Raw genomic sequence first — 57671 nt, forward strand, 5'->3', positions numbered from 1 at the left:
GGAGCAGATGAACGCTTCCATGCTTGAGGTGGCCCAAAGCTCCTCCCACGCGGCAGGCACCGCTGACCAGACCAGAAGCAAGGCCCAGGACGGATCGACCTCGGTTACGGAACTGCTCGACAATATCCGCGAGGTGCAGCAGCAGGCCGGAGAAATGAAAGACGGCATGGCCGGGCTTGGTGTTCAGGCCGAGGCCATTGGCAAGGTGCTTAACGTCATTGCCGACATTGCCGACCAGACCAACCTGCTGGCCCTGAACGCCGCCATTGAAGCCGCGCGCGCAGGCGATGCCGGACGCGGCTTTGCCGTGGTGGCCGACGAGGTGCGCAAACTGGCCGAAAAAACCATGACAGCCACCAGAGAAGTGGGTGAAGCCATCGGCGGCATACAGTCAGGCACAACGCACACCATTGACGTGGTTACCCGCACAGTTTCCCGCATTCAGGGCGCCAGCGAACTGGCTGACCGTTCCGGCGCGGCTCTGGCGGAGATTGTGTCCATGGTCGACCTGACCACAGATCAGGTGCGCGCCATTGCCGCTGCTTCGGAAGAGCAGTCTGCCGCCAGTTCTGAAATCAACCGCAGCCTGGACGAAGTGGACAGAATCTCTGGCGAAAATGCTTCGTTCATGCATCAGTCCGCAGACTCCATCGTGGAGCTGTCGCGGCAGGCCAGCGTGCTTCAGGACCTTATCAGCCAGATGAAGCAGGGCGGCGCGTAACAGCATTTCGCCACCGCAGGTTCACTGACATCCCCCGTCTTTTTTACGGCAGCCGCACAGGCCGTCTGAAAAGACGGGGGATTGCCGTTGGCTGCTTCAGGGCTGGCCTGTGCCGGTTTGGGCAAGCCGGATTGGCCTGACCAGGCCTGTTTGCCCATATCTGCTTTATCCGTCCACATCTCTGTCCACATCCGCTTGCATTCGCGCACATTCGCCAGCGCCTGCCTACGGCTGTTCACGTATTGGCAGGCGGCGCGGGCGGCTCGCACTTGCGGCATGCGCGCAGTTATCATAAAGCCTTGGAAGGAGAGTTTATGAGCAAGCATACAGAACAGTGGGGCCGCTTGCTGGCTCCGTATCGCAGGACGCGGCAGGGCAAGGATCTGGCTGCTCTCGATCTGGTGCGCAATCCGTTTGTGCAGGATTATGACCGCATCATCTTTTCCAGCTCCTTCCGCAGGCTTGCCAAAAAAACGCAGGTGCACCCTCTGGTGCGCAATGACCATATCCACAACCGCCTTACCCATTCGCTCGAAGTAAGCTGCGTGGGCCGCTCTCTGGCGCTTCTGGCGGGGCAGGGGCTGGCCGAAAGGGGGCAACTGCCGCAAGGCTACAGCCCCGAGCATCTCGGCCAGATCATACAGGCGGCCTGCCTGGCTCACGATATCGGCAATCCGCCCTTCGGGCATGCCGGAGAAGAGGCCATACGCGACTGGTTCAAGGATACGGGGCATACCGAACACTACTTCAAGGAACTGCGGCCCGCCGAGCGGGCGGACTTTGAAGCCTTTGACGGCAACGCCCAGGGGTTTCGCGTGGTCAATACGCTTGAAAACAACAAGGATTCCGGTGGTTTCCGTTTAACATTCCCTGTGCTGGCAAGTCTTGTCAAATACCCCTGCTCCGCGCACGAGGCGTTGGGCCGGTCCAGTGGCAAGTTCAATTACTATACGGCGGAGCAGGAGATATTTGCGGATATTTTCAGCACGCTGGGCCTGATGCATGACGGCCGCGCGCGCCGCCACCCCCTTTCCTACCTGCTGGAAGCGGCAGACGACATCTGCTACCGCATCATTGATATGGAAGACGCGCGTGAATTGCGCATCATCACCTATCAGGACATCAAGAATGTTATGGATCCCCTGTTGAGCGACAGCAATATGGACGGCGGGCGTCTGGCGGATATGGATTCGGACCGGCGGCGCTCGGGCATGCTGCGCACCAAGGCCATGGGTCGCATCATCCCCTCGGTGGTGCAGACATTTCTTGATAATTATGAAGACATCATGAATGGCACACTGCAAGGCGACCTGCTCAAGCATGCCCGGCAGGATGTGGCGGACTTTATGGCGGCGGCCAAGACGGTGTTTACCTGCAAGATCATGAACAATCCGCAAAAAACAGCTCTGGAAATAGGCACGTACACCCTGTACAAACGCTTGCTGGACGTGTTTATTCCCGCCTGTTTCAATTTCAGCAAAAAGAACGCCATGTCCTATCAGGAAACGCGCGCCCTGACCCTTATGGGGACCAATGCCCCCGCTGAGGGTGAGTGCCTGTATACGGCCTATCTGCGTGTGCTGGATTTCGTGTCCGGCATGACGGACGATTACGCCACGTTTATCTCGCAGCAGTTTTCAGGTACGGCAGCCAGCTAGAGGGGAGCCCCAGATGTGGCCAACGGCGGGCTGTGTGCGGCAAGGGTGGGCCGTGTGGGCCGTGTTGGCCGTGCGTAGGGATGGAAAGGGGCTTGTCCTTCAAAAGAGGAAGTATCGGCCCTGCGGGCGCGGGAGTTTTTCAGTTTCTATTGTTCTGCCGCCTGCGCGGCGGGCGGCCTAAATACCGAACAAAGAAAAATCCCTCGTGGCCCGCAGGGCCGCAAAAAACGTATCCTAAAGGGCAAACCCTTCCTCCTGGTCCCGCGGGCAGGCGTATTCCTGCCGCGCAGTAAGCCCCCTACAGGGCAATGCAACGTTCCCGGACGGGCATGGGCGCCAGCACTGTAGCGGGCAAGGCATGGGCCAGCCGGTTCCAGTGACGGGCTTTTGTCAGTGCGTCCAGGGCCAGATTGCGCAAGATCAGATAGCTTTCGGCCAGATCATGCCGGTCTGTGTCGATAATGTGATCCGCGTGAAGTGGTTCGTCAAACCTGTCGGTAAGGCCACTCAGGCCCGGCACATGGCCTTGCCCGGCCATGGCGTACAATCCTCTTGTGTCGCGGGTTACCAGTGTCTGCAAAGAACAGCGCACCCACACCTCATGGTACAGCGGCAGATTTTTGCGGTTTTTCTGACGCATGACGCTGTAAGGCGTTGTGGCCGCCACAATGCACACGCGCCCCTGGGCGTGGTGCTGCAATGCCTGATCGCGCAGGGCGTTCATGGCGGTGATACGCTCCTGGGGCGCGATGCCGTCAAGGCCCGTCTGGCGGCGAAAATGGTTTTCATCAACAAATGCTGTTTCCACGCCCTGTCCTTCAAGGAACAGGCGCACAAGAGAACCCAGGGTGGTTTTGCCGCTGCCGGAAAGGCCCAACAGCCAGATCACGGGCGTCATGCATACCTCGCTTGTTTGCGCATTGCATTGGCGCGGCCGGGCCGCGCAGGAACGCCCGGAAAATTGCAATAATCCGGCCATGTTGAATAAGTCTTTTTATTATAGCGAGATAGGCGTTAAGCGCGCGGGAGAGGCTGCTTTTTTGACGGTCAGGGGCGAGAAACAGCGGGGGAAGCGGCAAAAATATCCTGTAGCAACGAAAAAAGGGAGTCAGCATGCTGACTCCCTTTAAACATTCTGGCGGAGCGGAAGGGACTCGAACCCTCGGCCTCCGGCGTGACAGGCCGGCGTTATAACCGTCTTAACTACCGCTCCGGATTTATGGTGGGCAGTACAGGACTTGAACCTGTGACCCCCGCCGTGTGAAGGCGGTGCTCTACCAGCTGAGCTAACTGCCCTCCCGGAGACACGTTTCTATGCAAAACCCACCGAAGAGTCAAGCGAAAAATATGAAGTAAAAATTTTTTTACAGGGGTAAAAAGATAACACACTGTTTTATTTGCATAAGTTTTATTTTCTATAAAACCGGCACATTGATTGTCTTGCGCCGTACCGGGTGGAGTGCTAGACCCTCCTGTAGCACCTCTGTACGGCGTCAGCCGTAGCTGCGGCTGCCGTAATGGCTGTTTTGCGGGTCTGAAAGGGGGTGACAGCAGTTTTTTAGAGGCAATGTAATGAAACCCTTATGGATACGCCTTTGGGCGATATTTTTTTTCGGGCTGGCCGTATGTGCTGCTCCGGGTGTTCAGGCCCGGGTGGTAGACGGCGGCAGTATTATGGATCAGCACATGCGCGAAAATCTATGCGCGCTGACGTTTGACGACGGGCCTTCTGCCAATACGCCCCAGTTGCTGGACATGCTGAGTGAATACGGCATCCCGGCCACATTTTTTCTTTTGGGCAAGCAGGCCGAGCGGCATCCTGCCCTTGTGCGGCGCATCCTGGCCGAAGGGCATGAGGTGGGCAATCACTCGTATTCACATCCCAACCTGCGCATGCTTTCTCCTGAAAAAAAATTGCAGGAGATCGGGCAGACAGATGCCATCCTGCGCGCTCTCGGGGCCAGCCCTTCGTTTCTGCGCCCCCCTTACGGGGCCTATGATAACCATACGGTAAGCGTGGCCGAAAGTCTGGGCCTGGGCATCATGCTCTGGTCGCTGGACAGCCGCGACTGGAAAAGCCTGCCCGCCAACTACGCCACCCTGCGCAGTACCCGTGGCACGGTGTATGATACCGGTGCTCTGCGCGGCATTTTTTTGTTTCATGACACGCACAAACGCACAGTTGAAGACCTGCCCCGCATTATCCGCGACCTGCGCGCCGGGGGGTGTCAGCGTTTTGTGACGGTGAGTGATTACCTTGACGGCCTGCTTGATCCGGAGCCGGGCATACTTATGACCCGTCGTTTTACGGACAGCGCCCCGCCCGCCGTGGCAGAAAAAAAGCCCGGCCGCCTCAAGGAGCAGTTTCAGGAAATGCCGCCCGAAAGTTACCCCGCAGGCACTGCGGCCTTGCCTCTGGCCCGCACAAGCCGCCCCTGGCGGTCTGGAAATGGCGCGGCCGAGGCGGACAGGCAACCGGCCGCAGAAGCTGACAGGCAGGCCGCCGGCGAAAACAGCGGCCTGGGGCACGACAGCGGCGCGCAGCCTGCAACGGTCGGGCCTGGGGCCGGTGCGGGTATGCCTTTGGGCAGCTCTGTTTTCACGCCCGGCACAGTCGCCGGTTCTGCGGACGCTTAGAACAATCAGGTCTTGAAACCGTCCTGGCGTATGCCCGATGCGGTTACAGCACAGTGGACTACCGTTTTTTTGCTGACTATTATCCTGATTCACGGGCAATGCCGTTGATGGTGCTGCGAGCAGGGAAAACCGGTGCGAGGCGGGGAAGCTCACGCGGCACACCCTGCGCAGGCGACTCCAGCGAAGACAATGAAAATCTCTCAAATGTTCACTGCCTAGAATATTTTTTATCTTTGGCATACCGGAAAAGCGCCCCGCAAGGGGCGCTTTTTTTCATAGTCATGCCGTATTTGCCGCCAACATCTTAAAATGTCGGCAGGAGCTGGCAACAGCCGGCAGGCCTGTGTGCCTTTGCCTGCTGCTCAGGAGAGGCGGTTTTTAAAGTCCGCGTAGCCGAACTCCCGCACCATGCGAAAATCCATATCTCCCGCAGCGTCCGGCCCGCAGATGCCGATGGAAGGCAGGCGCAGGCCGTTGAACGTGGTGGTCTTGACCATGCTGTAAATGGCCATGTCTTCAAAAACAAGGCGCTGGCCGGGCTTGAGGGGAGCGTCAAAGGAATATTCTCCGGCCACGTCGCCCGCCAGGCAGGACTTGCCCGCCAGGCGGCATGTCCAGGCCTTTTGCCCGGTTTCTCCGGCAAGCACGGCGGCCCCGTCGTGTTCGTAGCGTACACGCGGCCGGTAAGGCATTTCGATAACGTCGGGCATATGGCAGGGAATGCCGATATCCAGAATGGCTATGGGCATATCGGCTTCGATGACGTCCAGCACGGTGGCCACAAGCCAGCCCGCGTCCAGAGCCACGGCTTCGCCCGGCTCAAGATATACCTGGGCCTGATAGCGGTCGCGCCATTGCGTCAGCAGGCGGCAGAGCAGGTCAAGGTCGTAGCCCGGCTTGGTGATATGATGCCCGCCGCCCATGTTGATCCAGCGGCATTGGGGCAGCCACTGGCCGAAATGCTTTTCCACGGCGGCCAGGGTGCGCTCAAGAGCGTCGGCCCCCTGCTCGCACAGGGTGTGGAAATGCAGACCGGATATGCCCGTCATGACTGTGGGGTCAAAATGTTTGCGGCGTATGCCCAGGCGCGATCCGGGGGCGCAGGGATTGTAAATTTCCACAGCGCCTTCGGAGTGCTCGGGGTTGATGCGCAGGCCGCACTGTATCTGTCTGTCAGGGCAACGGTCCCTGTTCCACATTTCAATGGCAGGGGCGAACTCGCGCCACTGGGCTGTGGAGTTGAACACAATGTGGTCCGTCAGGGTGAGCAGCTCCGCCATTTCGCGCCTGTTCCAGCCCGCGGCGAATGCGTGAACCTCGCCGCCGAATTCTTCACGGGCCAGCCGGGCCTCATCAACGGAGCTGGCGCAGGCCCCCCACAGCGGGCCGTGCCCCTTGAAGCGGGAAAGCAGCGGAAACGTTCCCCAGGCGGCGTAGCCCTTGAGGGCCAGAAGAATTTTTGCCCCGGTGCGCTCCTGTACACTGTTAAGTACGGCTGCATTGGCGCTGAGCTGATTTTCATCCAACACAAAGCAGGGTGAGGGGATGCGGGCGGGATCAAAAAGAAGGTGCTGGCAGTGCATGGGGATTCCTTTGGGCCGCCTGTGCGGCGGGCGGCAAGGGTGGAGCGTTACTGCTTGAAATGTCCCAATCGCCCTTGTTCGGGTGTCTGTACGGTAGCGGCATTGCGCAATGCGCTGGGATGGGGCTTGTTTTTTGAGAAGAATCTTTGCAGCCCTGCGAGCGCGGGATTTTTCCCTTGCTCTTTATCTGGCCGCCTGCGCGGCGGGCGGCAGATGAGGGCCTGTCAGGATCTGCGCCCCTCCGAGGCCCCCATCTGCACTCCCGCAGTTTTTTCCGAAGGACAAGCCTTTTCCTTTTCTTACTGCCCGCCCGCTCCGGCGTTTCTTTATATTTTCCCGGTTACATCCACGGACTGCCAGGGCAGGCCGTATGTACCCAGATCCTTCAGGAAGGGGTCGGGATCAAACTGTTCCATATTCCACACGCCGGGCTTGCGCCACACGCCTTCGGCCACCATTTTGGAGCCGATCATGGCAGGCACGCCGGTGGTGTAGGAAATGGCCTGCGAGCCGACTTCGGCGTAGCATTCTTCATGGTCGCAGATATTGTAGATGTAAACGGTTTTTTCCTTGCCGTCCTTGACGCCGCGCATGAGGTCGCCAATGCAGGTCTTGCCCTTGGTCAGGGGGCCGAGGGAGGCCGGGTCGGGCAAAAGCTTGGACAGGAACTGGATGGGTACGATGTCCTGCCCCTGAAAGTTCACGGGATCAATGCGGGTCATGCCCACATTGCCGAGCACCTTCAGGTGGTTGAGATAGTTATCGGAAAACGTCATCCAGAAGCGGGCGCGGCGCAGGCCCTTGAGGTTTTTGACCAGCGATTCCAGCTCCTCATGATACATGAGAAAGCACTTTTTGCCGCCGATGCCGCTGGGGAAGTCAAAATTCATTGACCAGGACAGGGGATCGGTTTCCACCCATTCGCCCCGTTCCCAGTAGCGGCCGCGCGCGGTAACTTCGCGGATATTGATCTCGGGGTTGAAGTTGGTGGCAAAGGGCTGGCCGTGGTCACCGGCGTTGCAGTCGATAATGTCCAGCACATGCACTTCGTCCAGTTCGTGCTTCATGACCCAGGCAGCAAAGACGTTGGTCACGCCGGGGTCAAAGCCCGAACCGAGCAGGGCGGTAAGCCCGGCCTCACGAAAGCGGTCGGCATAGGCCCACTGCCATTTGTATTCAAACTTGGCGGTGTCCAGCGGCTCATAGTTGGCCGTGTCCACATAGTGGACGCCGCACTCAAGGCAGGCATCCATAATGTGCAGATCCTGATAGGGCAGGGCCACGTTGCACACAAGGTCGGGCTTGACGCTGCGGATAAGCTGGCAAAGCTCCGGCACATTGTCCGCGTCCACCCTGGCGGTAGCCACGTCAACGCCGTAGCGGGCCTTTACGTTTTGCGCAATGGCGTCGCAGCGGGAAACCGTGCGGCTGGCAAGGGTTATTTTGTTAAAAATGCCGCCGTTTGCGGCAACCTGGGCGCATTTGTGGACAACCACGCTCCCGACGCCACCCGCGCCGATGATAAGGATATTCGCCATAGCTCTTCCCTCTCCAGCAAGATAGGGGGTCAAAAGAAAATCCGTGCGGCTGCGCCGCCCGGTCACGTCCCATCACACAAAAAGCGCCTCGGCGCGGTCTGCCGCTTGCGGGCGCAAAGTCCGGCTATATGCCTGTAAAGGCCCAATCCGTCAACCGCATTGTTTGCCCTGCCTTTTTCCGGGTTACAACGGGTCTTCCCGGCTGGAATCGGGCGCGGCCTGGTCACCGTCCAGCAGCAGCACGTGGGCATGGCGGCCCGCCCTGCGGGCCTGGCTTGCAAGGGCGTGGCCCCGCTCTCGGCAGGCCGGGCAGGCGTGGCGCGGAACAAGCAGGCACAGAGAGCGCGCCACGCGTTCCGAAGCCGTTTCGATACGACCCAGGCCGGAGCAGTCCGGGCAGAGCCGCCAGGCTTCGTTCTGCCCTTCGCTGAGCATATCGGTATCATAAAAAATATGTTTTTGCCGCACCCACCAGCGGTCCTGACCCTGGCCTTCCACCTGCCCTTCTGACGGCGTGGCAGGAGGGTTGAAGTAACAGTCGCGCACTTCTTCGCACAGGCGGGCGATGTACTGCCCGACCTTGGCGCTCTGCCGTGTGGATTCTGGCGACCAGCCCGGCTCACGGATGTCGCCCGCGTCAATGCCTGCCAGCGCAAGGCAGATGCCCAGATTCACGTAAGGCAGGGCGCCGCGTATGGCGTAGCCGCCCTCAAGCACGGCCACATGCGGGTCAAGCAGGCGGGTCAGGGCCGCATAGCCCTGCGCCGAAAGCTTCATGTTGGCCAGCGGGTCAGTGAAATGATTGTCCTGCCCGGCGGAATTGATGATGAAATCCGGCTTGAAGTCTTCAAGAATGGGCAGTACGGCGTGTTCGACCGCGTACAGGTAGCCCTCGTCACATGTTTCGGGCGGCAGGGGAATATTTATGGTGCGGCCCAGAGCGCCGGGGCCGCCGCACTCATGCAGAAAGCCCGTGCCGGGGTACAGGGTGCGGCCGTCCTGATGCAGGGAGATGAAAAGGGTATGCGGGTCGTTCCAGAATACGTCCTGCGTGCCGTCGCCGTGGTGCACGTCTGTATCCACAATGGCGATGCGCAGGGGGCGACCGTCCGGGTGCGGATAGTGGTCGCGGATGTATTCGGTCATGACGGCTTCGTTGTTGATATTGCAGAAGCCGCGGTTGCCGTGCACCACGCGCATGGCATGATGCCCCGGCGGGCGTACCAGGGCAAAGGCGCGGTCTTCATGCCCGTCAAGCACAAGGCGAGCGGCGCGTATGGCCCCGCCAGCCGCCGCCAGGTGCGAATCCGTGCTCACGGCGCGGGCTGTGGGCAGGCAGAAGTGCGCGCGTTCAAGCTGCGCATGGCTTGCGAACGCGGGCCGGTATTCCGTAATGCCGGGAATATCAAAAAGCCCTTCTTCCACAAGCTGGTCGCGCGTATAGAGCAGGCGCTCCTCGCGTTCCGGATGCGTGGCGGAAATCGCCCAGTCAAAAGCCGGAAAAAAGACGACTCCCAGCCGCCTGGCGGCGCGAAGGGCCGCCTTCGCGTCCGCCTGGCAAAAAGAGTGTGCCGCCGGGCGCTGCCCGGTCCGTTGCTCAGTCATCGTTTTCGTCCAGAGCGTCGAAGATGTCCGCGCCGTAGCGGGCGTAGGTCACCATGCGGCCCATCTGCGAAAGGCCAAGGGAATACGCCAGATTGCTTTCCGCCACGGCCACAAACAGCAGGCTGTCTTCATCATACATGGCAAAAACGCCGCCGGGGCCGTCTTCCTTGCGAAAAGCCACGCAGTACATAAGCTCGGGGTCACCCAGAATGCCCGCCGCCACATGATTTGCGGGAGGCTCGGGCAAAGCGGATTCAAAACCCGCCGCTCCGTTCTTGCGGGGAACGAAATTCAGTTTTGTGCCTTCAACATACAGGTCGTAATATTCTTGCATGGTATTCTCCGGGGCGGTTTGCAGGCGGTTTATGTGTCAGGAATATGTATGACGCGGGAAAGCAGTGTGGGCCTGCATGCCCGGCCTTGTCAGAAGCGCCGCGCCATGTGTTTTTTCATCTGGCGCAAGGCGTCGTGGCGGATGTTGGCGGCGCACAGCGTGCATGGTCTGTAAAAACCGCGCATTGTGCGCCTGACGCAGGCAGAACTCAAAAGGCGCTTGCGGGGTGTCCTTTCTAGTCGAGGCCCCGTCCCCGCCTGCGCAAATAGGCCTCAATGGCCGATCGGCATTGCAGCACCACGTCTTCGGGGGGCTGCGCGGCATCAATAATGGCGAAGCGTTCCGGCTCCTCATCAGCCAGGGCGCGGTAACCCCGGCGCACACGCTCATGAAAGTCCAGGCTTTCACTGTCAAAACGCCCCTCGGCAATGACCATTCCGGCGGAGCGGTTGCGCTCACCGGCGCGTTCCAGTCCGCAGCGCACGGGCAGGTCCAGCAGCAGGGTGAGGTCAGGCTCAAGCCCGCCGGTGGCCGCTGTATTGAGGCTGCGCAGGTATTCCGTGTCCAGCCCGCGCCCGTAGCCCTGATAGGCCAGGGTAGAGTCTGTGAAGCGGTCGCAAAGCACCACCTGCCCGGCCTCAAGGGCGGGGCGGATGACCTCTGTCACATGCTGGGCGCGGTCGGCCAGAAACAGGAACAGTTCGGCCCGGCTGGCCAGCCCGCCGGTGCGCACATCCAGCAGCAGGGCGCGCAGGCGACGCCCAAGGACACTGCCGCCAGGCTCTCTGGTCAGTACGGGGTCATGTCCGCGCGCTTGCAGGTAGTCTGACAGATAGTCAATGGCCGTGGATTTTCCCGCGCCTTCTATACCTTCAAAAGTGACAAACATTCTTCCTTGACCGCCTTTTTACGGGTTGCGGGGGCGGCTTTTTCCGGGGTGCGCGCGGCCCGGTGTACGGGGCGGCCCAGCGTGGCCTGCCAGGGGGTCCAGTCCTGTCCGTCTTCTTCCATTTGTGCGAAAAGGCTCCGGCACTGGGCCATTTTGGCATCCAGGTTGTCGGCGTAGTGCAGGGCCATGGCTTCAGGAGTGTGGGGCGGGCGTACCGCGCCAAACTGAAGTTCGCCGTGATGGCTCAGGATAAGGTGTTTGAGATGCCTTTGCAGAGGCTCTTCAAGGCCTGATCTGGCCATGAAGGGGGCGAGCATTTCGATGCCCAGCATGAGGTGGCCGAGCAGGCGGCCTTCATCGGTATAATCGTTGGCAAGGCCGCCGGAAAATTCCCGCAGCTTGCCGATATCGTGAAAGATCGCTCCCGCCAGCAGGGTTTGCCGGTCCAGTTCCGGATACTGGTCGGCAATGCGGCGGCAGAGGCTGAAAACACTCAGGGTATGCTCAAGCAGGCCGCCCACGTAGGCGTGATGCACACCCTTGGCAGCCGGGCATACGCGAAAGGCAGCCCGCATTTCGGCATTGCTGAAAAAGCCCTGCACCAGCTTGCGCCAGGGGGCGTGTGTGAACTCTGCCTTGATGGCGCCGTCCAGTTCGTGGAGCATGTCGTCCAGCGGGTAGGGGCTGGCGGGCATAAGGGCGGTCTGGTCCACAGCGGCGCTTTCCGCCGCGTCCAGCAGGCGCATGTGCTCCACAGTAAGCTGCACCTGATCGCGGTACAGGCTCGCGCGACCTTCAACCCACACCAGCGCGCCGGCGGGAATTTCGCTGAAGTCAGCGCTGAGGGGATGCCATATCTTGGCTTCAAGACTGCCACTGGCGTCCACCAGGGTGAGCCGCCAGTAGGGGCCGTTGCGGGACTGGCCCTGCGCCGCCTGACTGACTGCAAACAGGCCCCGCGCTTCCGACGTGGGGCTAATGTCTTTGACGTAACAACCTTTTTCCATATATCTATCCAGGAGCGTCTGGCCAGGAGCGTCTGACGCCCCGTGCGTTTTGAGCGCCGCCGCAAGGGCGGATCATAGCGAAGCTTTTTCGAATTTCCCTTCTTTCCGAGGTATTGTCAATGAACGTTCTCCTGACCAATGACGACGGCATCCGGGCCAAGGGGCTGCGCGCCCTGTACGCGGCCCTGCACGAGGCCGGTCATACGGTATACGTGGTGGCCCCCATGAGCCAGCAGTCCGGCGTGGGGCATTCGCTCACGGTTTTCGAGCCTGTGCGGGCCACAGTGATTGAAGAGCCGGACTTTATTGGCACGGGTGTTTACGGAACCCCTACGGACTGCGTGAAGCTGGCCCTGGGGCGTCTGCTGCCCCACAAGCCCGACCTTGTCATGTCCGGCATTAATGCCGGGGCCAACGTGGGACCGGACATCCTGTATTCCGGCACAGTGGGCGCGGCCACCGAGGCCGCCCACGAAGACCTGCCAAGCATGGCCGTCTCGTTTGACAGTTTCAGCCACAACACCGCCCCGGACATGGACCTTATGCCCCAGGCGCGGCATGCCGTGAATCTGGCTGAGCGCATGAAATGGGCTGCCATGGGCCGCCGCCGGGTGATCAATATCAACTATCCTGCCTGCCCCCTGGACGAGGCCCAGGATCTGCGCGTCTGCCCCCAGACCAGCGCCGTGTGGAAAAACGTCTATATCGAGCGTGAAGACCCGCGCGGCGCGCCGTACTGGTGGCTTGAGGGCGAAATTCCCCCGGCAAGCATCGAGCCCGGGTCGGACAAGGACCTGCTCAACCGTGGGCATATCACCCTCACGCCCTTGTGCTTTGATTTTACCGACCATGAGGGACTGACCGCGCTCAAGTGCATGAAGCTTCAGGGCTGATGTGCCTGAAGCGGCGGTTGTCGCACATTTTGCCGAGGCTTGCGGCCCGCCGGGCATGATGCCGGGGCGCGGCGGCTGGCTGAAAATACCACTCCGTTCTGCCGGAGACGCCATATTCCCGCGCCGGGGCATTCCCCTTTGGCCGATTTTGATGTACGTTGCTCTTGCCTGCGGCGGGGGTTGGTGTTAGCCATGCTGCCGCAGCTTTCATACGGGCAGTAGCCATGTAAAGTTGAAGTATTTCAGCGGGCCATGCGACAAGGCACTTTTGGGGCAACCGCCTGTCGGGCAGCGTTTTTCCGTTGGCCACGCCGCCGGAAACGGCAGTATTGACGTAGCGCATGCGTGTCGGATTACGGTTTTTACCGGCGGCAGGGCATAGAAGTGTTTTTGAAGCGTGCTTGTTTACAACAGTCCCCAGAAAAAACAGGGAGGAAGTCATGCCTCTTATCAACCCCAAAGAAATGTTCGCCGCCGCCTATGCTGGCGGCTATGCCATTGGCGCTTTCAACGTCAACAATATGGAAATCATCCAGGGCATCATGGGCGCGGCTTCCGAGGAAAAATCGCCTGTCATCCTTCAGGTGTCGGCGGGCGCGCGCAAATATGCCGGGCAGCCCTACATCATGAAGCTGGTGGAAGCCGCCCTGGCCGTTGACGCCGGTGTGCCTGTGGCGGTGCACCTTGACCACGGCCCCAGCTTTGAAATGTGCCGTGAATGCATCGACGGCGGCTTTACGTCCGTCATGATCGACGGCTCGCATCTGCCGTATGAAGAAAATATCGCCCTGACCAGGCAGGTGGTAGACTATGCCCGCCCCCGCGGCGTGTGGGTCGAAGCCGAACTGGGCAAGCTGGCGGGCATTGAAGAGCATGTGCAGTCGGACGAGCACGTCTATACTGACCCGGACGAGGCTGTGGACTTTGTGGAGCGCACCGGCTGCGACTCGCTCGCCATAGCCATCGGCACAAGCCACGGCGCGTACAAGTTCAAGGGCGAGCCCAAGCTGGACTTTGAACGCCTTGAGGCCATCTGCAGAAAACTGCCGGACTACCCGCTGGTGCTGCACGGCGCTTCCAGCGTGCCGCAGGAATTTGTGGACCTGTGCAACCAGTACGGTGGCAATGTGGGCGGCGCCAGAGGCGTACCCGAAGACATGCTGCGCAGGGCCGCTGGTATGGGCGTGTGCAAGATCAACGTTGATACGGATATCCGCCTGGCGGTTACGGCCTGCATCCGTCAGTATCTTGCTGAACATCCTGAAGAATTTGACCCCAGGTCCTATCTCAAGCCGGCCCGGGAAGCTGTAAGACAAATGGTGGCGCACAAGATCCGTACGGTTATGGGATCTTCGGGCAAAGCCTAAACAACATACGTTTTCGTCAAGGAGCGCAACATGCCCGTCAAACTGGGATTGAACGGCTTTGGCCGTATCGGCCGCTACCTGCTGCGGCTGCTGGCCGATGACCAGGATCTGCAAATCGTCGCCATCAACGCGCGCGCCGATAATGCCGCCCTGGCCTATCTTTTCAAGTACGATTCCACGTACGGCAACTTTGCGGGCACGGTGGACCATGATGAAAACGGCATTATCGTCAATGGCCGTCACATCGCCGTTACCCGCTGCAAGCCCGGCGAATGGGAATGGAAACGCCTTGGCGTGACCATCGCCGTGGAAACCACGGGAACCATCAAGGACGGCGCTGGGTTGGCCATGCACCTGGCCTGTGGCGCGGAAAAGGTCGTTATTTCGGCTCCGGCCAAGGACGTGGACGCCATGATCGTTATGGGCGTCAATGATCACGTCTATGACTGCACCAGGCACAAGGTCATTTCCGCCGCTTCCTGCACCACCAACTGCCTGGCCCCCGTGGCCAAGGTGCTGCACGAAAAGTTCGGCATCCGTCATGGCCTCATGACCACCATTCACAGCTACACCATGAGCCAGCGTATTCTGGACGGCTCGCACAAGGACTGGCGGCGGGGCCGCGCGGCCGCCGTGTCAATGGTTCCTTCCAGCACGGGTGCGGCCAAGGCCGTGGGCGTGGTGATGCCCGAGCTTGAAGGCAAGCTCAACGGCATGTCCGTGCGCGTGCCTACCTTTGCCTGCTCTCTGGTGGATCTGACCTGCGAGGTGGAGCGTTCCTGTGACGCCGCTGCCGTCAACGCGGCGCTCAAGGCTGCCAGCGAAGACGTCATGGGGCCGAATATGGGCTTTTCTGAAGAACCGCTGGTCTCCATCGACTACAGGGGCAGCACCCACGGCGGCGTGGTGGACGGGCTCTCCACCCAGGTGCTGGATGGCAGCATGGTCAAGGTGCTGATCTGGTACGATAACGAAGCGGGCTTTACCAACCAGCTTCTGCGTCTGTTGCGCATGGTGGGCAGCCGCTGCCGCTAGACCGGTATAAAAAGCGTCTTCGAGGCGGTGCGGGCATACAAGTCCGCGCCGCCTTTTTTGTGACCTGGCTGTTGTGTTCCGACAGGTTGTTCACCTTCCCCAGACCGGTAAAGCTGGAGTGACCAGACAACAGCAGACCGGGCGAGGGAAGGGTGAATAGCACAAGAATGCCAAACGGTTCGTAGTCGAGAAGAAATGGTGCGGCGGGGTTTCGGATCTGCCGGAAAGGCTGAAAACGCTTCCACCGGGCGGTGCGGGGTCAGGCCAGTGTATCGGCCAGGGCCTGCTCAAGGCTGCCGTAGCGAAAGGCATAACCCGCGTCGACCAGACGGGACGGAAAGGGGTTTTGCCCGCAAAGTATCAGCTCTTCGGCCATTTCACCCAGGGCAAGGCGCACAAGCGGCGCGGGAACAGGCAGCCAGACGGGCCGCGCGCAGACGCTGCCCAGGGTATGGGCGAAACGGCGCATACTCACTGTTTCAGGGGCGCTGGCATTGAAAATGCCGCGCAGCGTGTTCTGTTCAAGTAAAAACAGGACAATGCCCGTCACGTCTTCCATATGGACCCAGCTTACGGGTTGACGCCCCGACCCCACAGGGCCGCCCATAAAATATCTGAACGGCGGCAGCATCCGCTCCAGAAAGCCCCCGGCCGCCCCGGAAGATTTTTTGCCCAGCACGGGCGAAAAACGGAGAATACAGCGGCGGACTCCCAGGTGCTCCACCAGCGCGGTGCTTTCTTCCCACTGCACACAGGTTTGAGCCAGAAAACCCTGGCCGGCGGGGCTGCTTTCAGTGCATGGCGGGGCCGTGACCGCATCGGGCCACAAACCGTAGTAGCCACAGGCCGAGGCTTGTAAAAGGCATTGCGGCAGCCGCCGGCTTTTGTGCCGCAATTCATTCAGGGCAGTGACAAGCGCATGCCCGGCATCCAGCCTGCTCTGGACGATGGCCTGCTTGCGGGCATGAGTCCAGCGGGCCGCACCGATATTTTCACCCTGAAGGTTGATGACCGCATCCGCATGCTCCAGCAGCGGCCGCAGCCCGTCGGGATTTTTGCCGTCCCACGGCGCATATGCAAGCCCATCGGCGGCGGGTCTTCCGCTTCCGCCTCTTCTGGCTGCGGCGCAGACGGTATGCCCGGCAGCCAGAAGACTGGCCGTGATATGCGACCCTATAAAGCCTGTAGCGCCAAGAACAAGAACATGCATGGCTTTCTCCCGTAACTGCGCAGAGGGCGGCGCGTGAACGGCTGAAGGCGTTGTGGCTTTGCCGTGGCCTGGTCCGGCCGGTGGGCAGGCCGGTACGCGGATTTGGTGCCTGGTATGCAGGCCCGGCGCCGGCGGCCTTGCCTGTGTTATCTGCCGGAACGGCTGCTCACCGGGGGCTGATGCGGTGCTGCGGGCAGAAGCCTCCGCCCGCAGCACCGGGTTAAGGTCAGGACAGTTTCATGGCTTTGAGCAGGGCGTCCAGCGTCTGCGAGAGCTGCTTCAGGTCGGAAACGGCCGTATTGGCGTCGCGCATGCCCTGGGCCGTCTTGATGCCGATTTCATTGATTTCGGTGACTGACCGGTTGATCTCGTCGCTGGTGGCGGATTGTTCTTCGCTGGCCGTCGCGATGGCGCGCACCTGGTCGGCGGTGGTGTCCACCATGCTGACGATTTCTTCCAGTGCCGTGCCGGACAGGGTGACAAAGGTCGTGGCCTCTTCAATGGACCTTGTGGAAGCGTCCACAGAGTTGACGCTCTGTCCGGCGCTGCTCTGGATGGCTGCAATGGCCCTGGCGACCTCGGTGGTGGAGGACATGGTTTTTTCAGCCAGCTTGCGCACCTCGTCAGCCACCACGGCAAAGCCGCGTCCCGCATCGCCAGCCCGGGCGGCCTCAATGGCGGCGTTGAGGGCCAGCAGGTTGGTCTGGTCTGCGATGTCGGATATGACGCTCATGATCTGGCTGATGTCGGCCGCGTTTCTGTTCAGGGTGTTCATGTCGTTTTTAAGCTGTAAAGACTGGCTTTGCACCGTCTGGATGCAATTGACGGACTTTCTTACGATTTCCGCGCCTTCCTGCGCTTTTTCCCGTGTACCCATGGCCATGTTGGCCGCCTGTTCGGCATTGCGCGCCACCTCAAGCACGGTGGAATTCATTTCTTCCATAGCGCTGGCGGTTTCGCCCACGCGCATGGCCTGCCGCTCCGCGCCCTGATCCGACAAGGCTATGATGTGCGCCAGCTCGTGGGAAGCTGCGGACAGCTTCGTACCCACTTCTTCCACCTCGCGGGCTACCTCCATCACCTGGCGCTGGGCCTGGAGCATCTGGGTCTGGTCGGTCATGAGCGCCAGCACGGCGTCGGAGCCGTAGGGCAGGGCCGTATAGAACATGTCAATGGTCGCGCCGTCGGAAGGGTGCGACACGGTGCTTGTGGTTTCCTTGCGGCCGCTGGCAAAGCACTGGTCCGCAGCGCAGCCCCCGGCGCAGGCGTCGGCCCTGAAATGGCCGGAGCAGGCCGTTCCGGTCATGCTTTCGGGGTTTTTGCCGCCAAACATTGCGGCTTCATTCAGGAACCGTATCTTTCTCTGCGCATCACGGATCATGATGGGAGAAGGTATCTTGTCGATAACTGCCAGCATGCTGCCCGCAAGGCCATTGATGGATTCGACGATTTTTTTAAAGTCGCCCCGGAATTCCGATTCGTTGATATTGCTGCGCAGGTAACCGGCGGCAACGCTGCCGACGGTCGCCGTTACCTGGGTGCGCATATTTTTGCAGGTATCCGTTATTCTGGAAAGGCCGGTGTGCAGTTGCAAAAGCTCGGCGGAAAATCTTTTTGCCGGGGGCAGGCAATCAAGGTCGCCGTTGGATATGGACGTGGTGCACTGCACCATCTGATGCAGAGGTTTGCGTATGCTCTGCACAATCCACAGGGCCAGCAGAAGCAGAACCGCGGTAATGGCCGCCCCGGCCAGCAGTACCTGCTTGAGGGCCGCGTTCATGTCCGCATTGACTTCACTTTCATTCATAAGGGCGATCATGCGCCAGCCCTGAAAACCCTTGTAAACGACAATACGTTTTTCAACACCGTCCAGCGCAAGCGTGCCTGTTCCCCCGGCGGCAAGCAGGTCCTGCAGGGCGGGTACGCCGCATTCGCTGATGTTGCGGTTGACCCAGGCCTTGTACTGGGGAGCGGCCAGAACCATGCCACTGTCTTCAAGCAGTATGACGGAGCCTGTCTGGCCGATTTTTATGCCCTCCACCATCGAAACAAGGGAGGAAAGGGTGATGTCGATATCAATGACGCCCAAGGGCCTGCCGTTCGCGTCGGAAATCTTTGCTGTAACAGCGCAGGCAGCCACCCCGTGCGCCGTGGTATAGGCAGAGCTTATGTTGGTGGCGCGGGAGCTTTCCATCTGCTGGCGGTACCATTTTTTTGTTCGCGGATCATGCCCCGCGGGCCAGGACGACAGGGGATATTCAAGAAAACCGCCGTCTTCAGCACCAAAGGTAACACTGCTGTAGTTGGCGTGGCTGTCTTTGACGAGCTGGAATATTTCGTCCGCCGTCCGGGCCTGCGGCGCCATGTCTGCTCTGGCAACCTGCTGCGGTTCACTGTTGTCTGTAAAAAGAGGAAGGTGCCCAAAAGGCTCGCGTATGGCTGGGGTGGATGCCAGCATGGCCGCGCTTTCCTGGGCCTGTTTGAAAAAAAGGGTGATATAGTCATTGGTGCTTGAGAGCGCGTGTTCCATATAGGCGTACGTACTACGCTCGTTCATTGTGTTCATTTTTCCGGTGACAATCAGCAGGGTACTGCCGATGCCCAGAATAATGGCGGCAAAAAAGGTCAGCAAAAATTTTGCGCGAATAGTCATATGGCAACGTCCTGTCGTTGTGCGTGGCCCCGGGGCGTTCGCAAGAAGCCGCCAGGGCTGTGCAGCGTTTTCCATACCGAAAGAGCCTGACAGCAGAGGCCAGGCTGACTGGAAAGCCGTTGAACGCCAAACTGGACCGGGCAGGGTGTATGCGCGTTACTTACAAGCAAGAATCGGGATGCCGAATGGGAACTTTATATCGATGTGCACGAAAATATACCGCACCTCAAGGGTTTGTGCATGCCCTGAAGCAGAAGCGCAGGATTCGGACATCTTGTGTATGCAATAAAATATATTTAATGGGCTGAATTTGTTTGCCAATAGAAAAGCAGAAGAAAAGCCGGGCCGTGACCGGCGGCGGTGCAGGTATTGTGCGGCGCGATGCGTTTTTATTGCGGCGTTCCGTTGTGCCGGCCAGCTACTCTGGCCCACTACTCTGGCAGGTATTCCGGTCCAGCCGGACACCCGCGCGGAAAAGAAAAAACATGATATGGCAGCAGAGTGCAAACATCCCCGCGCCGGGCCGTTCGTGCATGTAAGCAGGAACAGGCCGGCGCGGGGATATGGTAAGGTCATGCGGCAGCGGGGGCTGCGGGTACGGCAGAAGGCCGTTCCCGGCTTGCGCCTGCATTGGGGGTCAGGCGAAGTTGTAGCCCGCCTCCAGCGCTTTTTCGTTGATGGGAATAAGTTTGGCATAGTGGGGGCTGATCACGCGGCGCAGGGCGTCCTGCACCACGGCAGGCGGCAGCGCGCCCGTAGCCTTGAGCCATGCGCCCAGCGCCACCATATTGACCAGCTTGATGTTGCCCAGTTCGTGGGCCATGTCATTGGCCGGAATGTAGACCGTGCGCAGCGCGGTATCCACAAGGTCCTTGTTGACCAGGGATGCGTTGACCACCTGCACGCCGTCCTTGTGCAGGCGCGGCTGGAACTTTGCCAGCGAAGGCTCGTTGAGAATAATGGTGGACATCGGCTCGCGCACCAGCGGTGAGCCGATGGCGTGCGTATCCAGCACTACCGTGCAGTTGGCCGTGCCGCCGCGCATTTCCGCCCCGTATACGGGGATAAAGCTTACCTCAAGCCCGTGCTCCATACCGGCCTGGGCCAGCAGGTTGCCGATGAGCATGACTCCCTGACCGCCGAAACCGGCGATAATAACGTCCTGATACTTACTCACGGCCGTCCTCCTGGCTGTCCTGACGCACGTCTTCCGCCGTTGCGGCGGCAATGGACACATCCTTGTACACGCCCAGGGGAAAGACGGGAATCATTGCCTCGGCAATGCGCTTGTTGGCGGCGATGGGGTCCAGATGCCAGTTGGTGGGGCAGCCGGAGAGCAGCTCCACAAAGCCGAAGCCAAGTCCCTGCAACTGCACGTCGAAGGCCTTGCGCACGGCTTTTTTGGCGGCGCGCACGTGCTTGACGGAATCAAGGGCGCAACGGGCGGCATAAGCCACGCCGTCCAGTTGGGCCATTATTTCCGCCATGCGTATGGGGCCGCCTTCGTTGCCGATGTTTCGTCCCTGGCGGCTGGTGGTGGTTTTTTGTCCCACAAGCGTGGTGGGGGCCATTTGCCCGCCAGTCATGCCATATACGGTGTTATTGATGAAGATGGTGGTGATTTTTTCACCCCGGTTGGCGGCGTGCAGGGATTCGGCCATGCCGATGGCCGCCATGTCGCCATCACCCTGGTAGGTAAAGACCACAGATTCGGGCCGCGCGCGGCGCACGCCTGTGGCCACGGCGCAGGCGCGGCCGTGGGGGGCTTCAAGGCCGTCCACGTTGAAATAATCGTAGGTAAAGGTGGCGCAGCCCACCGCAGCCACCAGGATGGTGCGGTCCGCCACGCCAAGCTCGTGCAGCACTTCGCTCACCAGCCTGTGGGCAATGCCGTGATGGCAGCCGGGGCAATAGTGGGTGTGGCGCTCGTTGAGCACGGGATTTACATCAAAAACCAGCCGTTCGCCTTCCCGGGGAGTTGTGCAGTCCGGCCGCAGGGCTTCTGTTTGCTGTGCTGACATGGCTATTTCTCCTTGAGGGCCTGCAACATGGGTTCACGCAGGGCGTCCGCCCCGATGAACAGGCCGGGCATGATGCCGTGCCAGAGCACGGAGGACGCGCTTACACCGGGCTGGGCAAAAAGCGCCAGCCGCACGTCTTCCACCATCTGGCCCGTGTTCTGCTCCATAACGAGAAAACGTCTGCCCGGCGCGAGCGCCCGCAGGGCTTCTTCCGGAAAGGGAAAAAGCGTGATGGGGCGGAACAGGCCGATCTTGTGGCCTTCGGCGCGCAGTCGGCGTATGGCGCTGCGGGCGATGCGGCCGATGGAGCCGAAAGCCACCACCACAAGCTCGGCATCATCCACATCCACGCATTCCCATGCGCATTCAGCCTTCATGTCATCATATTTTTTCATGAGCAGGCGGTTGCGTTCGGCAAGTGCGCCCTCGGCAAGATAAACAGACTTGAGCAGCCGGGGCTGTGCGCCGTTGCCCCGCTTGCCGTAGCCTTCAAGCCGCCAGTCTTTTGTCATGGCGGCAAGGGCTTCGGGTGAAACCGCATCTGCCGGGGGAATACGCCGCACAGGTTCCTTTATCTGACCCACGATGGCGTCACCGAGCACCATGACCGGGTTGGCGTACCTGAAGGCCAGGGCAAAGGCGCGGAACATGAAGTCATAGCATTCCTGGGCTGTGGCCGGGGCCAGCACCAGGTTGCGGTGGTCGCCGTGGCCGCCGCCCTTGACGGCCTGAAAGTAGTCGCCCTGCGAAGGGCCGATGTCGCCAAGGCCCGGCCCGCCGCGCTGCATGTTGACCATGACTCCGGGTATATGGCTGCCCGCCATGTAGGAGATGCCCTCCTGCATGAGGGATATGCCGCAACTGGAGGAAGACGTGAGCGCCGGAATGCCACAGGCCGCGGCGCCCAGCAGCATGTTGACCGCGGCGACCTCGCTTTCCGCCTGCACAAACTGCCCGCCGTGTTCCGGCAGAAGCGAAGAAAGCACTTCGGGAATTTCGTTCTGTGGTGTGATGGGATAGCCGAAATAGCAGCGGCAGCCTGCATCAACAGCACCGAAGGCCACGGCCTCATTGCCCTTGATGAGTATGCGTTCCGAGGAATTCTGGCTCATGCCTCGCCCCCTTTCTTTCCGGCGCTTTTGAAAACACGGATGGCCACATCCGGGCACATGACTGCACAGGAAGCGCATCCCGTGCACTGCCCGTCCATCTCCATGACTTCATACCCCTGGCGGTTAAACCGGCCCGATGGCCGCAGAATATGTACAGGACAGGCTTCCACACACAGGCGGCAGCCCTTGCAGCGTTCTTCCAGAAACACGATTCGTGACATGTGTACTCCTTGGGGGGCCTTGCCCGCCTGGGGGGAGGAAAACAGGCCCCTTGCGGGCAGCCTGTTCCGTGGGGCCTGCCTTCAAGGCCCCTTCCGTGCCCCGGCATGCCCAGCAGGACCATCCCGCAAGGGCGCACCGGCCACGAGCCGCCCGCAGGTTACGCATGCCCGGAAGCGGCGTGCGGAGTACGGACGGCGCGAGGCAAGGGGCGTCAGCGGATCAGCATGGCATCCCCGTATGAAAAGAATCTGTAGTTGTTGGCAATGGCCTCGGCATAGGCGCCGAGCACACGCTTGCGCCCGGCAAAGGCCGAGACCAGCATGAGCAGTGAGGATTCCGGCAGGTGAAAATTGGTCACAAGCCCGTCCGCCACGCGGAAGGGCCTGCCGGGATACAGGAAAATATCCGTCCAGCCGGTATAGGGCTGCACGCGGCCGCAAAGCTCCGCCACGCCTTCGAGGGTCCGCAGGCTGGTGGTTCCCACGGCAATGACCGGCCTTTTTTCTTCCCTGGCCCTGGCGATTGCCAGGGCCGTGGCTTCGGGTATTTCTATATATTCGCGGTGCATGCGGTGGCTGCGTATGTCGCTGCTGCGCACTGGGCTGAACGTGCCGTAGCCTACGTACAATGTTACTTCCGCCCACTCAAAGCCTTTTGCCGCCAGCCGCTCGCGCAGGGACGGCGTAAAGTGCAGCCCGGCCGTGGGTGCGGCCACAGATCCGGTTTTGTCCTGGCGGGAATAGACGGTCTGGTAGCGGCTCAGGTCGTCTTCGGCATCGGGCCGCTTGATGTAGGGCGGCAGGGGAATATGCCCCGTGGCCGCAAAGGCCGCTGTAAGGTCTCCCGTCCAGCTCAGGCGCACGCGCCGCTGCCCGAAGGGACCGGATTCCAGTACGGTTACGCCTATACCCGCGCCGAAGCCAAAACTTTCGCCTTCGCGGATGCTGCCGCCGGAGCGCACAAGACCCTCGGCCTCGGCATACAGGCCGCCGTTTTTATCGGCCTTGGCCCGCTCGATCACAAGAGGCAGGGGAGTGAGCAATAAAAATTCCACCTTGCCGCCTGTGGAGCGCGTGCCAAGAAGGCGCGCCTGTAATACCCGGGAGTTGTTGGCAATCAGCAACGCCCCCTCGGGCAGGCAGTCCGGCAGGTCACAAAAATTTTTATGGCGCAGGGTGAGTTCGCCGCTGCGCGGCATGATCAGAAGCCGCGAGCCGCCCCGTTCTTCAGACGGAAACTGGGCGACCTGCTCCTGCGGTAGGTCGAAACGATAGCTTTGCAGTAAGAAATCAGCTTCCTCGATATGCATGACGTACAGGTCCCGGTTATGATGTTCCCGCCCCTTGCATGTCTGCCGCTCTTGTCAGGGCAGGGCGTTGAGGCTAGGGTGACGTGATTGCTCCCCTTGGCATATGACGAGTGGGAGGGAAGGAGTATAGCCATGCGGCGGCCTCTTGTCATCCTTGTGTTACTGGCAATTCTCGCAACAGTTCAGGGTTGCGCCTCCATTGGGCTGGAAAATCCTTTTTCCAACGACCCTCTGACAGGCGGCACCGATGCGTCCACAAGCCAGCTGCTCGGCGTACCTGTGCCTGCGGGCATGCAGCGGTACGCCTCTCACGGTTTTCAGGACTTTGGCCCCGGCGGCGGGCGGCAGGGGCTTGAGGTGCTGCGCGGCCAGGTCAACACGGCTTTTGCGGCCCAGATCATGTACTCCGGTCTACAGGCTCAGGGCTGGCAGCTTCGCCTGGCCCTGCGCAAGGGCGCGCGGGCGGTCTACGTGTACGACCGGGGCGCGGCCATGGCTGTGCTGGCCTTTGAAAGCCAGGCTGTACTGACCATCATGAATATCTGGACAGGCGACCGCCTGCCCGATGGCGCGCCCCTGCCCATGCAGGATGCGGCTGATGCGGCCGTTGCGCCCCCTGCCGGAGATTCCGGCGGGTTCGGGGATTCCGGCGGCATGAATACCGCCCCCCAGGGTGGACATGGCGGGGGCAGTTATGGAGGCGGCAACTATGGCGCCGGGGGCGGCCTGCAGGAGCGTAACCTATGAGTGACCAGAAAAGCGGATTGAAAACGCCCTTTGACCACAGCACGCGTTTTGCACAAAAACGTCTGCATCTTGGTGTATGCGGTTCCGTGGCCTGCTATCGGGCTGCGGATCTTCTGCGGGCCTGGCGCGGCATGGGCATGCATGTTTCGGCCACGCTCACGCCTGGCGCGCGCCGTTTTGTAACGCCCATGCTTTTTGAGTCGCTGGGCGCGGCCCCTGTTTATGAAGATATGTTCAGCCAGGGGCAGGAAATTTTCGCCCACCTTGAGCCGGGGCAGTACGCTCACGCCATGGTGGTGGCCCCGGCCTCGGCTGATGCGCTTTTTCGTCTGGCCCACGGGGCCGCCGGCGACATGCTGGCAGCCCAGGCGCTCGCCTTTGACGGCCCCCTTGTCATTGCCCCGGCCATGAATCCGCGTATGTGGGCTCATGCGGCCACCAGGGCCAATGTGGCGCTTTTGCGCGAGCGCGGGGCGCATATTGTGGCCCCGGCCTGCGGCGGCACGGCCTGCGGTGATGAAGGCGAGGGCAGGCTGGCCCCCCTGCATGATATTTTTCTGGCGGCGCTCAAGGCGCTCAGCCCGCAGGATATGGCGGGCAGGCGGGTGATGGTTACCCTTGGCCCCACCCGTGAGGGCTGGGACGGCGTGCGCTTCTGGTCCAATCCTTCCAGCGGGCTTATGGGGGCGGCGCTGGCCGTCTGCGCATGGCTGCGCGGGGCGGAGGTGACGGCAGTGTGCGGGCCGGGGGTGCGCGTGCGCATGCCCCAGGGCATTGCCCGGCGCGATGTGGTCGGCGCGCGGGATATGTTTGCCGTGGCCACGGCCCTGTGGCCGCAGATGGATGTGGGCATGTTCACCGCTGCTGTGGCGGATTTTTCGCCCAAACCCCTGGGCGCGCGCAAATTTAAAAAAGCCGAAGCCCCGCATGGCTTCAGCCTGGATTTTTTGCCCAATCCCGATATTTTACAGAGTCTTGCGGAGCAGCGCGTGCGGGGCCAGAAAATTCTGGCCTTTGCCGCCGAAACCGCGCCGGATATGAACGCCCTGCTGCCTCTGGCCCACGCCAAGATCACGCGAAAAAAAGCCGATCTTCTGGCGGCCAACAGGGTCAACAGCGCAGACAGCGGCTTTGCCTCGCCCACCAACAGCATGGTTGTGGTGGATGCCAACGGCCGTGAAGAAATCTGGCCCACCCAGAGCAAGGCCGATGTGGCCTGGGAGTTGTGTTCGTGGCTTTTGCGCATGTAAATCCGCTCACCGCCCTGTGGCAGCGCCGCGGCCTTTCCTGCCTGCTCATGCCCGAAGGCTTTGACGCCTTTGCGCCGCGCCGTGCCGAAAGCGCGGCAACACCGCCCGTGCGCAGCAGGGAAGAGCAGCCCCGTTACGGCAGTGCGGCCCGTCAGCCCGCCCATGCCCAAGGTGTGCAGGGCGGGGCAAAAGCGCCTGGCAGCCCGGACAGGCAGAGCAGGCCCGAAGGTCAGGGCAGCAGCTTCCGGCAAGCCGCCGCGCCTTCCCGCGGGCAGGGCGCGCCGCCGTCACCGGTGCAGGAGCAGGGCAGCGGCCATCGCCCCGCGCCCGTCCCGGCAGAAGGCGGGCAGAGCGCACAACCTTCCGGCAGCCGCCTGTGGAAGCCTCTGACCCCAGACCTCTGGCCCACGCCCTGGCGCAGGCAGCTTGAAAAGACGCGCCCCGGCCTTGTGCTGTGGACCTACTGGAATCTCGGCCTTGACCTGTGCAACGCTCAGGCCGAAGGGCAGATGGAGCGCCGGGGCTTTTTGCAGAAACTGCTTCAGGATCTGGCCCACCCGGCCGGTACGCACACGTTCTGGCCCGCCAGCCTGCCTGACGAGGGCGGCGCGGAACCTGCCGTACCGCCAGCCGTGCCGGCTGCGCGTGAAGACGGCCTTGCCCCCCATGCCGACGCGTTCTGGTCCGGGGCTTCGCGCCTGGGCGCGCGTGGCGTTGTGGTTATGGGTTCTGCGGCGGTAAAGGCGCTGGGTTTGCCCTCGGGTCTGCGTCCCTTGCAACAGGCGCGCTACAGGGGCCATATGGTGTGGGTGCTGTGGGATGTGGATTACATGCAGCGCGAGGACCAGCGCTATGCCTCCATGCTGGCCTTTTTGCGGCAGGCTTTGCGGCAGGTGACACGCTAGGCCGTGTGCCAGTGAAAAAAGGCATCCGATGCGGGAGCGTGGTTGCCGTTTGCAATGCTTTTGCTGCCCTCATTGAGGCCTTTTTGTGTGGCGGACGGCAGCGGGCCTGTCATGTCCTGTCAGGGGCTGGCAGGTTCCGGCAGGGGCTGTGCTCCTTCGGAATCCCCTGCGCATTCCTCCGGCTCACTCCCCAGGTATTCAAGTGCATGGCAATTGCGAGATATGCGCGACGTTCGCTGCGGGGGCCTGTTCGCCTTGCCCGGCGATTTCTTTTCGCGCCGAGCAATGACATCAGCCAACATGTTTTGACTGGTTGGGGGCTTGGTCCGGCGTGCATGCCGGGGCGGCTGCTTTGGTTCTGTCGTGTGGGATATGGGCGGTTTTTCGGAGGCTTCGTGTTCATCGCCATCGGTTTGATGTTTCTGGGCATGCTGGCCGGTTTTCTGCTGCGCGGCAGGCGAGTGGCCTCGGTGCTTTCACGCTGTGTGACTCCCGCCATTGTGCTGCTGCTCTTTGCCCTTGGTATTTCTGTGGGCGGCAACAGTACCCTGATGGGCGCGCTGCCGGAACTGGGCAGCGCAGCCATGCTGCTGACCCTGTTCGGCGTGGGCGGCTCTCTTGTGTGCGTTCTGTGTATACGCCGCTTTTTCCGGCAGCCTCCGGAACCCGAGGCGCTGAAAAGATTTTGCGCAAGTGACGGCACGGAAAAACCCTGTTCCGCGCATTCCACCACCCCTGCCGCTTCCGCTGGTATCGGGCGGGATGGCCCGCACTCATGAAAGGCAGCCTGCTGATCCTTTTCTTTTTTGGTGCTGGTGTTTTGCTGGCCCGGCTGGGTTTTGTTCCCGACTATTTCATAGAGCATGACATGACGCTCTATGTGCTGTGGGCGCTTATGCTGCTGGTGGGCGTATCAATGGGGGCCGACAGACGGCTCGGCGAGATGCTGCGTACACTGCGCCCCCGCGTGCTGCTGCTGCCCCTTGCCACCACCGTGGGAACATTCGCAGGTACAGCCCTTGCCAGTTTTTTCCTGGTGTACAGCGCGGCGGAATGCATGGCTGTGGGCGCGGGTTTTGCCTATTACTCGCTCTCGTCCATTTTCATTACCCAGTACAAGGGGCCGGAGCTGGGAACCATCGCCCTTATCAGCAATATAGCCCGTGAACTGATTACCCTGCTTTTTACGCCGCTGCTGGTGCGCTTTATGGGGCCTACGGCAGCCATAAGCTGCGGCGGGGCCTCCACGCTGGACACCACCCTGCCCGTCATTACCCGGTATGCGGGCAACCAGTGGATATTCATATCCATTGTGCATGCGCTGGTACTGGATTTCAGCGTGCCTTTCTGGGTGACATTTTTTTGCAGCATCTAGAGTATTTCACACGTGAAATGCTTTACAAGTATTTGTCTCCAGCTCCTTGTCGCCAAATGACTGCAGGGCGGCCTTGCCGGCCGTCAAGCAAGCATTTGAAGCATTAACTGCTTCCAGGGGGCGCCGGTTCCATTGCCGCAGGCCGTGCAAAAAATGGTTCGGACGTGCCGCCTTGCCAGAACCGTAAAAAACTATAACTATATACACGGAGCCGGAATACAGCCCCTGGAGGATATGTCATGGCCCGTATGCGCTCAGCCAAACAAAAATTGAAGGAATGTATCAACAGCCCCCAATGGCGCGACCATCTGGACGAGATCGCCCAGGGGGGCCTTGAAAACGTCGGTCCGCTTTTTTCTTTTCTGCTGCTCGGGCCGCAGACCATGCACCGCGCCGCCGTGGCTCTGGGGCTGGTAACGGCCCGCCTGGCCGAAAAGCAGCCCGAAGTCGCAAAAAATATCATTCGCCGCCTCATGTGGCATCTGAATGAAGAATCCGGCAATATCGGCTGGGGCATCCCCGATGCCTTTGGCGAAATTCTCGCCGCCAGCCCCTCGCTTGCCAAGGATTTTCACCGCATTCTCATTTCCTACATCATTGATCTCGGCTACGACGACAACTTTTGTGATCACGACATCCTGCGGCGCTCCTGCTACTGGAGCATAGGCCGTCTGGCGCAGGCGCGGCCCGAGCTGTGCCTTGGCGCGCGCAAATGGCTGCTCAAGGGGCTTGAGGATCAGGACGTCATCTGCCGTGGCATGGCGGCCTGGGCCTTGAGCCAACTGCCCCCGGACCTGATGGATGCCCCGGCCCTGCGGCGTCTGGCCGATGCCGGGCATGATGAAATGTGTGAACTTTTTGACGGCAACGACGTGTACGAAAAAAACGTCAGCCAGATAGCCGAGGAGGCTCTGGGCAGACTTTCTGCCTGAGCTTGACAACAGCAGGTGATTGGGGGCGTACCGGCAGCCCGGAGCGTTGCCTTGCTTTTTCGGGCTTGCAGGATACGTCGAAGCTGTGCGTGCCGGAGCTGCGCGTACCGGAGACGTGTGTGCCGGAAATGCGCGGCAGAGACGCCGCGCTGACAGCCCATAGGCGGGTGGCGACACAAATACAACGGCGTACGCGTAGTTTGCCTGCGTGGCGTCATAGCGAAACAGACGGCGTATGCCCGTTGAGAAAACCTGTTCTCAACGGGCATACGCTTTTTACGTTAAGCTTTCATTTTTTCTGCATATGACGCCCTGTTCCTCAAGCTGGCGCATGACAGAAGCGCAGCGAAAAATATCCGCGCCTACGGTTTCCGCTTCTTCCAGCAGGCTCATGCTGCCGTCGGCATAGGCCAGCAGGTCCATCATGAGGTCCACCTGCTCGGTACAGGAATACCGGGTGCTCAGTGTGGGGTAGAGCCCGCGCCTGCCCAGTTGCGGCTCGCACAGCACACGGCACTGGTATGTAACGTCTTCTTCAAGCGTTTCAAGTATCTTGCGCATGATCTCAAAGCCGCCCTGAAGGCCTTTTTCCGTTACCAGAGAGCAGTCGTCCAACGAGGTGTGGTACTCGGGAAAGGCGTGGTATTTTGTGCGCATGACGCTGCACAGGGGCAGGTCAATGCCGGGCGAGCAGTACTGGCGCTCATCGCTGCCTCTGTCATGAAAGGTGTAGCGCACAAAGTCCGGGGCAAAGTGCCGCAATACATGCAGCGCTGCCCTGTCGGCCAGGGTGTTTCCCTTGCGGCTGGGCACATAGGAGTAGGCGCGGTCGTCGCCCAGGCAGGTAAGGTTAAAGCCGGCCGCCACACGCTGGCGCAGCATCTGGTGATTCTTGCTCAGATAAGTGATGGCCCCGATGGTTTCAGGCACAAACACAATGCGGTAGGTATAGCGGCGCGGCGCGCTTTGCAGCCAGCGGGCCAGAGCGGTAGCCACCACCGGGCCGGAAAGCTCGTTATTTGCCATGGATGGATGGCAGACATAGGTGGACAGAAATATTTCTTTTTCGCTTTGCCCCGGCAGCACAAACTCTCCATAGGAAAGATACCCCGGCTCCAGAGAAGCACGTATGACCGCATGATATGTGCCGGGTTTGAGCTTTTGGCGCACGCTGTGCTTGAGGCAGAAACCCCAGCGCCTGGCGTAGTAGGACGTTACGTAGGGTATGGCTTCGGGCAGGTCAGGCCGGGAATGGAGGTGCTCCTGCAGATCGTCCAGCGACAGGCGGATGTCTACAGGCTCGGAATACCCGACCACGTGCAGGTTGCAGTGGGTAAAGTCTGCAATGACTTCACCATCCGGACCGGTAAGCCGTGCCTCGGTGATGTTCCATTCATCCGGTACGGTCCAGTCGAAAACCGGTGTGCCGGAAGGCACTTCATGCAGTTGCAGGGCGGGCAGCTCTTCCTTGAGTATGGAAAGAGTCTGCCGGACGCCATTGCCCGTAATGCTGCGGCATATGGGAAAAAGCCGCTGTAGAAAACTGTGCAGATTTGGCATGGGAAAGCCCCTGTGCGCCTCTTGCCCGCCCAAGCAGGGCGGACGTGAAAGATACAGAAAGAAGAACAGCCTTTACGGCCGGCACATACTGGCATGGCGCTAACGGCATCTTCCCTCCTGCACAGGTGGCGGCTTGTTTGCCGCCCTGGCGCGGCGTTGGCCCCCGTCCGGAACCTTTCTCCCGCGCTTTTCCCCATAGTTGTTTCCGGCAAGGGCATGCCGGCGGCAGCAGGCATTGCGGCCCGCTCCGGCAGATCATGCCCCGGAGATCCGGCGGGCGGGAACAGATGTTCCCGCGTTCGCGTATCCTCCCGTCATACAGGACTATACGGGGCATACGGAAGCAAAAAGGACGCCTCTTGTCCAGCACTGTTTGCAGCCGTGACCGGCCCCGGGCAGATTTTTTTTATAACAATCTTTTTATGTTGATGTTTTTATTTTTCGAAGACGGAGGCCCTGTGATGGTACTGGGCAGACGGGCGTGAACAAAAAAGCGGCGGGAATATCCCGCCGCCGGAAAGCTCGTGGAAGAGCAGATTTTTACATTTTTGTTTTTTGTTGCGGCCAGCCCGGCCCATGTCTGGCCCATGTCTGGCCCATGCCCGGCCCATGCCCGGGGAGATGCAAGGCGCATCACGCCGGGCGCATGTGCCTGCAAGGCGGGCCTTTGGCAAGGGCGGCAGTGTGCGTCAGTCGCGCGTGTCAGCTTTGGGCGGCGTTTTGCTGCTCCCAGGCCACGGTGATAAGCTCATACAGCTTTTTTGAGAGCGCCTTGAGGTCCGGCTTGGTGTACTGGGCATCCGCCCCCACCAGCGCACACTTTCTGGCAAGGCTGTCATTGATCATGGATGAAAAAATGGCTACCGGCAGCTTTTTGAGCACCGGATCTTCCTTGATGCGCTTGCACAGGGCAAGGCCATCCATGGCGGGCATTTCTATGTCGGTGATAATGCCCTGCAAAAAGTCTGAAACGGGTCTGTCCTCGGCCTCGCAGCGGTTGCGCACGCTTTGCAGATAGTCCCAGGCTTCCTGCCCGTTGACGCGCTGCTCCACCTTGAAGCGGCCTTCCTTGTTGAGCAGGTCAAGCAACAGGCTGCGTATGCTGCTGGAGTCGTCCACATGCAGGATCTTGTAGGTCTTGCCGTCGGGCGCGGCCATATCCGAAGCGTCAAAGCGCAGGGCCATGGCCGGGTGCAGTTCCGCCACAATGGCTTCCAGATCCAGCAGAAAAATGACGCGCTCTTCCAGCCGTACCACACCGGTTACGGAGCTGCGGCTCATGTTCTGCAAAAACTGGCCGGGGGCCTCCACATCTGTCCAGCTCAGCCGGTAGATGCGGTTGACGCCGGAAACCAGAAAGCCTGTGCATACCCCGTTGAATTCCGTTACGATAACCTTGGCGTCTTCGTTGGTGATGGGGGCATTACCCAGAAAACAGGCCATGTCGATAAGCGGCACAATGCGGCCGTTGCGGTGCAGAAATGCTCCCAGCAAGGCTTTGTGGCGCATTTCAGGCATGGCTGTGACCGGTTGGCGCCGGCCTATCTCAACCACTTTGGCCACGTTAAGCCCGTAATGCGCTTCGTAGCCGTCCTGATTGACATAGAACTCAACGATTTCAAGCTCATTGGTGCCGGTTTCAAGCAATATGTTGGTCTGCGCCATGAAAGGTACTCCATTGGGCGGGCGGGCCGCCGTGAGATGCCGCATGCCGGGGCTTGGGGCCGAAACGCTCTCGGTTCTGCACTGCTTATCGGCCGGGATAAAAAAAGTATTTAGGGCAAAGCGTCATTCCCGCTGTTTATGCAGAAGAAATGCCTTGATGGTAGAATGTTGCAACTTTTTCAGAAAATAAAACACTGTGTTGCGCCACGCTCGGAAAATGGCGCAGTACAAAAGACTGCCGCTCCCTGCCGCGTAACAGCAGGCGGCTCTCTGTACTCCTGCGGGGCAGCATTGCTGCCCCGCAGGGAAATGCCGGTTGCACTGCGGGCCGGTTTCGGGGCGGCCTTTGCAACCGCACCGGGCAAACGGCCTACGGTGTCTCTGGCGGCCCGGCTCAGGCCTGGGTCATGTCGGTAAACAGCCTGGTGGACATATACCGCTCGCCCGTATCGCAGGCAAAAGTAACAATGTTTTTGCCTGCCATCTCCGGGCGTGCCGCCACCTGCAGGGCGGCGCGCACATTGGCTCCGGTGGATATGCCCGTCACAATGCCCTGACGCATGAGCAGGCGCGCCGTATCCAGTGCTTCTTCGCCGTCGGCCAGCAGGACTTCGTCCAGCAGCGAACGGTCGAGAATGGCAGGAATAAAGCCCGCGCCAATGCCCTGAATAAGGTGCGGCGATGCTTTGCCGCCCGAGATTACGGGAGAGGCCGCGGGTTCAACGGCAATGACCTTGAAGCCGGGTATGCGCTCTTTAAGAAAGCGCCCCGCGCCCGTGATGGATGAGCCGGAACCCACGCCAGCCACCAGCACGTCCATTTTACCCACGCTGTCGCTGTAAATTTCCGGCCCGGTGGTTTTGTAATGAGCCTGCACCGCCTCGGGGTTGGTGAACTGGCCGGGGATAAATCCCCCCTGTTCGTCTGCTATGCGGCGGGCTTCTTCCACTGCTCCGGTCATGCCTTTGGCCGCGGGGGTGAGCACCAGTTCCGCGCCAAGGCCTTTGAGCAGGTTGCGTCTTTCAAGGCTCATGGATTCGGGCATGGCGAGCACGCAGCGCAGGCCGCGCACGGCAGAAACCAGGGCTATGCCTATACCCATGTTGCCGCTGGTGGCTTCCACCACCAGGCCGCCCGGTTCAAGCTCGCCCCATTGAAGGGCGTTTTCAATGAGGTGAAATGCCACGCGGTCTTTGATGGAGCCGCCGGGGTTACGGTTTTCAAGTTTGAGCCAGACCGTACCGGGCATGTCTTTTGAAAGATCAAGACGTAGCATGGGCGTATTGCCGATGGCCTGAAGAATATTGGTGAGCATGGCGCGAACACCTCGTAATGTGGTGGAGAAATTCCCGAAAGTCCTGAGGGTGGTAGGGGAAGCTTTACAATGAACGCATTTTGCTTAACAGTTGAAAGAAGAGAATAGAGGAAAGCGCGTCAGTTGGCAAATTGGCCGCCGGAAGCACGGCGGAAAGATCTGCAACGGCGCACCGGATTGCCGCCGCACTGACGGCCCAGCATAACGACGGAGGACCCCAATGAAACTTCTGAAAGCGGCTTCGCTTATCTGCGCTCTGGTTTTTTGCCTTTCCGCCGGTACGGCGCAGGCCAAGGCCGACAGCGTGGCCCTGTACACCGAAGCGGTCATGACCGGAGACATTCCGGCCCTTGAGACCCTGCTGGCTCCCAATTACTGGAATATCGCCGCCAACGGGCATATCGAAGACAAGGAACACTTTATCCAGTCCATAAAAAGCAAGGAGCTGGTGGTCGACCGCCTTACCATCCTCAATGCGCGTACTGCCCTGATCGGCGGCGCGCAGCTTGTGACGGGCAACGGGTATTTCAAGGGTACGTCCGTGCCTCCCCAGCCCGAGGGACTTATGCGCTTTACCCTGGTACTGGTGAAAAACCAGGGCCGTGAACAGGTGGTGCTGTTCCAGGCCACGCCTGTGGTTCCCAGCACGGACTGCAAGGACGGCAACTGCAAAATCCAATAACTTACGAAACCGCTGCTTTTTGAGCCAATGCCCCGGTTCCGGCCAGCCGCGCTGATACGGCAGGGTTGAGCAGCCCCGGCGGCAACAGGCAAACGTCCGGCTTTTCCCGCAACAAGGCAGGAAAAGCCGGACGTGTTTTTGTAATCAGTAAGGCCTGTCAGAGCAACTGACAGCAAAAATGCGCCAGAATGCTAGGGCCGCGCGGCCTTGTGGCAAAGCTCGTAAAAACCTTCGGCCAGGGTGGGGTGGGCGTGAATGGTGTGTGCCACATCGTCAACCTTGGCCCCCAGGCGGATTGCCAGCCCGGCCTCGGCTACAAGGTCCGTGGCGTGCGGCCCGCAAAGGTGAGCGCCAAGAATGGTATTGTTTTCAGCATGGGCCACCAGTTTGAATACCCCGGCAATTTCTCCCATGGCGTGGGCCTTGCCAAGCTCTCTTACCTGCAAAAGCGTGCAGCGGACAGGCAGCCCGGCAGCTTGGGCCTGTTCTTCAGAAAGGCCCACGCAGCCGATTTCAGGCGTGGTGAAAATGGCCGAAGGCACAACGCTGTAGTCGCAGGGGGCGGGAGAATCAAGGTGGGCCACCACATGCTCGGCTTCGGCAGAGGCCATGTGGGCCAGCATGATTTTTTCCGGGCCGAGAACATCACCGATGGCAAACACGCCGGGAACAGAGGTTTGCAGGCAGTCATCCACCTCAATCCAGCCGCGCGGCGTCACGGCAATGCCCGCTTCGTCAAGGCCGAGCCCTTCAGTGTTGGGCACGCGCCCCACGGTGACAAAAACCGACTCCACGTCCAGCATGGCCGCTTCAGCCGGGGCATCGCCCTTGGGCCGCGAGGGGCTTACGGCAAGTTTTGCCACGCCCTGTTCCACAGTGGCGGCGCTGACGGTTTTGCCAAGCTCCACCCGTATGCCCGCTTTTTTCATTTCGCGCAGCAGCAGCTTACTCATTTCAGCATCCACCGAGGGGATGGGCAGCAGGCGGTCCTGCCCTTCAATAACAGTGACCTGTGCGCCGAACGAGCGGAAAATGCAGGCCATTTCGCAACCGATAACGCCGCCGCCCACAATGGCGATGCTGGCAGGCACATGCTCCAGGGCAAGGGCGTCATCACTGTTGAGGATGTGCTTGTGATCGGCAGGCAGGGAGGGCAGGTCAAGCGGGCGCGAGCCGGTAGCGATGATCACGTTGTCGCTTTCCACAAGCACAGTGCCTTCCTGGGTGTTCACGGCCACTTCCCTGGCGCTGACAACCCGGCCGCGTCCGCGCACAATGGTGATCTTGAGGCTGGCGCAGGTTTTTTCAAGGCCGGTGGTCAGAAGGCCGATGACGGTTTTTTTGCGCGCCAGCAGGTCGGGCATGGATATGGCGGCATCAGCGTTGCCGGTGATGGCGTAGTTGCCCATGTGGCGTATTTTTTCAAGGGCATCGGCCGAGCTTTTGAAGGTCTTGGTGGGGATGCAGCCCGTGTGCAGGCAGGTGCCGCCCACGGCCGCGCTTTCCACAAGGGTCACGCTGTGCCCGGCGCGGGCCGCCGCAAAGGCCGCCATATGGCCGCCGGGGCCACTGCCGATGATGGTCAGTTTTTTCATATCGTTACCTCGTGCTGGCTTGCGCAGGTTTTATGAGGCCAGGGCTTTTTTGCCCGGGGAGTGCATCACGCCGGGGCGTTGTTTCCAGTGGCATACCATAAGGGAGCGCGCCTGTCGTCAGGCCCCGTATTCCCTTGTCCGTGGCGGAAAATGATCTGTTTGTAAACAGCCTCAGGCCTGTGACTTCAGGTGGGCCCGGTATTCTTCGGCGGAGAGCAGCGGCACGGTATTGTCGCCTTCCTTGCGCAGGCGCAGGATCCAGCCCTGACCGTAACAGTCGTTGTTGACGAGATCCGGCTTGCTTTCAAGCTCGGTGTTGACAGCTTCGATCACGCCGGAAACAGGCGAAAACAGCGCGCTGACGGATTTCATTGATTCCACGGAGCCGAATTCTTTTCCCGCCTCAACGGCGCTGCCAACAGCGGGCATGTCCACGTAGACCACTTCTTCAAGCTGTGCCTGGGCAAAGTCTGAAATGCCCACGGTAAGGCCCTGGGCGTCTTCGCGCAGCCAGATGTGCTCGTCGGTATAGGAAAGGTCTTCGGGCAAGGTGTAGCTGGACATGGGTTCTCCTCATTATCGGGTGTGAAAAACCGCCGCGCCTCCCGTAGTGTGGGGCGCGGCGGCGGTCCTGGCAGGGCGGGGTGTGTCAACCTGGCATGCGTTGCGGCGGCAGGGGCGTGATCTGCTCGCCTGACGGGAACTTGCGGGGTCGTGGCATGGCCGTCCTCTCAGGGTAGTGGTGTTTGCACTGCCGGCTATTGCGGGGCAGCCTCTCCATCCTGCAAGGGATAGTTGTAACGCTGTCCGTTGAGTACGAAGCTGTAGTTTATCTTGCTGCTGGCCTTGAGCATGTTGGCCACAGAGCAGTATTTTACAGCGCCAAGCTCAAAGGCGCGCACGAACCTCTCAAGACTGATTCCGGTGCCTTCAACAGTGTACTCCACATTGATCTCGGTAAAGATCTGCGGGATTTCTTCACGCCGCACGGCATCGGCCGTGATGCTGAAGCTTGTGTATTCCAGACGCATCTTGTTCATGGCATGGCCCACTTCAATGCCGGTGCAGCCAGCCAGGGAAATGAGCAGCATTTCCATGGGCCGCACGCCCTGATTGTTGCCGCCGTAGATGGCTGAGGCATCCATAGTCAGGCTGTGGCCGTCGGAGTCCTTGCCCTCAAAAATCATGTTCCCTTTCCATTCCACATTAATCTTTGCCATGATGCAAAATCCTTATATCATAGAGGGTTGTTGGCGTTCAGTGCTGAAGATAAGGGCCACCCACGCGCAGAGCACAACGAGGAAGGCAGTCATGCCCCAAAGGCCTGTCTGGTAGAACCACGATCCGGCCGCCATAAGGGCGACAGCCAGCACGAGGGCAAGGCCGATGGAGACATTGCGCAGCGCCTTGAGGCCGCCGGCGGGGCTTATGAAGTACCAGCCCTTTTCGGCCAGCGAAACCACGGTCATGCCAATGATGTTGGCGGCCATGGCCACCCATACGGGATGGATCTTGAGGTAAAAGCTGCCCACGGCCCAGCCGCCAAGCCAGTTCCAGATGAGGCCCGCGCCGCAACCCGCGATAAGGGCCGTCAGCGAGCCGCGCGGTGTGGCCACGGTCCAGAACAGGGCTGCCACCATGGGGGCAAAGGTCGCGCCGTTACGGGCGGTCCAGGCAAAGATATTCCACCATGCGGCCTGTTCGGAACGCAGGTAGCCAAAGAGAATCATAAGGCAGGTGAGGGCCAGCAGCGAAAGACGGGTAAGCTTGACAAGCTTGGCATCGCTGGCGTCAGGCCAGATAGCCGAACCCACGTCGCGGCCGAGGCTGGTTGCGCCGGAGAACTGGCAGGGAGCACCCCAGCCAAGAGCGCAGGCCCAGATGCCCAGGGTGAACAGACCCACCATGGGGCCAGGCAGGGTTTCCATCAGGTAGATGGGTACAGCCACGAGGCCGCGCGCGTTGCCGGGGGTAACAATGGCCGCCGCAGCGCCCACAAGCACACCCATGGCGATGAAGATGACGTTAAAGCCGCCGGCGATCAGCAGGCCCTTGCGGCCTTCGTCAGCGGTCTTGCACGAAAGGGCCATCTGAAAGGCGGCCTGGGCCAGAAGCACGTTGATCAAGAACGTGCCGAACCACGCCAGAATGGTCTGCAGGCCCACGCTGGTAAGGTCGCCGTACTTGGCGTCTGTGGTCAGCAGGGTAGCCACGGCGTCAAAACCGGGATTGATTGCGATGGCGTAAATTGCCACGGCAAACATGATCATGAAAACAAAGAAGTTGGCAGTCTGCGTCATGGCTACGGACCACATGCCGCCCGCACTCAGGAAGACATACATGAGCGCCGCTGTGATAACCACGGCGAGCAGCATGTCCATGCCGGTGATGGCGTTGATGCACGAGGCGAAAGCCAGGGCCGTGGCAACGGACCACATCGGAAAGGTAATGGCCGTGATGCCCCCGGCAATGCCCTTGGCGGCCCTGCCGTACTTGTCGCCGATAAGGCCGGATATCGTAACCATCATGCGTTTGCGGAAGGGGCCGATAAGCACCAGCGCAATGATAAGCACGTGGGTAAGTTCCGCCACGCCGTACCACAGGGCGGAAATACCCGTGAGGTAGGACAGTTCAAGAATGGCGATATAGGTGGAGCCCGAAAACAGGCCGGTAATGCAGAAGGCGACGGTCCAGCGGCTGAACTTGCGCCCCCCCACAAAGAAATCTTCGCCAGCCTGGGCCTTCTTTTTGGCTATCTGGCTCATGACAATGAGCAGAAGCGTATAGGCCAGGGCCAGGCCGAACATCCAAATGGCCGAAGAAGTCATAAATTACTCCTCATGCTTCCTTAAATTTCACGCCGCCACAGGCGGGCGCGCCCCCAATACGTTGACTGAACGGCCGTTTTTCCAGGTATCCGTACGGCCTGACGGTGTGCCGACATGTCGGCCTGCCGACCTGGCATCCTCTCTCGATCCCTGTTCCTCCGCCGCCGGCGGCAGGGGAACGTAGTGCTTTGCGTATTCGGCCATGCCGAAAGACATAGGCCCTATAGCAAAGATTGTTCCAAAAAGTTTTTACAGTAAAAACATGCTGTTGTATTAATTATAAAAGAGTAGGCAGGGGCAGGAGCCTGAAAAGGCCTGTGCTTGTGCATTTGCGTAACATTGCGCAATATAAGGATATGATATTTTGAGGACGCAAAGGCGCAGCCTGGAGGGAGTGGTTCGATAACGAACCACGTGGTTCATAAATGAACCACAGTCTCTTTTTCACAACATGCAGGCATTCAGAAAGCAGATATGGCGCAGAAGGGGGGATGTGGGCGGGAGTCTGCTTTCCAGAGTGGTTTAATTTTGAACCACCAGGTCGTGTTCCCGCATCTTGCGCAAGAGGGTTGCGTGCGAGATGCCCAGCGCCCGGGCCGCAGCCCGTATGCTCACGGTATTGCGCAAGGCGTTTTCAACGCATTGTTTTTCAAAATGGCGCATCTGCTCCCGCATGGGCGCGTTGACGGGCGGGGCTACGGAGCCATTGGGGCGAACGATGCTCTCCCACACGGGCGCGCGGCTGCCCGATGACAGGCTGGCGATGGTTAGCCGCTCCATAAAATTGGCAAGCTCGCGCACGTTGCCGGGCCAGGAGTAAGCTTGCAGCATTTCTTCTTCCGCCGGGCTGAGGCTGCAGGCGCAGGAATACTTTTTGCTGAAGCAGGAAAGAAAGTGCTGGGCCAGGGGCAGAATGTCCTCGCGTCGTTCGCGCAGGGGCGGCACGGCAAGTGGGATGACGTTGAGGCGGTAATAGAGGTCCTCGCGAAAGGTGTTTTCGCGTACCATCTTGAGCAGGTTCCTGTTGGTCATGGCGATGATGCGCACATCCAGCCTGACGGGCTTGCGCCCGCCAATACGGTAAATGACGCCCTCCTGCAGGGCGCGCAGCAGCTTGACCTGCAAGGTAAGATCCATTTCGCCCACTTCGTCCAGCATGAGCGTGCCTTCGTGGGCAACCTCCAGCATGCCCGCACGGGCGGCATTGGCCCCGGTGAAGCTGCCTTTTTCGTAGCCGAAAAGCTCCGCCTCCTGCAGGTGCTGGGGGATGGTGCCGCAGTTTATCTGCACCAGCGGGCCGTTGCGCCGCTTGCTGTGGTTGTGGATGTGCATGGCCACAACCTCTTTGCCCGCCCCTGTTTCACCGGTGATGAGCACGGTGGAGTCCACGCCTCCAAGGCGGGCGGCCTCGTCCAGCAGGCGCAGCATGGCGGGGTTGTGGGCGATGGTTCTGGTTCCCTTGAGGCTGGCTTCCTGAAAGGCCGCCAGCTTGCGGCGGCTGTTTTCGGCTTCTTCCTGAAGGCGGGTAATTTCCGTCATATCCTGGGCGGACAACACGCAGCGGAAGAGGCGCTGGTCCGCGTCAAAGATGGGCGTGGTGGAAAAAATCACCTGTTTGCCGTTGCAGTCTTCAAGCAGGGTGCTGGCGCTTTTGCGTGAGTGCAGGGTTTTTTTGAGCAGTTCGGCCACAGCCTTCATGGCCGGGCTGTCCGGTTGGTTGATGGTGTCGCAATCCGGCAGGAGAAAGCGGATTTTATCGTTGGTATACAGGGCCTTGCCGTTGGTATCGAAAATGATGATGCCGTCCGTGGCGCAGTTGATGACCGCGCTCAGCTCCCGGTTATGGCAGTCGGCGCTACAGAATGCATTGTAGATTTTATGGATGAGTTCTTTCTTGGTCAGCACGCCCACAAGCCTGTCGTCGTGGTCGAGTACCAGCATTCTGTCGATGGGCATACTGCAGGCCATGCCGAAGGTGGCATCGTTGCGTATGCTCACAAGGTCCACATCCATAACTTCGCTGATGGGCGTTTCAAAAGACTTGCCCGACCGTATGGCCTGCACAAGGCGGAATATGGTCAGAATGCCGCGCACCTTTTTGCTTTCGTCCAGAATGGGTACGCAATTGACTCCGTGGCGCTCATAAACGGGCAGCGCGTCCTTGAGCAGATGCCCGGGCGTCAGGGTTTCGGGATTGTCGTGCATGACTTGTTCAACAAGCATACTTTCTTCGGGCAGTGCGGGCATGGAATGTCTCGGGGTTTTATGACCGGTGCGGCGTCAGCTGCGCTGCACCGGCATTGCCGGGCGTGTGGAACAGTTGGCCCGGATGTATGCAAGGCTGTTTTTCTATGCAGAGTCTGTCAGTGGGCAGGCTGTCAGCCGCCGGACGCGATTCCGGCTCTGCATGCCCGGCAAAGGGGGGACACAGTGGTGTGTCGCGGCTGTGCGTGGCGGCAGCCGCAGTATCTAGTTAGGTACTGCCGGGCTGTTGGCAATAGCCTGCCCGGGACAGCTTCATATTTTTTACGGGAGCGGGCAGGCGCGGAAAAACCTTGTCGGCCGCGTCTGCGCAAGGCAGACACGACCGACAGGAAACGCGGCGCTACGCGGCAGAGCTTTTTTGTTGCGCGGCGCGGCCTGGCAACGCCGCGCGGAGCAGAAAAGCTGAACCGGCCCTACAGGCCTTTTTCGGCCATGAGGCAGGCAAGGTCGCACACGCGGCAGGAGTAACCCCACTCGTTGTCGTACCATGCCACCAGCTTGACCATCTTGCCGTCCTGCACCGTGGTGTAGGAGGCCTCAAGAATGGACGAAGCCGGATTGCCCTTGAAATCCATTGAAACCAGCGCCTTGTCATTATATTCAAGAATGCCCTTGAGGTAGGTCTCAGAGGCTTCCTTGAGTTTGCCCAGCAGGGTTTCGGTGTCGGTTTCTTTTTCCAGAATGCCGGTAAAGTCCACCACGGACACCGTGGGCGTGGGTACGCGCAGCGAATAGCCGCTGAACTTGCCCTTCAGTTCGGGAATGACCTTGGCAACGGCCTGGGCGGCCCCTGTGGACGTGGGAATGATATTGCAGGCTGCGGCACGGGCGCGGCGCGGGTCCTTGTGGGCCATGTCCAGAATGCGCTGGTCGTTGGTGTAGGAGTGGATGGTGGTCATGTTGCCGATCTGGATGCCGAATTCCTTTTGCAGCACCAGGGCCACGGGAGCCAGGCAGTTGGTGGTGCAGGAGGCGTTGGACACGATGTGGTGTTTGGCCGGATCGTATTCCTGATGGTTCACGCCCATGACAATGGTGATGTCTTCTTCCTTGGCGGGAGCGGTGATGATGACCTTTTTCGCGCCGTTTTCAATATGCACCGAGCACTGTGAAGCCTTACGGAAAATACCCGTGCTCTCCACAACAATATCCACGCCGTACTGGCCCCAGGTAAGCTGTTTGGGGTCACGTTCGGCAAAGCAGTGCACTTTCCAGTCGCCCACGGTCACTTCCGTGCCGTCTATTTTGACGTCCATATGCGCGCGGCCGTAAACCGAGTCGTATTCCAGCAGGTGAAAGTTGGTTTCGGCGTCAAAGAGGTCATTAATGGCTACCACTTCCACACGGTCGCGGTAGTGCTGGTACAGAGCGCGGAAAACCTGCCTGCCGATGCGGCCGAAGCCGTTGATGCCTATTCTGATCTTGCTCATATGCGAAATCCTCATGCTGTTGAGGGAAATGTCGTATGCCGCCGTGCGCTTTTCAGACGGAGCAGGCCTGCTTCCGGCGCATGGAGCGTTTTTTGGGGGCGCAGGGGCCGTTATGGTATCCGGGCAGAAGCGCCGCGCGCTGCGCGGCCATGCGCGGAATACCCCGTACCCGCGTGTTAGTCTTCGTACACCGAGTAGGCGTGCTTGCTCATCAGCTCGTAGTTGTTGCGTAGCGCCTCATGCAGGCGCGCGTTTTCAATGGCAAGAGCCGAAATGGCGGCCACGGCTTCCATAAAGGTCTGTTCATCGGGGGTGAATTCGCGCTCTTCGGCGGAGTACACGCGAATGAGGCCGATGGCCTTGCCGTCCACCATGAGGGGGGCTGAAAGAACGGAAACCAGGCCCTCGGTTTTGGCTGATTCAGGATATTGAAAGCGGCCGTCGGCAGCGGCATCCTTGAGGTGAATGGTTTTTCCGGCCAGAACTTCGCCGTCCATGCCGCTGCGTTTCACCTCTACCGGCCCTTTGCGCAGGTAGGTGGCGGAAAGGCCGTAAGCTGCGCTGGGCAGCAGAAAGCGGCCCGTGCTGTCCAGCAGGCGGATGGTGCTGGCCTTGCAGCCCATGGTGCAGGCGGTCTGTTCCGTGATTTTGTGCAGAACGTCCTTGGGTTCAAGGCTGGAGTTGATGACCAGCGCCACATCTCTGAGTGCGCGGAAGTAATCTTGTGCCATGTGTGCCTCCTTGAAGAAAGCGGTGCAAAAGAATCCGGCTGAGGCGGCATGACCGCCAAAGCCATGTATCCGTATCGGTGTTGAAATATTCTCGATTCAGAGTATGCGCTATTTTTCTCATCGGGGCAATGCGCCTCTGACGACGCGCGCGCGGGTATTTGCCGCGCCGCAGTAAAGGGCGTTGGCTACGCCTTTACCTTGCCGCAGCCCTGCATGCTCACCTGCCCCTCAATGATCCCGCCTTCTTCGGTAAGAAGCACAGGGGTCTGCACCTGGCCTTCCAGAACGCCGGAGCCGTAGACAACCACACGGCGACGGGCCGTAACCTCACCGGTAAAGCGGCCGGAAAGCAGCAGTTCGCCCACGTCGAGGCTGCCGGTGACCAGGGCGTCTTTGCCCACATTGAGCGTGCCTTCGCTGACAATTTCACCGTTGAACTTGCCTTCAATACGCACAGTACCCTTGAAATGCAGTTTTCCTTCGTAAACAGTATCGGAACCGAGATAGGCTATTTCGTCCTTGGCCACAGCGAACTCCCCGTTGGATTGACAATTATCCCTTAAACATGAAGCGCCGCATGGACACATTGAGCACAATGCCCAGCAGCGTGAAATTAACTACGGTGGCGCTGCCGCCATAGCTGATGAAGGGCAGTGGAATGCCCACCACCGGCATGATGCCTATGACCATACCCATATTGATGAGTATCTGCCAGAAAAAGTAAAAAAATACTCCTACCACCAGCATGCTGCCAAAACGGTCTTTGGCCTGCGCGGCAGTGGAGAAAATGGACAGCAAAAACAGGCAGAACAGGGTCACCAGGGCCACGCAGCCCACAAAGCCCCATTCTTCGCCGAAAACCGCCACGGCAAAGTCGGAGTGCCGTTCGGGCAGAAAGCGCAACTGGCTTTGCGTGCCTTCCTTGAAACCTTTGCCCCAAAGTTCGCCCGAGCCGATGGCAATGCGCGACTGAATGATGTGGTAGCCCGTGCCGCGCGGGTCTGTGGTGGGATCAAGAAAGGTCAGGATGCGCTGGCGCTGGTAGTCGTGCATGCCCACAAACCACATGAAAGCCCCAAAGCAGGGTACGGCAAGCAGGCAGGTTTTGAGCACATAGCCCTTGAGGCCGTGGAACAGGATCATGCCCGCCAGAATAAGCAGGATCAGCATGGTTGTGCCGAGGTCGGGCTGTGTGACGATGAGCGCGCAGGGCAGCAGGCAGACAGCGGCTATGGAGATAAAGTCTTTCCAGCCCAGTGGGCTGCCGTCGCGCGCAAGCAGCCGCGCGGCCAGCACCAGCACCGAAAGCTTTGCCAGTTCTGAAGGCTGCACACTCATAAAGCCCAGTGAAAGCCAGCGCTTGGCCCCGTAAACGGTTTTGCCCGCAATGGGTACAAGCAGCAGAAGCAGCAGGGTCAGAAAAAAGAACGGCCACGCCAGGTTGCGCAATTGCCGATAGTCAAAGGTCATTGCAAGCAGCATGCAGGCCAGGCCGCACAGGCCCCAGATGATCTGCCGCTGGTAAAAACTGTTGAAGGCCAGACCGGTTTCCATCCGCGTGCCGCTGGCCGAATACAGGTTGCCCACGCCCACAAGATAGAGCAGCAGCATGCAGGCCAGCAGGCCCCAGTTGATGTAGCTGAACAGACTTTTGTCCATACGGTCTTACCTGGTCAAAAAAACATGCGTTTGCGCGGTCTCTGGCTGCTGTGCCGCCGTATTTTTCCGTGTTCCGCGCTGCCGGATTCGCCGGCACAGCGTTGGAAGTTCTTCTTTTTCCGGGCGCACAGCCCAGGAACATGTCAGGATAGTGGCCCGGCAACGCGCGGGAAAACAGCACAATATGGCGCAGGCGCTGTTGAAAACATGTTTCCGGCGGGCGCTTTTGGGCGCTCCCCAATGTCGTGGGCGTGCCTGCCGCTTCTCTATGCCCGCGCGGGAATGTTCACCGAGGCATAAACTATGTGCGCTGTTGCGGCATGTTGCGCCGCCCATGCCGGTCAATCCGGCCAGAGCGGTTTGCCACGCAACGCCTAGTCTGTCCGTCCGCCGGGGCTGGCCGGCGCAGGTACCGGCACGGGCGCCGCAGGCGATCCGGGGTCAGGGCCAAAGAGATGCTCGTATACCTTTTTGGCTACCGGGCCTGCCACGCTGGAGCCACCACCGCCGTGCTCCACCATAACCACCACCACATATGCCTTGCCGTCCTTGACGCCCCAGGTAGTGATCCAGGCGTGGTCGCGCTGGGCATATTCCATTTCATGCGTGCGCAGGCGACGGTCTCCGGCGGCCATCTTGAGCTTGACCACCTGGGCCGTGCCGGTTTTGCCGCCCATGTCGGCGTCCTTGCGGTTCACGACTCTTGCTGTGCCGCTGGTGGCCGTCTTGCGCATGGCCTCAACCACAAAATTGAGGGTTGCCGCCTTGGCGGGAATATTTCCCTTGATTTCACGATGGGCATCGTCCAGCAGTTGCGGCTTGAGCAGGTTGCCGCCGTTGAGCAGGGCCGACACAAAAACAGCCATCTGCACCGGGGTGACAAGGGTGTAGCCCTGGCCGATGGACACGTTGTACGTTTCACCGCGCACCCAGGGGCGCCCGAAGCGGCGTTTTTTCCATTCCTTGGAAGGTACGAGGCCGGATTTTTCGTGCGGCAGGTCAATGCCTGTGGGGCGGCCGAAGCCGCTAGCCTTGGCAAATTCCTCTATCTTGTCAATGCCCATGCGCTCGCCCATCTGGTAAAAGTACACGTCGCAGGAGTTGACCAGTGCGCTCTGCATGTCTTGTGAGCCGTGCCCGCCGCGTTTCCAGCAGCGGAATATCTGGTTGCCCAGCTTGACCTGCCCCGGACAGAACACGCTTTCGCGCGGGTTGACGCCACGTTCAAGCAGCATGGCCGCTATGATCAGCTTCCAGACGGAACCGGGCGGGTACACGCTTTGAATAACGCGGTTTTGCAGGGGAAAGCGGCTGTTGGTGCGCAGCGCGTCCCAGTCGCGCTGTGAAATGCCTGCCGCAAACAGGTTGTTGTCGTAGGCCGGGGATGTGACCAGTGCGCGCAGTTTGCCCGTATCCGGCTCCATCACCACCACGCAGCCCGCTTCGCCGCCCAGGGCGTTCCAGGCGGCTTCCTGAAGGTCCCTGTCCAGCGAAAGGCGTATTTCCTTGCCGCCGCGCGGCTCATCGCGCAAAAATTTACCCAGCACGCGGGAATGGGCGTCCACTTCCACGTCATACAGGCCCTTGCGCCCGCGCAACTGCTTTTCCAGCTCCAGCTCCAGCCCCTGCTTGCCCACAAGGTCGCCCATGGCCAGGGCGCTGTCTGCGGCCATTTCCTGCTCGTTGGCTTCGGCCACATAGCCGAGCACGTGCGCGAACAGGTCTTTTTCGGGATAGCTGCGCTTGGTGCGCACAACAATTTCCAGACCGGGCCATGCATGAATTTCGGATTCGATGCGGGCCACAAGGTCAAAATCAATGTCGGTGATCATGAGCAGAGGTTCAAATGATTTGACCTTGAACCTGTCCTGCCGGAATTTTTCCCATATCTGGGGCAGGGGAATACCTGACCATGCGCTGATCTGGGCCAGGGTGGCAGGTATGTCGGGGCAGTCTTCGCGCACGAGGGAAAGGCCGTAGGCCGTGCGGTTGTCGGCCAGCACCTTGCCCTGATCGTCCATGATGCGCCCGCGCGGGGCGAAGATGCGCTCGATGCGCAGGCGGTTGTTCTGCGCCTGCTGGGCAAATTCCGCACCGCGATGCATCTGCAGGTACCAGAAGCGCACCACAAGCACGAAGAACAGCAGGCCCACCAGAATCTGAAGCAGGATGATCCCGCCCCGAGGAGGCTGGTAGCGCTCGCCCTCTACCTGGATTTTGAGCCAGGAGCGTATGCCTTTGCGGGCGTGTTTATCTTTCGCGCCCAGCAGGCTGTTCTTTTTAATTTTCCGCAGCATGGGCCTTTCCGTGTCGGGTAGCCACCAGAAGTTTCCAGGCAAAAGGAATAAATATGGCCTGGATAAGGCTTTTGTCCAGTGTGTCCTGAAAATTGAAGGGCAGATTCTGCAAGGGGGCCATGAGCCAGGCTACGGCAAAATACGCCGCGCCCAGGCAGGCCGAAAGCAGAAAGATGAACAGGAAATTTTCTGCCTCAAACAGCCAGCGGCCCATGCGGAACAGCACAATAACGGCTATATACCATACGATGACACCGCCGAAGACCCTGGTTCCCATGCCCTCTTGCAGCAAGATGAAGAGAGGCAGCAGCCAGAGCATGTTTTTGTAGTCGCGCTCCTGCAAAAGTATGATGAGCCCCACGGTCATGACATCCAGCCCCGGTATGAAGGCCTGAATGCCTACAGCCGCGGCCAGAAAGCACAGCCACCAGATGACGTCGCGCAGGGTGCTCATGGGGTGGGGCGTCCGGGCGTGGGCGGCCCGTGAATTTCTTTGGGCGGCGCGCCCAGGTCAGGGGGCGGGGCCACACCGGTGGGTTCAAGCAGAAGCACTTCTTCAAGGTGATGCAGATCCACCAGCGGTTCGGCCTTGATAGCCATAAACTGGGTATAGTCCGACGGCGCCACGCTGAGTACCCTGGCAACAGGTATCCCCTTGGGATACTTGCCGTCCAGGCCGGAGGTAATGAGTATTTCGCCCTCGTTTACCCTGGTTGCGCGCTGCACGAAATTGACTTCAAGGGGCTGGCCGGTTCCCTGTCCAGCCAGGATGCCGGGGGCGCGGCTTTCTTGCGAAAATACGGCAATGCGGCTGCCGGGGTCTGTGAGCAGCAGGGCAATGGCGCTGTGGGCGCTGGCCTTGAGCACGCGGCCCACAAGGCCAAGGTGTGTCACAAGGGGGGTGCCGGGCCTGCCGCCCGTGCTGTAGCCCCGGCTGATGGTCACACTGTCGAGAACGGCATTGGGACCCATGCGGCCGGAAAGCACGCGCGCGCCCAGGGGCCGCCAGCTCTGGTCTACCGGAAGCTGTATGAGGGCGCGCAAGCGCTTGAGCTCGGCCATGTCTTCGCCATTGGCCAGCAGCCGGGCTTCCATTTCATCAACGCGCTGCCGGAGTATTTCGTTTTCTTCGCGCACGGCCACAAGGTCAAAGTAGCGGTCCCACATGTCCTGGGCCGAGTCCTGAACGGCGCGTAGGGGCTTGAGCACGGCCCCGGCCAGCTCCAGGCCCACTTCAGCGGCCAGGTTGTCCAGCGCGCGCGTGCGCTGGTTCCATGAATACATGGCCAGAAAGAGGATGAGCAGTATGCCCGCAAGGATAATAATGCGCCGCAGGGTCACAAGCAGAAACTCCAGTAGGGCCGCCGCAAGCGGGGCTGGCCGCAGCCCGGCAAGGGGGTGCGTGCCGCCGGCGGCGTGGGCCGATGAAAAACCGCGTTTTTTGCCCGGTGATCATTACGCCCGTTACAAAGGCAGGGCGTGACAGGTCAATGGAACCAGAACTGTTTTATTGTATCATTGCTCTGACGGCAACGCGGGCAGGCCTTCGCCACAAAGGCGCAAGCCAGTTTGTCCGCGCGCTGGGCCGACAAGGGACGTGTTGTAAAAATCCTGAGAATACTGTTCCCAAAATCAACGTGGCCTTGCTGTTAAAACACAAGCAACGCCGCGCCGGATTTGTGTATTCCAGCGCGGCGCCGTTGCTAAGTCCGGTACTGTCGAATTGAGATACGCGCACGTGCCGCACAGATCAGTCGATACACACTTCTTTAAGAATGTGCAGGTTGTCCATGGCCTTGCCGGTACCCACAACCACGGTGGACAGGGGGTCATCCACTACCGTGATGGGCAGTGACGTTTCCTCGCGCAAGAGCTGGTCCAGCCCCTTGAGCAGCGCGCCGCCGCCTGTAAGAACAATGCCCCGGTCCACAATATCCGCCGCCAGTTCGGGCGGGGTCTGTTCCAGAGCGATGCGCACGGCCTGCACAATACTGTCCACCTGTTCGGAAATGGCCTTGCGCACTTCCTCGGAGGTGATGATGATATTCTGGGGAATGCCCGTTACAAGGTCGCGGCCTTTGACTTCTATCTGCTGTTCGGGGTCCAGCGGGTAGGCCGAGGCGATCTTGATCTTGATTTCTTCAGCCGAAGATTCGCCAATGAGCATGTTGTACTTGCGTTTGACGTGGGTCATGATGGCTTCGTCCATCTTGTCGCCGCCCACCCGTACCGAGCGGGAATACACGATGCCCGAAAGGGAAATGACCGCTACTTCGGTGGTTCCGCCGCCGATGTCCACCACCATGTTGGAGGTAGGCTCCTGGATGGGCAGATCCGCGCCGATGGCTGCGGCCATGGGTTCTTCGATCAGGTACACTTCACGTGCTCCGGCAGACTGGGCCGATTCTTTCACGGCGCGCTTTTCCACCTGGGTGATGCCCGTGGGCACGCAGATCATGATGCGCGGGCGCACCAGGCGGCGTGAATTATGTACCTTGGCGATAAAGTGGCGCAGCATGGCCTCGGTCACCTCAAAGTCGGCGATAACGCCGTCTTTCATGGGACGTATGGCCCAGATATTGCCGGGGGTTCTGCCGAGCATGCGCTTGGCGTCCTGCCCCACGGCCAAAACCACGTTGTTGCCGCGCGGGTCCTTTTTAACGGCCACCACCGAAGGCTCGCGCAGTACAATACCGTGTCCCTTGACGTAGACGCAGGTATTGGCCGTGCCGAGGTCGATGGCCAGGTCGTTGGAAAACATGCCTAATGCGAAATCCAGAATCTTGGACATTACTCTAACTTGCCTCACTGTGCTGGTCTGCGTATCTTCGCTGCGGATGGATTTATCACGTCAAGTTCAAGGGCAACGCCCCGCGCCGATGTGCGAATAAGGCGGGGGGCGGCAAAAAATCGGTAACGTCAGGCTGAAAACTGTTCTGCTAAATCGGGCGTGAAGTCAAGATGGCTGGGGCGAGGTTCAAAATCTTTGTCCCGCCGGTTCTTGCCTTTTTCCGCCTTTAGGGCTTGTAAACATGCTGCGTTGGCATACTCTGGCCGTGTATTTTCGTCGTAAATACGGTACACGGGTGCAAAAAATTCCACTTGACGCGGGGGCGTCCTGCCCCAACCGGGACGGTTCGCTTTCACGCCGGGGCTGCACGTTCTGCAATGCCGCCGGTTCAGGCTCCGGTCTGGGTGTACGCGGCTTTTCGCTCGAAGAACAGTGGCGGGCATGGCTTGAAAAATATCGTACCACTGACGCCGACAGGGCCTTTATGGCCTACCTTCAGTCCTACTCCAATACCTATGGTCCCCCGGAACGCCTGCAACTTCTGCTCCAACAGGTGGCTGCCTTGCCCGGCTGCCTTGGCGTTGCCGTGGGTACACGGCCCGACTGTCTCGGCCGGCGCAAGCTGGATATGCTTGCCGCCTGCCGGATGCACGCCAGTGGAAACGACCCGGAGGATGTGCACCACTATACGCGAAATGCCCATGGAGACAATGGGGGCAAAATGGGCTTCGGCGGCATGGAAAACAGCGGCCTTTCCGAAGTCTGGCTGGAGCTTGGACTGCAAAGCGTTCACAATGCCACGCTCAGGCGCATCAACAGGGGGCATGATGCCGCCTGCTCTGAAACTGCCGTGCGGCAGGCCGCCGAGCGCGGACTTGCCGTATGCGGTCACCTTATGGCCGGGCTGCCCGGCGAGGACGAGAGGGCCTTTCTGGAAAGCCTGGACTGGGCGCTTTCGCTGCCGCTCAGCGGCCTCAAGCTGCACAACGTCTATGTGCCGCGCGGCACGGCCCTGGCCCGCCTTTATGAAGAAGGCGGCTATCACCCGCTGGCCCGCGACGAATACGTGGACCTGCTCTGTACGGCGCTACCGCGCATACCTTCGGCCATGATCATGCACCGGGTGCAGAGCGATCCTGCCCCCGGCGAACTGCTGGCGCCGGACTGGGCCGCGGAAAAGCGCGGCGTCATTACCGACCTGCGGCGCGCCCTGACTGCCCGCGACCTCTGGCAGGGCAAAGCGGCAGATGTGCCGGACATGCGGCCGGAATGGTACGGCGGCTGAGGGCGCGTTACAAAGCGGCCGTCTAGGCCCGCTTCATGTCCTGGATAAGCTCCGCAAGCTTTTGCGCCTGTGCCGCGAGGCCGGTCACGGCGCTGGCGGCCTCGCCCATGGCGACGGCGGTGTGGCGCGACATGTCGTTTACTTCCACAATGCTTCTGTTGATCTCTTCGCTGGCGGCGGACTGCTCCTCGCTGGCGGCGGCGATGGCGTTGATCTGGTCTGTGGTTTCCTCGATGTTGGTCACAATTTCCTCAAGGGCCGTGCCGGACTGCCCGGCCAGACCGTTGGCCTCGCTGATGGCGTCGACGGCGTTTTCCACCCCGGTCATGCTTTGCCGCGTGCTGTCCTGAATGGCGCGTATGGCTTCCGCCACGTCACTGGTGGACGTCATGGTTTTTTCGGCCAGTTTGCGCACCTCATCAGCCACCACGGCAAAGCCGCGTCCTGCGTCACCGGCGCGGGCGGCTTCAATGGCGGCATTGAGGGCCAGCAGGTTGGTCTGGTCCGCGATATCTGAAATGACGTTCATGATTCTGCTGATGGCCAGGGCATGCTCGTTGAGTCTGGCCATGTCATCCTTGAGCGCCAGGGAATGTTCCTGCACGCGGGCGATGCTGCTCATGGCGTCGTGCACGATGCGCGCACCCGTCAAGGCCTTGTCGCGGGTGTCCATGGATGCTCCGGAGGCCATGCCGGCGTTTTTGGCCACTTCCTGCACGGTGGCGTTCATTTCGTTCATGGCGGTGGCTGCTTCCGCAAGCCGCTGTGATGATTCCGCCGCGCCCTTGTCAGACTGCTCGATCTGTGCCGAAAGTTCGGTAGATGCCGAAGAAAGCACCCCGGCAATGCCTTCAAGCTGCCCGGCGGCGGCAAGCATGCCGTCCCTGCGCGCGGTTTCAGCCTGAGCCTGCGCCTTTTCGGCGCGATCCTGCGCGGTTTTGGCCTGTTCCAGAGCTTCCGCGGCCTCAAGGGTTTTTTGTGCCGCCTCCTGCACGCGGCTGTGCAGGTTTGTGATCATGGTTCCGAGTGAAGTGTGCAGGGCGCGGATTTCCAGAGGGCTTGAAGGCTTTATGGCTGTGAGATGGTCCAGGCGCCCGGCGGCCACCTCTTCGGCCTCGGCAGTAAGCTGGAGCAGCGGCGGGCAGATGCGCCGCGTCACGCCCCAGGCAATAAACAGGATAAGTGCAAGAATGCCCGCGCCAAGCGCGGCCTGCACCCGGCTGTAGCGGTTCTGGCTTTCAGTGACCATGCTGGTAATGCGGCTGCGCTCCTTGTCAACGCCGTCAATATATACGCCCGTGCCGATAATGACATCCGTACCCGGAACAAGCTGCGCGTAGCTCAGCTTGGGCTGTACGCCCGCTCCCGCTTTTTCAAAATGGTAAAGGACAAAGCCGCCGCCTTTCCGGGCGGCATCAATAAGATCGCGAATAAAGGGAACTCCGTTGGAGTCTTTCAGGTCAATAAAGTTTTTTCCGTTCTGGGATTTGTTGATCGGCACATTTATGCGTGTTCCGTCTGTCTTGTAGGTAAACAGATAGCCTTCTTCATCGGGAAAAAAGCGCTGAAAGTCTGTAAGTTCTTCAATGAGGGCGTATTTTTCTTCCGGGCTGGCCGCATCTTCAAGGCTGCGGGCAAGGGTCTGCGCGGCAAGTTCCACCGTATGCTTGAGCCCGTATTCATATTTTGCCTTCAGCGCTGCGGACATCTGCGGCAGGGTTATGTCGTCGAGCACCAGCTTTGAGATGTACATGTTGCTGAAAAACAGTGTCCCCATACCCAGGGTGAAGACCAGACAAAGTATAACAAGCCACGCTTTTACGTTCATGTTGATGCCTCGACGTGTGATGTGTGACAATATGTCGCGGGTAAAAAGCAGCAGGCCGCAGGGGAGGGCTGTGCGGCCGGATACTGCAGGAAATATGGGCTGCGGGCGTAAGGGGCGGTGCTGTGGATTGCATGCCGGTACATCGGAGGTGCAGCCGAACAGCCGACAGTATTTCGGTTTCTGTATTTCAGAAAAACAATACAGTTAAATATATATAAGGTCAAAGGTATAGTTTTATAGAAGGCGAGTGTTGCGCTGGCATCCATGCCGGTATGGGCGAATGGCAGCCACAGGCTGCCTGCACATGAAAGGTGTTGCGCCGGGGACACAAAAAAGGCGCATATCTGCCAAACGCGGCGGCTTTTGCGGGTCTGGTCCGGCGACGGTCTGTGGGGTGCCGCCGGGGCATGCCTGTTTCAGGGGGGATGGGCCGGGGGCGCTCATGCCTCCGGCGATATGAGGGCAACGTTACTTTGAAAATGTTACTTTGAAACGGTTCCGGTGGTTGCGTGGGCGGCCATAGCCGTTGCCCGGAGGGCTTACGGCCACGGCAGGGTTGTGCCGTTACGCTGCCAAACGCCGCGGAAAGCACCGTGCGCTTTTTTGGGGTACAGCTTTTCAACGGTAAAATACTTCAAGGCGCGGCAGTGTATGGACACTGCCGCGCCGGAGTACATCGACCGTGTTTGGCAACAGCCGCTAATCCAGATTGAGAATGACAGAAAAAGACTTGAAAAGCACAGTGGCCTTCTGCCCGGCCTTCAGTCCGCAGGAAGGGTTCTGTCCGCCGCTCTGGATGGCGCATACCAGGCTGCCTTCCGGCAGGGCCACCAGCACTTCGGCCACCATCTGGTCTTCGCGCACACGCTCCACCACGCCCACAAAGCAGTTTTCCGCCGGGGGAGCCGCGTTTTTTGACAGTTCTCCCGGCGCTACCAGAACCCAGGGAGCCTTTACGCTGGCATTGACCAGCTTGCCTTCGGCCAGAGCCAGCGTGCGACAGCTTTCATCTGTAATAAGCGATACAATACGCAGGCCGCCCGCCGTGCGCATGGCGACTTCCACCATTATGCCGGTCTGGCGCAACGAAGTGATGCGACCTTGAAAAACGTTTCTGGCGCTGGTTTTCATAGGCCGCTCCCTTTGCAGTTGTTCTCGCAGAAGGCGTCGCGCCTCCTGCAGATCGCAGCGCACAATGCCGCTCTGTCCCGGCGCGGCGCGGCGCCCCAGAAAAATATCCACCACGGGCAGGGGCAGACCCTGCCGCCCCAGTTCCAGAGCGCGGCTGTGGCGCAGGGCGCGCGCGCTCAGCAGCCCTTTGGGCAGGCCGCAGGCGGCTCCGCACTGCTGCAGGCAACGGCGCACATAACTCGCGTCGCAACGCAGAAGATCGTGGCTTTCAGGAAAAAGCGCGGGATCTTCCAGCACGCGCCGCAGGCGGCGGCTCACGGTAAGGGGCAAGGGAACCTCACGGCCGGGGGCGCCGTTGCTGTCAGGCAGGCGGATGATGCCTTCCTGCAAATCCATATGCCCCGGCTTGAGGCTGAAAATTTCCACCAGCCGCAGGGCGGCATAGCGCAAGAGCATGAAGATGAGCCACATGCGCAGCCTTGGGCGCTTTTCGCGCGGGCCACGCGCTGCCGTGGCCCGTTCCCACAACCATGACTCCACCGCCAGCAATTCTCTGGGGCTGATGCGGCCGGTATCCTGCAACAGGGCGGCGGAGTCGCGGCGCATGAGCCGTTGGCGCAGCCACGCCCGGTCCGCGGAAGAGAGCGTGCGCAGAAGCGCGGCCATTTCCTCACGGTTTTTGTTTTTTTCCATGCCGTATCCTGTCATTTTTTAGGTCTTATACATAAAAAAATGCCGGGTTGTACAGTGTTCACGCTTTTCATGTAAAACGTGACCTCCTTGCCCGGACAAGGGGCTCCTGTATGAGTTAGTCAAAACTATCGCGTTACAACGCGAGGGAGGAGCCTATGAAAAAATCGTTCTTTTCCCGCATTTTTCTTACTCTGGCTTGTGTGGGGCTTTTGAGCCTGCCCGCGCATGCCGCCGAAATGACGGTTTCTGCGGCGGCCAGCCTTACCAATGCTTTTACCGAACTGAAAGGCATGTTCGAGAAGCAGCATCCCGGCCTGAAGGTCAATGTAAACTTTGCCGCCTCCAATCCTCTGCTCAAGCAGATTCAGGAAGGCGCACCCGTTGACGTGTTTGCGTCGGCCGACCAGGCCACCATGGACAAGGCTGCGGCCGCAAAAGTTGTGGACCCCGCCACCCGCAAGAACTTTGCCGAAAATGACCTTGTGCTTATCGTGCCTGCCGGCAGCAAAAAGCCCGCCGCCCTTGCCGATCTGAAAGCGTTCAAAAAAGTCGCCATCGGCAATCCTGATTCCGTGCCTGTGGGCCGCTACACCAAGGCTGCCCTTACCGAGGCCAAGCTGTGGGACGCCCTGCAGCCCGCCCTGATTCAGGGCAACAGCGTGCGCCAGGTGCTGGATTATGTGGCGCGTGGCGAGGTTGACGCCGGTTTCGTTTATGGCACCGATGCCAAGCAGATGGCGGACAAGGTGGATGTAGTGATGGTTGTGGGCGGTCATGAGCCGGTAACCTATCCCATTGCCGTGGCCCTTACCGGAACCAACCCCAAGATGGGGCAGGAGTTTCTGAACTTCGTGCTTTCTCCCGAAGGCCAGGCTGTTCTGGCAAAATACGGTTTTTCCAAGCCGTAGCCTGTACCGGGACGCTGTTCCGGGCGTAACGTCTGCCGTAAGCGGAGACATTTTACAGCATACAGGCCGTCGCCGCAGGGCGGCGGCCTGTATGTCCGGCTTCACGGGTTCCGCCATGGCAGAGGCGGGCGACCCCGGCGGCATTGTATGCCAGAACCGGAGCATGGCAACGATTTTTGCGGAGGAGTGGTTTTTTGATGGATTTTGACGGCATCTCCATCTGGAGCCCACTGGAGCTTTCGCTCCGGGTGGCCGGCACGGCCACCCTGGTTTCTTTTGTGGCGGCCACCCTCATGGCCTGGCTGCTGGCCCGTAAAAAAGGCCCCATGCCCGCGCTGCTGGACGCCTTGTGTACGCTGCCCCTGGTTTTGCCGCCCACAGTGCTTGGCTACTATCTCATTCTTCTGGTGGGGCGGCGCGGCCTTTTTGGCCACTGGCTGGCCGAGATGGGCATCAATCTTATATTTTCGTGGAAAGGAGCCGTGGTTGCGGCTACGGTGGTGGTCTTTCCGCTTATCTACAAGTCCGCCAGGGCCGCCCTGGAGCAGGTTGATTCGCATCTGGAAGATGCCGCCCGTACCCTTGGGGCCTCAGAATGGCGCGTATTTATCAGTGTATCGCTGCCGTTGGCCTGGAAGGGGATTTTTGCGGGGCTGATGCTGGCCTTCGCGCGGGGCATGGGCGAATTTGGCGCCACCCTCATGATCGCGGGCAATATTCCCGGTAAAACGCAAACTCTGGCCCTTGCCATTTATGACGCGTTTCAGGCAGGCAATGATGTGCAGGCCACCTGGCTTGTCATTGTGACCTCTCTGGCCTGCGTGAGCATGCTTATGGCGGCTGAACTGCTGCTCAAGCTGAAAAGGCGGCGGCGATGATTTCCTTGCGCTTGTATAAGAGCTTTAAAAATGCGGCCGTACCCTTCAGCCTGGATGTGGATTACGCAATAGGCGACGAGCACAAAAACGTCGTGCTCTTCGGGCCTTCCGGTTCCGGAAAAAGCCTGACCATGCAGTGTCTCGCCGGGCTTGTCCGGCCGGATTCCGGGCATATCCGCCTTGGCGGCCGCACCCTGTATGACGGGCAGGCCAATGTCTTTGTTCCGGCGCAGCGCCGTCGTATCGGCTACATGTTCCAGGACTATGCGCTGTTTCCTCACCTGACCCTGCTGCAAAATGTGGCGTACAGCGGCACGGGGCTTTGGCCCTGGCGCGTCTGCCCGGCCCAGCAGGAACGGGCGCAGGCCGTGCTGGAACGTTTCGGCATAGGGCATCTGGCCCGCAACCTGCCTTCACAGCTTTCCGGCGGGCAGCGACAGCGGGCGGCACTGGCCCGCGCGCTTAATGCCGGGCCGGAACTTCTGCTGCTGGACGAGCCGTTTTCGGCACTGGACCCGCTGCTGCGGGAACGCTTGCGCGAAGAGCTGCTGGAACTTATTGCCGGGCTCACCATCCCTGCAGTCATCATCACCCACGATCCGGGCGATGTGGACGCTTTTGCGGGCAGCCTGATTCTGTATGATCACGGCCACGCCAGGCTGGTTCCCGATTATGCGGCACTGCGGCGGGGGTTCGGCAGCCCGGGCCACTGCCTGCGCCATTTGCAGGAGCAGGCAACTGCCGCGGGCTGCTCTGTGGAGCCGGCCCCTTGATTTTGCGCCGTCGCCAAACAGTGTGCCCGTAAGGGCGCGGCAGCATACGGCCACCGCGACTCCGGCCGTATGCTGCCGCCAGCCGGGCCTGCCCCGGCCTGCTGCCACAGCCACGGCATCCTGCTTTTTTCTGCCGTGCACGAGCCGTTAACAGTCTGAAGAATCCCGACTGCCTGCATCCTGCCTTCTGCCTTTATGCATCCCGGCACAGGGCCTGCCTTGGGGCGGACACCACAAAAAACTGCTTCTGAACCAGGCTCTCTGTATTTCTGCTTTTGCTTCAGCGTAGCTGGCCGCCGCATTTTCTGCTGCAGCCTCACTCTGTAGTGCCGATGACATCTGCCAGATAAACAA

Annotated in this window: 49 protein-coding genes and 2 tRNA genes (1 of these 51 running past the window's edge); 17 read left to right on the forward strand and 34 right to left on the reverse strand. The window is 60.1% G+C overall.

The features are described from left to right. Positions 1–721, forward strand: partial view of a methyl-accepting chemotaxis protein gene (locus QZ377_RS00870; protein WP_291438670.1) — the 3' portion only. It extends 1037 nt beyond the left edge of the window; 721 of the gene's 1758 nt are visible here — the last part of the coding sequence; its start codon lies off the left edge, out of view; it ends in the stop codon at positions 719–721. A gap of 314 nt (positions 722–1035) precedes the next feature. Beyond that, on the forward strand, positions 1036–2379 hold the full coding sequence (locus QZ377_RS00875) for a deoxyguanosinetriphosphate triphosphohydrolase (RefSeq protein WP_291438672.1): 1344 nt from the start codon (positions 1036–1038) through the stop codon (positions 2377–2379). A 298-nt stretch (positions 2380–2677) separates the two neighbouring features. Here the strand turns inward: QZ377_RS00875 and QZ377_RS00880 are convergent, their stop codons facing one another. From QZ377_RS00880 to QZ377_RS00890, 3 genes are all read right to left on the reverse strand, one after another. Next, on the reverse strand, positions 2678–3277 hold the full coding sequence (locus QZ377_RS00880) for an adenylyl-sulfate kinase (RefSeq protein ID WP_291438674.1): 600 nt from the start codon (positions 3275–3277) through the stop codon (positions 2678–2680). A gap of 238 nt (positions 3278–3515) precedes the next feature. Then, positions 3516–3592: transfer RNA gene (locus tag QZ377_RS00885), tRNA-Asp, on the reverse strand. A 7-nt stretch (positions 3593–3599) separates the two neighbouring features. After that, positions 3600–3675, reverse strand: a tRNA-Val gene (locus tag QZ377_RS00890). A gap of 276 nt (positions 3676–3951) precedes the next feature. Between QZ377_RS00890 and QZ377_RS00895 the strand changes: the two genes are divergently transcribed. Further along, a complete protein-coding gene (locus tag QZ377_RS00895) occupies positions 3952–5016 on the forward strand; it encodes a polysaccharide deacetylase family protein (RefSeq protein ID WP_291438675.1) in 1065 nt (354 codons plus the stop codon). Between the two features lie 362 nt (positions 5017–5378). Here QZ377_RS00895 and nspC read toward each other — a convergent pair whose 3' ends face one another. From nspC to QZ377_RS00925, 6 genes are all read right to left on the reverse strand, one after another. Then, positions 5379–6599 carry a carboxynorspermidine decarboxylase gene (gene nspC, locus QZ377_RS00900; protein WP_291438677.1) on the reverse strand — a complete coding sequence of 407 codons (1221 nt, stop codon included), beginning with the start codon at positions 6597–6599 and terminating at the stop codon, positions 5379–5381. A gap of 326 nt (positions 6600–6925) precedes the next feature. Next, the gene (locus tag QZ377_RS00905; protein WP_291438679.1) at positions 6926–8137 is read right to left on the reverse strand and encodes a saccharopine dehydrogenase family protein; all 1212 of its coding nucleotides are present in this window, start codon (positions 8135–8137) and stop codon (positions 6926–6928) included. 183 nt (positions 8138–8320) lie between these two features. Continuing rightward, a complete protein-coding gene (locus QZ377_RS00910; protein ID WP_291438681.1) occupies positions 8321–9742 on the reverse strand; it encodes a histone deacetylase in 1422 nt (473 codons plus the stop codon). After that, entirely contained in the window at positions 9735–10076 is a 342-nt protein-coding gene (locus QZ377_RS00915; protein WP_012623779.1) for a hypothetical protein, read from the reverse strand. Before QZ377_RS00915 ends, QZ377_RS00910 begins: the two co-directional genes overlap by 8 nt. Positions 10077–10311: 235 nt before the next feature. Further along, the gene (gene tmk, locus QZ377_RS00920; RefSeq protein WP_291438685.1) at positions 10312–10965 is read right to left on the reverse strand and encodes a dTMP kinase; all 654 of its coding nucleotides are present in this window, start codon (positions 10963–10965) and stop codon (positions 10312–10314) included. Then, the gene (locus tag QZ377_RS00925; protein ID WP_291438687.1) at positions 10941–11972 is read right to left on the reverse strand and encodes an HD domain-containing protein; all 1032 of its coding nucleotides are present in this window, start codon (positions 11970–11972) and stop codon (positions 10941–10943) included. The genes tmk and QZ377_RS00925 overlap by 25 nt, the downstream gene beginning before the upstream one ends. 119 nt (positions 11973–12091) lie before the next feature. Here QZ377_RS00925 and surE point away from each other — a divergent pair, with 119 nt between their 5' ends. From surE to gap (QZ377_RS00940), 3 genes are all read left to right on the forward strand, one after another. After that, positions 12092–12865: a 5'/3'-nucleotidase SurE gene (gene surE / locus QZ377_RS00930; RefSeq protein WP_291438689.1), complete on the forward strand. Its 774-nt coding sequence runs from the start codon at positions 12092–12094 to the stop codon at positions 12863–12865. 440 nt (positions 12866–13305) lie between these two features. Beyond that, complete coding sequence (fba, locus tag QZ377_RS00935; RefSeq protein ID WP_291438691.1) at positions 13306–14232, forward strand: class II fructose-1,6-bisphosphate aldolase; 927 nt, start codon at positions 13306–13308, stop codon at positions 14230–14232. 30 nt (positions 14233–14262) lie between these two features. Further along, positions 14263–15267 carry a type I glyceraldehyde-3-phosphate dehydrogenase gene (gene gap, locus QZ377_RS00940; protein WP_291438693.1) on the forward strand — a complete coding sequence of 335 codons (1005 nt, stop codon included), beginning with the start codon at positions 14263–14265 and terminating at the stop codon, positions 15265–15267. Between the two features lie 259 nt (positions 15268–15526). Here the strand turns inward: gap (QZ377_RS00940) and QZ377_RS00945 are convergent, their stop codons facing one another. From QZ377_RS00945 to queA, 7 genes are all read right to left on the reverse strand, one after another. Beyond that, a complete protein-coding gene (locus tag QZ377_RS00945) occupies positions 15527–16477 on the reverse strand; it encodes a TIGR01777 family oxidoreductase (RefSeq protein WP_291438695.1) in 951 nt (316 codons plus the stop codon). 226 nt (positions 16478–16703) lie between these two features. After that, a complete protein-coding gene (locus QZ377_RS00950) occupies positions 16704–19130 on the reverse strand; it encodes a methyl-accepting chemotaxis protein (protein ID WP_291438697.1) in 2427 nt (808 codons plus the stop codon). A 637-nt stretch (positions 19131–19767) separates the two neighbouring features. After that, a complete protein-coding gene (locus QZ377_RS00955; protein WP_291438700.1) occupies positions 19768–20307 on the reverse strand; it encodes a 2-oxoacid:acceptor oxidoreductase family protein in 540 nt (179 codons plus the stop codon). Then, positions 20300–21151: a thiamine pyrophosphate-dependent enzyme gene (locus QZ377_RS00960; protein ID WP_291438702.1), complete on the reverse strand. Its 852-nt coding sequence runs from the start codon at positions 21149–21151 to the stop codon at positions 20300–20302. Before QZ377_RS00960 ends, QZ377_RS00955 begins: the two co-directional genes overlap by 8 nt. Positions 21152–21153: 2 nt before the next feature. Continuing rightward, on the reverse strand, positions 21154–22263 hold the full coding sequence (locus QZ377_RS00965; protein ID WP_291438703.1) for a 3-methyl-2-oxobutanoate dehydrogenase subunit VorB: 1110 nt from the start codon (positions 22261–22263) through the stop codon (positions 21154–21156). Continuing rightward, positions 22260–22484, reverse strand: coding sequence for a ferredoxin family protein (locus tag QZ377_RS00970; RefSeq protein WP_291438705.1), 225 nt, complete (start codon positions 22482–22484; stop codon positions 22260–22262). Before QZ377_RS00970 ends, QZ377_RS00965 begins: the two co-directional genes overlap by 4 nt. Before the next feature lie 212 nt (positions 22485–22696). Then, positions 22697–23794, reverse strand: coding sequence for a tRNA preQ1(34) S-adenosylmethionine ribosyltransferase-isomerase QueA (queA, locus tag QZ377_RS00975; RefSeq protein ID WP_291438707.1), 1098 nt, complete (start codon positions 23792–23794; stop codon positions 22697–22699). A gap of 132 nt (positions 23795–23926) precedes the next feature. Between queA and QZ377_RS00980 the strand changes: the two genes are divergently transcribed. The 6 genes from QZ377_RS00980 (at position 23927) to QZ377_RS01005 (ending at position 29003) form a co-directional block, all read left to right on the forward strand. After that, the gene (locus QZ377_RS00980; RefSeq protein WP_291438709.1) at positions 23927–24541 is read left to right on the forward strand and encodes a hypothetical protein; all 615 of its coding nucleotides are present in this window, start codon (positions 23927–23929) and stop codon (positions 24539–24541) included. Continuing rightward, complete coding sequence (coaBC, locus tag QZ377_RS00985; protein WP_291438711.1) at positions 24538–25791, forward strand: bifunctional phosphopantothenoylcysteine decarboxylase/phosphopantothenate--cysteine ligase CoaBC; 1254 nt, start codon at positions 24538–24540, stop codon at positions 25789–25791. Before QZ377_RS00980 ends, coaBC begins: the two co-directional genes overlap by 4 nt. Next, positions 25773–26696: a hypothetical protein gene (locus tag QZ377_RS00990; RefSeq protein ID WP_291438713.1), complete on the forward strand. Its 924-nt coding sequence runs from the start codon at positions 25773–25775 to the stop codon at positions 26694–26696. The genes coaBC and QZ377_RS00990 overlap by 19 nt, the downstream gene beginning before the upstream one ends. 395 nt (positions 26697–27091) lie before the next feature. Continuing rightward, complete coding sequence (locus QZ377_RS00995; RefSeq protein WP_291438715.1) at positions 27092–27475, forward strand: LysO family transporter; 384 nt, start codon at positions 27092–27094, stop codon at positions 27473–27475. Then, positions 27472–28071, forward strand: coding sequence for a lysine exporter LysO family protein (locus QZ377_RS01000; RefSeq protein WP_291438717.1), 600 nt, complete (start codon positions 27472–27474; stop codon positions 28069–28071). Before QZ377_RS00995 ends, QZ377_RS01000 begins: the two co-directional genes overlap by 4 nt. 239 nt (positions 28072–28310) lie before the next feature. Further along, the gene (locus QZ377_RS01005; protein WP_291438719.1) at positions 28311–29003 is read left to right on the forward strand and encodes a DVU0298 family protein; all 693 of its coding nucleotides are present in this window, start codon (positions 28311–28313) and stop codon (positions 29001–29003) included. 276 nt (positions 29004–29279) lie between these two features. Here the strand turns inward: QZ377_RS01005 and QZ377_RS01010 are convergent, their stop codons facing one another. From QZ377_RS01010 to cysK, 3 genes are all read right to left on the reverse strand, one after another. Beyond that, a complete protein-coding gene (locus QZ377_RS01010; protein ID WP_291438721.1) occupies positions 29280–30563 on the reverse strand; it encodes a DUF4910 domain-containing protein in 1284 nt (427 codons plus the stop codon). 702 nt (positions 30564–31265) lie between these two features. Further along, a complete protein-coding gene (locus tag QZ377_RS01015; protein WP_291438723.1) occupies positions 31266–32228 on the reverse strand; it encodes a chemotaxis protein in 963 nt (320 codons plus the stop codon). Positions 32229–32622: 394 nt separating this feature from the next. Continuing rightward, the gene (cysK, locus tag QZ377_RS01020) at positions 32623–33543 is read right to left on the reverse strand and encodes a cysteine synthase A (RefSeq protein ID WP_291438725.1); all 921 of its coding nucleotides are present in this window, start codon (positions 33541–33543) and stop codon (positions 32623–32625) included. A 220-nt stretch (positions 33544–33763) separates the two neighbouring features. Between cysK and QZ377_RS01025 the strand changes: the two genes are divergently transcribed. After that, entirely contained in the window at positions 33764–34225 is a 462-nt protein-coding gene (locus QZ377_RS01025) for a nuclear transport factor 2 family protein (RefSeq protein ID WP_291438727.1), read from the forward strand. A gap of 191 nt (positions 34226–34416) precedes the next feature. Here QZ377_RS01025 and lpdA read toward each other — a convergent pair whose 3' ends face one another. From lpdA to QZ377_RS01090, 13 genes are all read right to left on the reverse strand, one after another. Then, a complete protein-coding gene (gene lpdA, locus QZ377_RS01030; RefSeq protein WP_291438728.1) occupies positions 34417–35820 on the reverse strand; it encodes a dihydrolipoyl dehydrogenase in 1404 nt (467 codons plus the stop codon). Positions 35821–35991: 171 nt separating this feature from the next. Beyond that, positions 35992–36384, reverse strand: coding sequence for a glycine cleavage system protein GcvH (gene gcvH, locus QZ377_RS01035; RefSeq protein WP_291438731.1), 393 nt, complete (start codon positions 36382–36384; stop codon positions 35992–35994). Positions 36385–36578: 194 nt separating this feature from the next. Further along, on the reverse strand, positions 36579–37040 hold the full coding sequence (locus QZ377_RS01040) for an OsmC family protein (protein WP_291438733.1): 462 nt from the start codon (positions 37038–37040) through the stop codon (positions 36579–36581). A 12-nt stretch (positions 37041–37052) separates the two neighbouring features. Next, positions 37053–38648 (reverse strand): sodium:solute symporter family protein, encoded by a 1596-nt coding sequence (locus tag QZ377_RS01045; protein WP_291438735.1) that lies wholly within the window; start codon positions 38646–38648, stop codon positions 37053–37055. A gap of 522 nt (positions 38649–39170) precedes the next feature. Further along, positions 39171–40871: a sigma-54-dependent Fis family transcriptional regulator gene (locus QZ377_RS01050; RefSeq protein ID WP_291438737.1), complete on the reverse strand. Its 1701-nt coding sequence runs from the start codon at positions 40869–40871 to the stop codon at positions 39171–39173. A gap of 455 nt (positions 40872–41326) precedes the next feature. Continuing rightward, a complete protein-coding gene (gene gap, locus QZ377_RS01055) occupies positions 41327–42343 on the reverse strand; it encodes a type I glyceraldehyde-3-phosphate dehydrogenase (protein ID WP_291438738.1) in 1017 nt (338 codons plus the stop codon). Between the two features lie 176 nt (positions 42344–42519). Further along, positions 42520–43074 (reverse strand): GAF domain-containing protein, encoded by a 555-nt coding sequence (locus tag QZ377_RS01060; RefSeq protein ID WP_291438740.1) that lies wholly within the window; start codon positions 43072–43074, stop codon positions 42520–42522. A 185-nt stretch (positions 43075–43259) separates the two neighbouring features. Continuing rightward, positions 43260–43601: a polymer-forming cytoskeletal protein gene (locus QZ377_RS01065; protein ID WP_291438742.1), complete on the reverse strand. Its 342-nt coding sequence runs from the start codon at positions 43599–43601 to the stop codon at positions 43260–43262. A 25-nt stretch (positions 43602–43626) separates the two neighbouring features. Next, positions 43627–44733, reverse strand: coding sequence for a rod shape-determining protein RodA (gene rodA, locus QZ377_RS01070; RefSeq protein ID WP_291438743.1), 1107 nt, complete (start codon positions 44731–44733; stop codon positions 43627–43629). A gap of 374 nt (positions 44734–45107) precedes the next feature. Next, positions 45108–47030 carry a penicillin-binding protein 2 gene (mrdA, locus tag QZ377_RS01075; RefSeq protein WP_291438744.1) on the reverse strand — a complete coding sequence of 641 codons (1923 nt, stop codon included), beginning with the start codon at positions 47028–47030 and terminating at the stop codon, positions 45108–45110. After that, positions 47014–47484, reverse strand: a complete 471-nt coding sequence (locus tag QZ377_RS01080) for a hypothetical protein (RefSeq protein ID WP_291438746.1) — start codon at positions 47482–47484, stop codon at positions 47014–47016. The genes mrdA and QZ377_RS01080 overlap by 17 nt, the downstream gene beginning before the upstream one ends. Next, positions 47481–48371, reverse strand: a complete 891-nt coding sequence (gene mreC, locus QZ377_RS01085) for a rod shape-determining protein MreC (protein WP_291438747.1) — start codon at positions 48369–48371, stop codon at positions 47481–47483. Before mreC ends, QZ377_RS01080 begins: the two co-directional genes overlap by 4 nt. Positions 48372–48780: 409 nt before the next feature. Beyond that, the gene (locus QZ377_RS01090; RefSeq protein ID WP_012623816.1) at positions 48781–49821 is read right to left on the reverse strand and encodes a rod shape-determining protein; all 1041 of its coding nucleotides are present in this window, start codon (positions 49819–49821) and stop codon (positions 48781–48783) included. 241 nt (positions 49822–50062) lie between these two features. On the opposite strand from QZ377_RS01090, the gene QZ377_RS01095 reads away from it, so the two are divergent. Beyond that, positions 50063–51106, forward strand: coding sequence for a radical SAM protein (locus QZ377_RS01095; RefSeq protein ID WP_291438750.1), 1044 nt, complete (start codon positions 50063–50065; stop codon positions 51104–51106). 22 nt (positions 51107–51128) lie between these two features. On the opposite strand, the gene QZ377_RS01100 is transcribed toward QZ377_RS01095, so the two are convergent. Together QZ377_RS01100 and QZ377_RS01105 are read right to left on the reverse strand one after the other, a co-directional pair. Continuing rightward, positions 51129–52934: a methyl-accepting chemotaxis protein gene (locus QZ377_RS01100; protein ID WP_291438752.1), complete on the reverse strand. Its 1806-nt coding sequence runs from the start codon at positions 52932–52934 to the stop codon at positions 51129–51131. A 699-nt stretch (positions 52935–53633) separates the two neighbouring features. Further along, positions 53634–54758: a TOBE domain-containing protein gene (locus QZ377_RS01105; RefSeq protein ID WP_291438753.1), complete on the reverse strand. Its 1125-nt coding sequence runs from the start codon at positions 54756–54758 to the stop codon at positions 53634–53636. Between the two features lie 155 nt (positions 54759–54913). Here QZ377_RS01105 and modA point away from each other — a divergent pair, with 155 nt between their 5' ends. The 3 genes from modA (at position 54914) to QZ377_RS01120 (ending at position 57317) form a co-directional block, all read left to right on the forward strand. Continuing rightward, positions 54914–55666 carry a molybdate ABC transporter substrate-binding protein gene (gene modA, locus QZ377_RS01110; protein ID WP_291438754.1) on the forward strand — a complete coding sequence of 251 codons (753 nt, stop codon included), beginning with the start codon at positions 54914–54916 and terminating at the stop codon, positions 55664–55666. Between the two features lie 197 nt (positions 55667–55863). Then, positions 55864–56544 carry a molybdate ABC transporter permease subunit gene (gene modB, locus QZ377_RS01115; RefSeq protein WP_291438764.1) on the forward strand — a complete coding sequence of 227 codons (681 nt, stop codon included), beginning with the start codon at positions 55864–55866 and terminating at the stop codon, positions 56542–56544. After that, a complete protein-coding gene (locus QZ377_RS01120; RefSeq protein WP_291438756.1) occupies positions 56541–57317 on the forward strand; it encodes an ATP-binding cassette domain-containing protein in 777 nt (258 codons plus the stop codon). The genes modB and QZ377_RS01120 overlap by 4 nt, the downstream gene beginning before the upstream one ends. Positions 57318–57671 lie beyond the last annotated feature (354 nt).

This window comes from Desulfovibrio sp. (genome assembly GCF_019424165.1).
Lineage (GTDB): Bacteria > Desulfobacterota > Desulfovibrionia > Desulfovibrionales > Desulfovibrionaceae > Desulfovibrio.

Excerpts from the sequence above, each read along its gene's own strand:
- QZ377_RS01120 (WP_291438756.1), top strand. The coding sequence starts at position 56,541 with ATGATTTCCTTGCGCTTGTATAAGAGCTTTAAAAATGCGGCCGTACCC.
- modB (WP_291438764.1), top strand. The coding sequence starts at position 55,864 with ATGGATTTTGACGGCATCTCCATCTGGAGCCCACTGGAGCTTTCGCTC.
- tmk (WP_291438685.1), bottom strand. The coding sequence starts at position 10,965 with ATGTTTGTCACTTTTGAAGGTATAGAAGGCGCGGGAAAATCCACGGCC.
- QZ377_RS00925 (WP_291438687.1), bottom strand. The coding sequence starts at position 11,972 with ATGGAAAAAGGTTGTTACGTCAAAGACATTAGCCCCACGTCGGAAGCG.
- QZ377_RS01025 (WP_291438727.1), top strand. The coding sequence starts at position 33,764 with ATGAAACTTCTGAAAGCGGCTTCGCTTATCTGCGCTCTGGTTTTTTGC.
- QZ377_RS01040 (WP_291438733.1), bottom strand. The coding sequence starts at position 37,040 with ATGGCAAAGATTAATGTGGAATGGAAAGGGAACATGATTTTTGAGGGC.
- QZ377_RS01080 (WP_291438746.1), bottom strand. The coding sequence starts at position 47,484 with ATGAGCACCCTGCGCGACGTCATCTGGTGGCTGTGCTTTCTGGCCGCG.
- QZ377_RS00895 (WP_291438675.1), top strand. The coding sequence starts at position 3,952 with ATGAAACCCTTATGGATACGCCTTTGGGCGATATTTTTTTTCGGGCTG.
- QZ377_RS00980 (WP_291438709.1), top strand. The coding sequence starts at position 23,927 with ATGCGGCGGCCTCTTGTCATCCTTGTGTTACTGGCAATTCTCGCAACA.
- QZ377_RS01100 (WP_291438752.1), bottom strand. The coding sequence starts at position 52,934 with ATGAACGTAAAAGCGTGGCTTGTTATACTTTGTCTGGTCTTCACCCTG.
- QZ377_RS00965 (WP_291438703.1), bottom strand. The coding sequence starts at position 22,263 with ATGAGCCAGAATTCCTCGGAACGCATACTCATCAAGGGCAATGAGGCC.
- nspC (WP_291438677.1), bottom strand. The coding sequence starts at position 6,599 with ATGCACTGCCAGCACCTTCTTTTTGATCCCGCCCGCATCCCCTCACCC.
- QZ377_RS00960 (WP_291438702.1), bottom strand. The coding sequence starts at position 21,151 with ATGTCAGCACAGCAAACAGAAGCCCTGCGGCCGGACTGCACAACTCCC.
- cysK (WP_291438725.1), bottom strand. The coding sequence starts at position 33,543 with ATGCTCACCAATATTCTTCAGGCCATCGGCAATACGCCCATGCTACGT.
- fba (WP_291438691.1), top strand. The coding sequence starts at position 13,306 with ATGCCTCTTATCAACCCCAAAGAAATGTTCGCCGCCGCCTATGCTGGC.
- surE (WP_291438689.1), top strand. The coding sequence starts at position 12,092 with ATGAACGTTCTCCTGACCAATGACGACGGCATCCGGGCCAAGGGGCTG.
- lpdA (WP_291438728.1), bottom strand. The coding sequence starts at position 35,820 with ATGAAAAAACTGACCATCATCGGCAGTGGCCCCGGCGGCCATATGGCG.
- modA (WP_291438754.1), top strand. The coding sequence starts at position 54,914 with ATGAAAAAATCGTTCTTTTCCCGCATTTTTCTTACTCTGGCTTGTGTG.
- QZ377_RS00905 (WP_291438679.1), bottom strand. The coding sequence starts at position 8,137 with ATGGCGAATATCCTTATCATCGGCGCGGGTGGCGTCGGGAGCGTGGTT.
- QZ377_RS01015 (WP_291438723.1), bottom strand. The coding sequence starts at position 32,228 with ATGGCGCAGACCAACATATTGCTTGAAACCGGCACCAATGAGCTTGAA.
- rodA (WP_291438743.1), bottom strand. The coding sequence starts at position 44,733 with ATGGACAAAAGTCTGTTCAGCTACATCAACTGGGGCCTGCTGGCCTGC.
- gap (WP_291438738.1), bottom strand. The coding sequence starts at position 42,343 with ATGAGCAAGATCAGAATAGGCATCAACGGCTTCGGCCGCATCGGCAGG.
- QZ377_RS00910 (WP_291438681.1), bottom strand. The coding sequence starts at position 9,742 with ATGACTGAGCAACGGACCGGGCAGCGCCCGGCGGCACACTCTTTTTGC.
- QZ377_RS01045 (WP_291438735.1), bottom strand. The coding sequence starts at position 38,648 with ATGACTTCTTCGGCCATTTGGATGTTCGGCCTGGCCCTGGCCTATACG.
- coaBC (WP_291438711.1), top strand. The coding sequence starts at position 24,538 with ATGAGTGACCAGAAAAGCGGATTGAAAACGCCCTTTGACCACAGCACG.
- QZ377_RS01095 (WP_291438750.1), top strand. The coding sequence starts at position 50,063 with ATGCTGCGTTGGCATACTCTGGCCGTGTATTTTCGTCGTAAATACGGT.
- QZ377_RS01090 (WP_012623816.1), bottom strand. The coding sequence starts at position 49,821 with ATGTCCAAGATTCTGGATTTCGCATTAGGCATGTTTTCCAACGACCTG.
- mrdA (WP_291438744.1), bottom strand. The coding sequence starts at position 47,030 with ATGCTGCGGAAAATTAAAAAGAACAGCCTGCTGGGCGCGAAAGATAAA.
- QZ377_RS00880 (WP_291438674.1), bottom strand. The coding sequence starts at position 3,277 with ATGACGCCCGTGATCTGGCTGTTGGGCCTTTCCGGCAGCGGCAAAACC.
- QZ377_RS00915 (WP_012623779.1), bottom strand. The coding sequence starts at position 10,076 with ATGCAAGAATATTACGACCTGTATGTTGAAGGCACAAAACTGAATTTC.
- QZ377_RS00875 (WP_291438672.1), top strand. The coding sequence starts at position 1,036 with ATGAGCAAGCATACAGAACAGTGGGGCCGCTTGCTGGCTCCGTATCGC.
- gcvH (WP_291438731.1), bottom strand. The coding sequence starts at position 36,384 with ATGTCCAGCTACACCTTGCCCGAAGACCTTTCCTATACCGACGAGCAC.
- QZ377_RS01060 (WP_291438740.1), bottom strand. The coding sequence starts at position 43,074 with ATGGCACAAGATTACTTCCGCGCACTCAGAGATGTGGCGCTGGTCATC.
- QZ377_RS00950 (WP_291438697.1), bottom strand. The coding sequence starts at position 19,130 with ATGACTATTCGCGCAAAATTTTTGCTGACCTTTTTTGCCGCCATTATT.
- QZ377_RS01000 (WP_291438717.1), top strand. The coding sequence starts at position 27,472 with ATGAAAGGCAGCCTGCTGATCCTTTTCTTTTTTGGTGCTGGTGTTTTG.
- gap (WP_291438693.1), top strand. The coding sequence starts at position 14,263 with ATGCCCGTCAAACTGGGATTGAACGGCTTTGGCCGTATCGGCCGCTAC.
- QZ377_RS00970 (WP_291438705.1), bottom strand. The coding sequence starts at position 22,484 with ATGTCACGAATCGTGTTTCTGGAAGAACGCTGCAAGGGCTGCCGCCTG.
- QZ377_RS01005 (WP_291438719.1), top strand. The coding sequence starts at position 28,311 with ATGGCCCGTATGCGCTCAGCCAAACAAAAATTGAAGGAATGTATCAAC.
- QZ377_RS01010 (WP_291438721.1), bottom strand. The coding sequence starts at position 30,563 with ATGCCAAATCTGCACAGTTTTCTACAGCGGCTTTTTCCCATATGCCGC.
- QZ377_RS01105 (WP_291438753.1), bottom strand. The coding sequence starts at position 54,758 with ATGGAAAAAAACAAAAACCGTGAGGAAATGGCCGCGCTTCTGCGCACG.
- QZ377_RS00945 (WP_291438695.1), bottom strand. The coding sequence starts at position 16,477 with ATGCATGTTCTTGTTCTTGGCGCTACAGGCTTTATAGGGTCGCATATC.
- QZ377_RS01050 (WP_291438737.1), bottom strand. The coding sequence starts at position 40,871 with ATGCTTGTTGAACAAGTCATGCACGACAATCCCGAAACCCTGACGCCC.
- queA (WP_291438707.1), bottom strand. The coding sequence starts at position 23,794 with ATGCATATCGAGGAAGCTGATTTCTTACTGCAAAGCTATCGTTTCGAC.